The organism is Aestuarium zhoushanense, assembly GCF_056431045.1.
In genome coordinates, this window is the sequence record NZ_JBWKMA010000023.1 from 411,747 (window position 1) to 468,153 (window position 56,407).

The 56,407-nt window shown below is 56.8% G+C and carries 57 protein-coding genes (2 of these 57 only partly in view); 24 read left to right on the forward strand and 33 right to left on the reverse strand.

Going from position 1 to position 56,407, the window contains the following annotated elements; translation table 11 throughout:
• Both AC07ED_RS13725 and cobO read left to right on the forward strand, forming a co-directional pair.
• Positions 1-367: the 3' portion of a TsoY family (seleno)protein gene (locus AC07ED_RS13725; protein ID WP_105236256.1), read on the forward strand. It extends 845 nt beyond the left edge of the window; 367 of the gene's 1,212 nt are visible here — the last part of the coding sequence; its start codon lies beyond the left edge, outside the window; the stop codon is at positions 365-367.
• Between the two features lie 118 nt (positions 368-485).
• Entirely contained in the window at positions 486-1,094 is a 609-nt protein-coding gene (cobO, locus tag AC07ED_RS13730) for a cob(I)yrinic acid a,c-diamide adenosyltransferase (RefSeq protein ID WP_105234034.1), read from the forward strand.
• Between the two features lie 51 nt (positions 1,095-1,145).
• Here the strand turns inward: cobO and AC07ED_RS13735 are convergent, their stop codons facing one another.
• A complete protein-coding gene (locus AC07ED_RS13735) occupies positions 1,146-2,291 on the reverse strand; it encodes an alpha-hydroxy acid oxidase (RefSeq protein WP_105234033.1) in 1,146 nt (381 codons plus the stop codon).
• Between the two features lie 108 nt (positions 2,292-2,399).
• Positions 2,400-3,440: an NAD(P)/FAD-dependent oxidoreductase gene (locus tag AC07ED_RS13740; RefSeq protein WP_105234032.1), complete on the reverse strand. Its 1,041-nt coding sequence runs from the start codon at positions 3,438-3,440 to the stop codon at positions 2,400-2,402.
• Positions 3,441-3,487: 47 nt separating this feature from the next.
• Here AC07ED_RS13740 and mnmC2 point away from each other — a divergent pair, with 47 nt between their 5' ends.
• Both mnmC2 and AC07ED_RS13750 read left to right on the forward strand, forming a co-directional pair.
• On the forward strand, positions 3,488-4,156 hold the full coding sequence (mnmC2, locus tag AC07ED_RS13745) for a tRNA (5-methylaminomethyl-2-thiouridine)(34)-methyltransferase MnmC2 (protein WP_105234031.1): 669 nt from the start codon (positions 3,488-3,490) through the stop codon (positions 4,154-4,156).
• Positions 4,153-5,040: a DMT family transporter gene (locus AC07ED_RS13750; RefSeq protein WP_105234030.1), complete on the forward strand. Its 888-nt coding sequence runs from the start codon at positions 4,153-4,155 to the stop codon at positions 5,038-5,040. Before mnmC2 ends, AC07ED_RS13750 begins: the two co-directional genes overlap by 4 nt.
• Here AC07ED_RS13750 and AC07ED_RS13755 read toward each other — a convergent pair.
• Positions 5,024-7,078, reverse strand: a complete 2,055-nt coding sequence (locus AC07ED_RS13755) for a lytic transglycosylase domain-containing protein (protein WP_245918102.1) — start codon at positions 7,076-7,078, stop codon at positions 5,024-5,026. The genes AC07ED_RS13750 and AC07ED_RS13755 overlap by 17 nt on opposite strands.
• 142 nt (positions 7,079-7,220) lie before the next feature.
• Between AC07ED_RS13755 and dapA the strand changes: the two genes are divergently transcribed.
• On the forward strand, positions 7,221-8,093 hold the full coding sequence (gene dapA / locus AC07ED_RS13760) for a 4-hydroxy-tetrahydrodipicolinate synthase (protein WP_105234029.1): 873 nt from the start codon (positions 7,221-7,223) through the stop codon (positions 8,091-8,093).
• On the forward strand, positions 8,090-8,968 hold the full coding sequence (locus AC07ED_RS13765; protein WP_478242306.1) for a DMT family transporter: 879 nt from the start codon (positions 8,090-8,092) through the stop codon (positions 8,966-8,968). The genes dapA and AC07ED_RS13765 overlap by 4 nt, the downstream gene beginning before the upstream one ends.
• 2 nt (positions 8,969-8,970) lie before the next feature.
• Here the strand turns inward: AC07ED_RS13765 and AC07ED_RS13770 are convergent, their stop codons facing one another.
• Complete coding sequence (locus tag AC07ED_RS13770) at positions 8,971-9,417, reverse strand: ion channel (protein WP_105234028.1); 447 nt, start codon at positions 9,415-9,417, stop codon at positions 8,971-8,973.
• A 108-nt stretch (positions 9,418-9,525) separates the two neighbouring features.
• On the opposite strand from AC07ED_RS13770, the gene smpB reads away from it, so the two are divergent.
• From smpB to AC07ED_RS13785, 3 genes are all read left to right on the forward strand, one after another.
• Entirely contained in the window at positions 9,526-10,002 is a 477-nt protein-coding gene (gene smpB / locus AC07ED_RS13775) for an SsrA-binding protein SmpB (protein ID WP_105234027.1), read from the forward strand.
• Positions 10,003-10,086: 84 nt separating this feature from the next.
• Positions 10,087-10,992 carry a 3-mercaptopyruvate sulfurtransferase gene (sseA, locus tag AC07ED_RS13780; protein WP_245918101.1) on the forward strand — a complete coding sequence of 302 codons (906 nt, stop codon included), beginning with the start codon at positions 10,087-10,089 and terminating at the stop codon, positions 10,990-10,992.
• Entirely contained in the window at positions 10,992-12,176 is a 1,185-nt protein-coding gene (locus AC07ED_RS13785; RefSeq protein ID WP_105234025.1) for an amino acid aminotransferase, read from the forward strand. The genes sseA and AC07ED_RS13785 overlap by 1 nt, the downstream gene beginning before the upstream one ends.
• Before the next feature lie 127 nt (positions 12,177-12,303).
• Here AC07ED_RS13785 and AC07ED_RS13790 read toward each other — a convergent pair whose 3' ends face one another.
• On the reverse strand, positions 12,304-13,638 hold the full coding sequence (locus AC07ED_RS13790; protein ID WP_105234024.1) for an ammonium transporter: 1,335 nt from the start codon (positions 13,636-13,638) through the stop codon (positions 12,304-12,306).
• 25 nt (positions 13,639-13,663) lie between these two features.
• Entirely contained in the window at positions 13,664-14,002 is a 339-nt protein-coding gene (locus AC07ED_RS13795; protein WP_067552058.1) for a P-II family nitrogen regulator, read from the reverse strand.
• A 260-nt stretch (positions 14,003-14,262) separates the two neighbouring features.
• Between AC07ED_RS13795 and AC07ED_RS13800 the strand changes: the two genes are divergently transcribed.
• Complete coding sequence (locus tag AC07ED_RS13800; protein ID WP_105234023.1) at positions 14,263-16,398, forward strand: transglycosylase domain-containing protein; 2,136 nt, start codon at positions 14,263-14,265, stop codon at positions 16,396-16,398.
• A gap of 3 nt (positions 16,399-16,401) precedes the next feature.
• On the opposite strand, the gene AC07ED_RS13805 is transcribed toward AC07ED_RS13800, so the two are convergent.
• The 5 genes from AC07ED_RS13805 to AC07ED_RS13825 all read right to left on the reverse strand — a co-directional run bounded on the left by AC07ED_RS13805 (position 16,402) and on the right by AC07ED_RS13825 (position 20,139).
• Positions 16,402-16,725 (reverse strand): DUF3775 domain-containing protein, encoded by a 324-nt coding sequence (locus tag AC07ED_RS13805; protein WP_105234022.1) that lies wholly within the window; start codon positions 16,723-16,725, stop codon positions 16,402-16,404.
• Positions 16,726-16,798: 73 nt separating this feature from the next.
• Positions 16,799-17,527: an SDR family NAD(P)-dependent oxidoreductase gene (locus tag AC07ED_RS13810; RefSeq protein ID WP_105234021.1), complete on the reverse strand. Its 729-nt coding sequence runs from the start codon at positions 17,525-17,527 to the stop codon at positions 16,799-16,801.
• Positions 17,528-17,529: 2 nt separating this feature from the next.
• Positions 17,530-18,072, reverse strand: coding sequence for a DUF3833 family protein (locus AC07ED_RS13815; RefSeq protein ID WP_105234020.1), 543 nt, complete (start codon positions 18,070-18,072; stop codon positions 17,530-17,532).
• 10 nt (positions 18,073-18,082) lie between these two features.
• Positions 18,083-18,841: a DUF1365 domain-containing protein gene (locus AC07ED_RS13820; RefSeq protein ID WP_105234019.1), complete on the reverse strand. Its 759-nt coding sequence runs from the start codon at positions 18,839-18,841 to the stop codon at positions 18,083-18,085.
• Positions 18,838-20,139 (reverse strand): NAD(P)/FAD-dependent oxidoreductase, encoded by a 1,302-nt coding sequence (locus AC07ED_RS13825; protein ID WP_105234018.1) that lies wholly within the window; start codon positions 20,137-20,139, stop codon positions 18,838-18,840. The genes AC07ED_RS13820 and AC07ED_RS13825 overlap by 4 nt, the downstream gene beginning before the upstream one ends.
• Positions 20,140-20,242: 103 nt before the next feature.
• On the opposite strand from AC07ED_RS13825, the gene AC07ED_RS13830 reads away from it, so the two are divergent.
• Both AC07ED_RS13830 and AC07ED_RS13835 read left to right on the forward strand, forming a co-directional pair.
• Entirely contained in the window at positions 20,243-20,896 is a 654-nt protein-coding gene (locus AC07ED_RS13830) for a sigma-70 family RNA polymerase sigma factor (protein ID WP_105234017.1), read from the forward strand.
• Between the two features lie 3 nt (positions 20,897-20,899).
• Positions 20,900-21,541: a ChrR family anti-sigma-E factor gene (locus AC07ED_RS13835; protein WP_105234016.1), complete on the forward strand. Its 642-nt coding sequence runs from the start codon at positions 20,900-20,902 to the stop codon at positions 21,539-21,541.
• Here the strand turns inward: AC07ED_RS13835 and AC07ED_RS13840 are convergent.
• The 9 genes from AC07ED_RS13840 to AC07ED_RS13880 all read right to left on the reverse strand — a co-directional run bounded on the left by AC07ED_RS13840 (position 21,531) and on the right by AC07ED_RS13880 (position 33,057).
• Entirely contained in the window at positions 21,531-22,685 is a 1,155-nt protein-coding gene (locus tag AC07ED_RS13840; protein WP_105234015.1) for a DNA recombination protein RmuC, read from the reverse strand. The genes AC07ED_RS13835 and AC07ED_RS13840 overlap by 11 nt on opposite strands.
• Positions 22,685-24,529 (reverse strand): DNA mismatch repair endonuclease MutL, encoded by a 1,845-nt coding sequence (gene mutL, locus AC07ED_RS13845; RefSeq protein ID WP_105234014.1) that lies wholly within the window; start codon positions 24,527-24,529, stop codon positions 22,685-22,687. Before mutL ends, AC07ED_RS13840 begins: the two co-directional genes overlap by 1 nt.
• 54 nt (positions 24,530-24,583) lie before the next feature.
• Complete coding sequence (locus tag AC07ED_RS13850; protein ID WP_105234013.1) at positions 24,584-25,894, reverse strand: M16 family metallopeptidase; 1,311 nt, start codon at positions 25,892-25,894, stop codon at positions 24,584-24,586.
• Positions 25,891-27,219 carry a M16 family metallopeptidase gene (locus tag AC07ED_RS13855; protein WP_105234012.1) on the reverse strand — a complete coding sequence of 443 codons (1,329 nt, stop codon included), beginning with the start codon at positions 27,217-27,219 and terminating at the stop codon, positions 25,891-25,893. Before AC07ED_RS13855 ends, AC07ED_RS13850 begins: the two co-directional genes overlap by 4 nt.
• 78 nt (positions 27,220-27,297) lie before the next feature.
• Positions 27,298-27,795, reverse strand: coding sequence for a DUF3035 domain-containing protein (locus AC07ED_RS13860; protein ID WP_105234011.1), 498 nt, complete (start codon positions 27,793-27,795; stop codon positions 27,298-27,300).
• Between the two features lie 59 nt (positions 27,796-27,854).
• Positions 27,855-28,358, reverse strand: a complete 504-nt coding sequence (gene lspA, locus AC07ED_RS13865; protein ID WP_105234010.1) for a signal peptidase II — start codon at positions 28,356-28,358, stop codon at positions 27,855-27,857.
• Complete coding sequence (gene purH, locus AC07ED_RS13870) at positions 28,358-29,947, reverse strand: bifunctional phosphoribosylaminoimidazolecarboxamide formyltransferase/IMP cyclohydrolase (RefSeq protein WP_105236254.1); 1,590 nt, start codon at positions 29,945-29,947, stop codon at positions 28,358-28,360. The genes lspA and purH overlap by 1 nt, the downstream gene beginning before the upstream one ends.
• Before the next feature lie 13 nt (positions 29,948-29,960).
• Positions 29,961-31,670, reverse strand: a complete 1,710-nt coding sequence (locus tag AC07ED_RS13875; RefSeq protein WP_105234009.1) for a heparinase II/III family protein — start codon at positions 31,668-31,670, stop codon at positions 29,961-29,963.
• Positions 31,671-31,785: 115 nt separating this feature from the next.
• Complete coding sequence (locus tag AC07ED_RS13880; RefSeq protein ID WP_105234008.1) at positions 31,786-33,057, reverse strand: RsmB/NOP family class I SAM-dependent RNA methyltransferase; 1,272 nt, start codon at positions 33,055-33,057, stop codon at positions 31,786-31,788.
• Between the two features lie 66 nt (positions 33,058-33,123).
• Here AC07ED_RS13880 and AC07ED_RS13885 point away from each other — a divergent pair, with 66 nt between their 5' ends.
• A complete protein-coding gene (locus tag AC07ED_RS13885; RefSeq protein WP_105234007.1) occupies positions 33,124-33,297 on the forward strand; it encodes a DUF1674 domain-containing protein in 174 nt (57 codons plus the stop codon).
• Positions 33,298-33,307: 10 nt separating this feature from the next.
• On the opposite strand, the gene dapB is transcribed toward AC07ED_RS13885, so the two are convergent.
• Positions 33,308-34,117 (reverse strand): 4-hydroxy-tetrahydrodipicolinate reductase, encoded by an 810-nt coding sequence (dapB, locus tag AC07ED_RS13890; protein WP_105234006.1) that lies wholly within the window; start codon positions 34,115-34,117, stop codon positions 33,308-33,310.
• A gap of 97 nt (positions 34,118-34,214) precedes the next feature.
• Between dapB and rbfA the strand changes: the two genes are divergently transcribed.
• The 3 genes from rbfA (at position 34,215) to truB (ending at position 36,295) form a co-directional block, all read left to right on the forward strand.
• Positions 34,215-34,625, forward strand: a complete 411-nt coding sequence (gene rbfA / locus AC07ED_RS13895) for a 30S ribosome-binding factor RbfA (RefSeq protein ID WP_105236253.1) — start codon at positions 34,215-34,217, stop codon at positions 34,623-34,625.
• Positions 34,626-34,630: 5 nt separating this feature from the next.
• A complete protein-coding gene (locus AC07ED_RS13900) occupies positions 34,631-35,329 on the forward strand; it encodes a phosphodiester glycosidase family protein (RefSeq protein ID WP_105236252.1) in 699 nt (232 codons plus the stop codon).
• A gap of 63 nt (positions 35,330-35,392) precedes the next feature.
• The gene (gene truB / locus AC07ED_RS13905) at positions 35,393-36,295 is read left to right on the forward strand and encodes a tRNA pseudouridine(55) synthase TruB (RefSeq protein WP_105234005.1); all 903 of its coding nucleotides are present in this window, start codon (positions 35,393-35,395) and stop codon (positions 36,293-36,295) included.
• On the opposite strand, the gene AC07ED_RS13910 is transcribed toward truB, so the two are convergent.
• A complete protein-coding gene (locus AC07ED_RS13910; RefSeq protein WP_105234004.1) occupies positions 36,292-36,603 on the reverse strand; it encodes a hypothetical protein in 312 nt (103 codons plus the stop codon). The genes truB and AC07ED_RS13910 overlap by 4 nt on opposite strands.
• Positions 36,604-36,695: 92 nt before the next feature.
• Here AC07ED_RS13910 and AC07ED_RS13915 point away from each other — a divergent pair, with 92 nt between their 5' ends.
• From AC07ED_RS13915 to AC07ED_RS13935, 5 genes are all read left to right on the forward strand, one after another.
• Positions 36,696-37,217, forward strand: a complete 522-nt coding sequence (locus AC07ED_RS13915) for a DUF1643 domain-containing protein (RefSeq protein WP_105234003.1) — start codon at positions 36,696-36,698, stop codon at positions 37,215-37,217.
• 80 nt (positions 37,218-37,297) lie between these two features.
• A complete protein-coding gene (locus AC07ED_RS13920) occupies positions 37,298-38,059 on the forward strand; it encodes a calcium-binding protein (protein WP_105234002.1) in 762 nt (253 codons plus the stop codon).
• Between the two features lie 136 nt (positions 38,060-38,195).
• Positions 38,196-38,465: a 30S ribosomal protein S15 gene (gene rpsO, locus AC07ED_RS13925; protein WP_067551996.1), complete on the forward strand. Its 270-nt coding sequence runs from the start codon at positions 38,196-38,198 to the stop codon at positions 38,463-38,465.
• A gap of 250 nt (positions 38,466-38,715) precedes the next feature.
• A complete protein-coding gene (pnp, locus tag AC07ED_RS13930; protein ID WP_105234001.1) occupies positions 38,716-40,854 on the forward strand; it encodes a polyribonucleotide nucleotidyltransferase in 2,139 nt (712 codons plus the stop codon).
• Positions 40,855-41,016: 162 nt separating this feature from the next.
• The gene (locus tag AC07ED_RS13935) at positions 41,017-41,628 is read left to right on the forward strand and encodes a L,D-transpeptidase (protein ID WP_105234000.1); all 612 of its coding nucleotides are present in this window, start codon (positions 41,017-41,019) and stop codon (positions 41,626-41,628) included.
• Here AC07ED_RS13935 and AC07ED_RS13940 read toward each other — a convergent pair.
• The 4 genes from AC07ED_RS13940 to AC07ED_RS13955 all read right to left on the reverse strand — a co-directional run bounded on the left by AC07ED_RS13940 (position 41,625) and on the right by AC07ED_RS13955 (position 44,785).
• Positions 41,625-42,671 carry a succinylglutamate desuccinylase/aspartoacylase family protein gene (locus AC07ED_RS13940; protein ID WP_105236251.1) on the reverse strand — a complete coding sequence of 349 codons (1,047 nt, stop codon included), beginning with the start codon at positions 42,669-42,671 and terminating at the stop codon, positions 41,625-41,627. The two genes, AC07ED_RS13935 and AC07ED_RS13940, sit on opposite strands and share 4 nt — an antisense overlap.
• The gene (rimK, locus tag AC07ED_RS13945; protein WP_067551991.1) at positions 42,671-43,576 is read right to left on the reverse strand and encodes a 30S ribosomal protein S6--L-glutamate ligase; all 906 of its coding nucleotides are present in this window, start codon (positions 43,574-43,576) and stop codon (positions 42,671-42,673) included. Before rimK ends, AC07ED_RS13940 begins: the two co-directional genes overlap by 1 nt.
• Complete coding sequence (locus AC07ED_RS13950; protein WP_105236250.1) at positions 43,573-44,022, reverse strand: ATP-dependent zinc protease family protein; 450 nt, start codon at positions 44,020-44,022, stop codon at positions 43,573-43,575. Before AC07ED_RS13950 ends, rimK begins: the two co-directional genes overlap by 4 nt.
• A 109-nt stretch (positions 44,023-44,131) precedes the next feature.
• The gene (locus AC07ED_RS13955) at positions 44,132-44,785 is read right to left on the reverse strand and encodes a peroxiredoxin (protein WP_105233999.1); all 654 of its coding nucleotides are present in this window, start codon (positions 44,783-44,785) and stop codon (positions 44,132-44,134) included.
• Between the two features lie 132 nt (positions 44,786-44,917).
• Between AC07ED_RS13955 and AC07ED_RS13960 the strand changes: the two genes are divergently transcribed.
• Positions 44,918-46,354, forward strand: a complete 1,437-nt coding sequence (locus AC07ED_RS13960) for an aldehyde dehydrogenase family protein (RefSeq protein WP_105233998.1) — start codon at positions 44,918-44,920, stop codon at positions 46,352-46,354.
• 53 nt (positions 46,355-46,407) lie between these two features.
• Here AC07ED_RS13960 and AC07ED_RS13965 read toward each other — a convergent pair whose 3' ends face one another.
• The 3 genes from AC07ED_RS13965 to hspQ form a co-directional block, all read right to left on the reverse strand.
• On the reverse strand, positions 46,408-47,055 hold the full coding sequence (locus tag AC07ED_RS13965) for an RluA family pseudouridine synthase (RefSeq protein ID WP_105233997.1): 648 nt from the start codon (positions 47,053-47,055) through the stop codon (positions 46,408-46,410).
• Positions 47,052-47,513 (reverse strand): GAF domain-containing protein, encoded by a 462-nt coding sequence (locus AC07ED_RS13970; protein ID WP_105233996.1) that lies wholly within the window; start codon positions 47,511-47,513, stop codon positions 47,052-47,054. Before AC07ED_RS13970 ends, AC07ED_RS13965 begins: the two co-directional genes overlap by 4 nt.
• A gap of 272 nt (positions 47,514-47,785) precedes the next feature.
• Positions 47,786-48,112, reverse strand: a complete 327-nt coding sequence (gene hspQ, locus AC07ED_RS13975) for a heat shock protein HspQ (RefSeq protein WP_105233995.1) — start codon at positions 48,110-48,112, stop codon at positions 47,786-47,788.
• Positions 48,113-48,301: 189 nt separating this feature from the next.
• On the opposite strand from hspQ, the gene AC07ED_RS13980 reads away from it, so the two are divergent.
• The gene (locus AC07ED_RS13980) at positions 48,302-48,892 is read left to right on the forward strand and encodes a transglycosylase SLT domain-containing protein (RefSeq protein WP_105233994.1); all 591 of its coding nucleotides are present in this window, start codon (positions 48,302-48,304) and stop codon (positions 48,890-48,892) included.
• Positions 48,893-48,919: 27 nt separating this feature from the next.
• Here AC07ED_RS13980 and AC07ED_RS13985 read toward each other — a convergent pair whose 3' ends face one another.
• The 4 genes from AC07ED_RS13985 to AC07ED_RS14000 all read right to left on the reverse strand — a co-directional run bounded on the left by AC07ED_RS13985 (position 48,920) and on the right by AC07ED_RS14000 (position 55,321).
• Positions 48,920-49,528, reverse strand: coding sequence for a LolA family protein (locus AC07ED_RS13985; RefSeq protein ID WP_105233993.1), 609 nt, complete (start codon positions 49,526-49,528; stop codon positions 48,920-48,922).
• Positions 49,529-49,675: 147 nt separating this feature from the next.
• A complete protein-coding gene (locus tag AC07ED_RS13990; protein ID WP_105233992.1) occupies positions 49,676-52,684 on the reverse strand; it encodes a DNA translocase FtsK in 3,009 nt (1,002 codons plus the stop codon).
• A gap of 12 nt (positions 52,685-52,696) precedes the next feature.
• The gene (locus AC07ED_RS13995) at positions 52,697-53,875 is read right to left on the reverse strand and encodes an aminotransferase class I/II-fold pyridoxal phosphate-dependent enzyme (protein WP_105233991.1); all 1,179 of its coding nucleotides are present in this window, start codon (positions 53,873-53,875) and stop codon (positions 52,697-52,699) included.
• A 120-nt stretch (positions 53,876-53,995) separates the two neighbouring features.
• Positions 53,996-55,321, reverse strand: a complete 1,326-nt coding sequence (locus AC07ED_RS14000; protein ID WP_105233990.1) for an amidase — start codon at positions 55,319-55,321, stop codon at positions 53,996-53,998.
• 41 nt (positions 55,322-55,362) lie between these two features.
• Here AC07ED_RS14000 and AC07ED_RS14005 point away from each other — a divergent pair, with 41 nt between their 5' ends.
• On the forward strand, positions 55,363-56,407 hold the 5' portion of the coding sequence (locus tag AC07ED_RS14005; RefSeq protein ID WP_245918100.1) for a UbiH/UbiF/VisC/COQ6 family ubiquinone biosynthesis hydroxylase. The gene runs 215 nt beyond the window's last position; 1,045 of the gene's 1,260 nt are visible here — the first part of the coding sequence; the start codon lies at positions 55,363-55,365; its stop codon lies off the right edge, out of view.

A 56,407-nucleotide genomic window follows, 5' to 3' on the forward strand; every position in this document is an offset into this window, starting at 1 on the left:
CGTGCACACCAATGCGGCCGAAACACTCATGACCTTGACCAAGTTCCTCACTGTTCAAGTGTTGTTCCTGCTGCTCGGCCTGACCGTTCTGGGTCGTCAGGGTTACGCGTCGACCTTCCTGACTGGTGATAAAAACTCTGCAGGGTCCTACGCTCTTGTCTGCCCAGGTGTCGCACTCTCTGTGATGACACAATTCTGGCTCCACAAAGGTCTGGTTGCCGCTGGTCTCGTCGCAAAGTTCAGCGTGACCTACTGGGTAATCATCGCAATCGCACTGGCCTTCCAGTTCGCCATGGTTGCCCTAGTTCTTCACCTCAACCGTCGCCACTTTGGCAAAACCAAAATGGTCGCAGTTCCAGCTGAATAAGTTTCCTTCCCCTCCCTTTCAAAACGGTAAAGGGCGCCCTCAGTGGCGCCCTTTGCAATTTGTTGCCTTGCACTCCCTCGACCACTTGGCCAGACTCGGAAAGCGAACGGAGGATCAGATGACCGAAGATACAGAACGCCACGCTCAAAAGATGGCCAAGAAGAAAGCCGCCCGTGATAAAATCATGGCGACAAAGACCGACAAGAAAGGTCTGATCATTGTCCACACGGGCAAGGGAAAAGGTAAATCAACCGCTGCCTTTGGCATGATCTTTCGGCACATCGCGCACGGTATGAAATCCGCCGTCGTTCAGTTCATCAAAGGCGGGATGAGCACGGGCGAACGCGATATGATCCTCGATCGCTTCACCGACCTTTGTGAATTCCACACGATGGGCGAAGGCTTTACTTGGGAAACCCAAGACAAAACCCGCGACACTGAAATGGCCCAAGCCGCGTGGGAAAAAGCCAAAGAGCTGATCCGCGATCCGTCGAACAGCATGGTTCTCTTGGACGAAATCAACATCGCGATCCGCTACGACTACGTCGACATCAAAGACGTTGTCGAATTTCTGGCCAATGAAAAACCACATATGACGCATGTGGTTTTGACAGGTCGCAACGCCCATGAAGACCTGATCGAAATCGCAGATCTGGTGACAGAAATGGAGCTGATCAAACACCCGTTCCGCGCTGGCATCAAAGCACAGATTGGCGTCGAATATTGATCAATGGCACGTGCACCGTTTCATAGACGGTGCACGTTTTCCTAAGCGTTGTTACTTGAACTTCACCATATCACGGGTGAGTTGGTCGACCGATGTGCAGCCCATCAACCGCATATCGCGCACGAGCTCTTCTTTGAGCTTTCCAATCGCGCGTTCGATGCCTGCTTGTCCCGCAGCCGCCAGCGGGAAGAGGTAGTAACGACCCAAGCCAACGGCCTTCGCCCCAATCGCAAGCGCCTTCAAAACATGGGTTCCGCGCTGAATACCGCCGTCGATCATCACATCGATCCGATCCCCTACCGCCTGTACGATTTCGTCCAGCTGATCAAAGGCCGTGGTCGATCCATCCAACTGACGACCGCCGTGGTTTGATAACACGATCCCCGAACAGCCAATATCGGCGGCCCGCTTTGCGTCCTCAACGCTCATGACGCCCTTGAGGCAGAATTCACCACCCCATTCAGCGACCATTTTCTCAACGTCATCCCAAGTCATAGACGGGTCAAGCATCTCGGTGAAATAACGGCCGATGGTCAGGCTATCGCCCTTCATATCGATATGTGCGTCGAGCTGCGGAAGGCTGAATTTTTCGTGGGTGACATAGTTGAAACCCCACATCGGCTTGATCGCGAATTGCAATGCGCCCGCCATGGTCAAACGGAAGGGGATCGAAAATCCGGTCCGCAGGTCACGTTCACGATTGCCGCCTGTGATGCTGTCGACTGTCAGCATCATGACCTTGATCCCGCTCTCTTTCGCCTTTTGCATCATCGCACGGTTCAGGCCGCGATCTTTGTGGAAATAGAATTGATACACCTGCGGGTTTGAATGCTTCTTCGCGAGTTCTTCCATCGACACAGTGCCAAGCGACGAGACACCGAACATAGTGCCGAATTTCTCAGCGGCAGCGGCTGTCGCCCGCTCCCCTTGATGGTGGAATAGGCGCTGGAGCGCGGTCGGCGACAGGTAGACCGGAAGGTCGATCTTTTGCCCCATAACCGTGGTGGACAGGTCCACATCCTCAACCCCGCGCAATACGTTCGGGATCAAATCACAACGCTCAAAACTGGTAGTATTGGCCCGAAGCGTCACTTCATCATCTGCGCCGCCCGCAATGTAGTTATAAATCGGGCTCGGAAGACGTTTGCGCGCCAAGGTCTGAAAATCGTGAAAGTTGTGGCAGTCGTTCAAACGCATAGCAGGTCCTAAATAGTGATCGCCTCATCGATGCGGATAAGATGGCGCAAAGCCCATTTCAATCAAGGTCAGCAACCTGTGTTGCTGCGGTCGCCACACCGTCAATAGCTAAAGGCTATCCTCGGGCCTGAACCCATCTGGGATATGATCGATACCCTCCAAAATCAGATCAGCCATAACCGCGCCGACTTTCGGTGCCATCCCAAAGCCGATTTTAAACCCACCATTCGCAACAAAGGCACCATCAACAACGGGATGCAGACCCAACATAGGCGCACGGCTCTTTGCCCGAGGTCGAACCCCAGCCCAACGTTCGATCACCTGAGCCCCGTCAAGAACTGGGAAGGCATCAATCGCTCGCGCGATGACGTCTTCGATCTGGTGATCCACTGCGTCAGGGCTTTCGAAATCACGTTCACTCGTCGAGCCAATCGCAACGGTCCCATCAGCATGCGGCACAATGTGCAAACTATCGGCAAAGAGCTGCGGTAGGTCAGCAGCATCATAGCGTAGCAAGGCCGCCTGCCCCTTCACGCCGCCGCCAACTGATTTACCCATCTGTTCCGACAATTCCACCATGCCGCGCCAGCCCGTTGCATAGACGACTTGCCCTTCGGGTTTCGCCTCAGAAACGACCTCACCACCCATCGCAATGATCCCAGCCGCCAAAGCACGGGTCGCTCGCCGTGGATGGATGCGCGCGGTCAATGTATCGAACACCACCAGTCCCAAGTCGGATTTCGGCGCCCAAGCCCCGAACTGGTCAGCAGGTAAGACCGACCATTCTGCCTTTCCTTGCCACAGATGGGCGGCGGAAACGGCTCGGGCTTGCGCCAAAGCAACAGCCCGATCATCCGCCAAGGGTTGAACCCGCCCCGACCGCAAATATCCGCAGCTTTCACCGGAAACCCGTTTAACGTCGGCCCAGAACGTTTCTGCCATTATCAAACTATCGAATTGGAACGCCTTTTTTGTGTTCCAATTCTCCGGCACGTGCGGAGCTAATGCTCCGACAAGGCCACCGGACGAACCCGACGCAACCCCGTTCGGATCGATTACGCGGACCTTTGCGCCCCGCGAGGCACAGGCGTAACCAACAGCAAGCCCAAACGCACCTGCACCATAGATCGTTACATCAACCGTTGCCATTTTTTCGCCTCACGTTCATCTTCGCCGCAACCCTAAGGCAGAGCACCATGAACAACCAGCCGCAAGCAGAGCTTGAATGGCGCGACGGAACGATCCCGATCTCGCGCAAGTTTGACGATCCCTATTTTTCGCTCGACAACGGACTTGCAGAAACGCGTCACGTTTTCATTGACGGCAATGATCTGCCCCAGCGCTTTGATGGCGATTTTCAGATCGGTGAATTGGGTTTCGGCACTGGCCTGAATTTTCTTACCGCTTGGAAAGTATGGGAAGAAGCAGGCTCACTTGGCACGCTAACCTTCACCACATTTGAAGCCTTTCCGATGGCAATCATGGACATGCAAAACGCTCTCACCGCTTTTCCAGAGGTCGCCCCTTGGGCCGCGAAAATGATCGATGGGCTGAACAAAGGGGACACCAGATTCGGCCCCGTCACGCTCAATATTGTCGTTGGAGATGTCCGCCAGACCCTGCCCCAATCCGACCTAATGGCAGACGCATGGTTTCTCGACGGATTTAGCCCTGCGAAAAACCCAGAAATGTGGGGCGCGGACCTGATGGCTGAGGTAGGCCGTCACACTGCGCAGAACGGTACTGCGGCAACCTACACCGCTGCAGGTCACGTCAGACGAGCGCTCGAGGATGCAGGTTTTGTAGTGACCCGAACCGCTGGCTATGGCCGCAAACGGCACATGACACGGGCGATAAAACCTTGATCGAACAAAACAACAAAAAGGGCGTCTGGCTCATGGTCTTGGTGACGCTGATTTTTGCAGCCCAAGACGGTGTCTCGCGTCATTTGGCGCAAAGCTACGACGTCCGAATGATCGTGATGGTTCGGTTTTGGTTTTTTGCCGCCTTTGCATTAACCATCGGGTATCGTCAAACGGGCTCACTTTTGGGCGCACTGCGCACGTCCCAACCCCTTGCCCAAGCCTTTCGCAGCATCCTGATTGTCGCAGAAATCTGCATCATGCTGGTCGCCTTCGTTCGGCTAGGTCTGGTTGAAAGTCACGCCATTTTCGCCAGCTATCCGCTTTTGATCGCCGCACTATCAGGACCGATTTTGGGCGAGAAGGTCGGTTGGCGCCGCTGGTCCGCAATCGGGATCGGGTTTCTCGGCGTTTTAATCATCCTCAACCCGTCTGGCGGGGTGTTTTCGCTCAACTCGTTCTGGGCTGTCACGGCATCGCTCATGTTTGCGATGTATGGCCTGATGACCCGCTACGTGTCGCGCAAGGATGCGTCGATCACGTCTTTCGTCTGGATGGGCGTCACGGGGTGCATCGCGATGACTGCCGTTGGCATTTGGCATTTAGAACCGATGACCGTGGCCGACAGTGGGTGGATGGCAACGCTCTGCGTGGTGGGCCTCTTGGGGCACTACCTGTTGATCCGTGCATACGAAGTGGCCGAAGCCAGCGCGATCCAGCCCTTCGCTTACCTCCAGCTCCCCTTTGCCTCAGCGATTGGCATCTTTGTTTTCGGCGATCTTCTACGCACCAATGTGACCATTGGCGTGTCGATCGTCGTTTGCGCAGGTGTCTTTACCTTGCTTCGGGAACGGATGAAGGCGCGCCGACCTAAGGTCGCGTCATAGGACGCGGAGCCGTCATTGGTGCCAAGTCCGACGCTTGCTCAATGGGGGCCGAAGGTTCATCCCCCGTCCACGGCCGTGCGACGGGGCGCAGCAATGGCTTTTCGCCGACCAGCAGTTCAGTGAAACGGATCGGCCCCGTTTGACCCGACAAACGCGCACGATAAATCGGTAATGATTCCGTGACGCGCTGCACATAGTTGCGCGTTTCGCGGAAGGGGATCATTTCGATCCAGTCGATAACATCAACCTCGCCAAGTCGCGGATCACCTCGCTCTTCCATCCATTCACGAGGGCGACGCGGACCAGCGTTATAGCCCGCCGCAATCATCACTGGGGTCGGGCCGAATTGTTCCTCAAGCCCCGCCAAATACTGCGAACCGAGTGTGGCGTTATACTGCCAGTCAGCCGTCAAACGACCACGGCTGTAGGGCAGGCCCAGCTCATTGGCCACGTCCTCTGCCGTGCCGGGCATAAGCTGCATCAGACCGAGCGCGCCAACTGCGCTGCCCACCACAGGGTTAAACTCGCTCTCACGTCGCGCAATGGACAAGGCCAGTTCAGGCTCGACTGGCAGGTCCATATTTCGCAGGTCATGCATCGGGAACAATAACGCAGGCAGGATGATCCCTCGCGCCGTTGCGGATTTGCCGATCAACAAGGCAAAGAACGGTTCATTGCGGCGAAGCAACTCTTCACCAAGTGTTCCCAATGACGTCCGATCCAGACTGCGTCCAAGTTGGGCAAAGAACAGCACCGCCGACCCACGTTCATCCGCATCCAGTAGGTAAAAGGCAGCGCGTACGGATTCGTCCTGAGACAAAGCCGAGCCAGCGAAGTCGGGGAAATCTTCTTGGCCCAAAATCGAAGGGTCGAGCGATTGGCCGAGCTTCTCGCCAGCTAACAGACCATAGAACGCCGTTTGATGTTCTGCCGCGTCGCTGTAAGCCGCCTCGGCATTCATACTATCACCGAGCGCCTCATAGGTGCGACCCAGCCAATACCCCGCGCGACCATCCGAAATAGGGCTTTCGACGGCGACTTGCAGAGCGAGGAAGTGACGCAACGCAACTTCTGGGCGGTTCAGAAACCGTAGTGCGACGTAGCCAGCGAGCCACTCTAGATCAGCATAGGATTCCCCGTCAGATGGCGTCAGATGATGCTGTGCGGCCAGCCGATACGCACTTTCATATCGCCCTTCGCGCATCTCCCAACGGGCATGGGAACGGCGCCAACTCGACCAACGATAGGGTTGGCTCAATAGGCCAACATCTGAGCTTCGTTCACGCAGGATGGTGATCGCATCAGTGCGGTCGCCACGGTCAGACAGGAAATTGAACCGATCGTAGGCCAGACCAACATCGTTCAAGAGCGCAACAGGTACAGCTTGGAGCTTATCCCCCCAGTCGGGCGATTTTCGGATTAACGCAGCCCGTGCTTCCATCAACGCTCGCTGATCGGAAGGCAGGAACGAGAATAGACGTTCTGCGTCGTCCGTTTTCCAACGCCACAACATCGCATCGGCGCGCTGGACATGAATATCCGCGAGATCAGGACCAAACGCAGCCAAGATCAAATCGTTCTCTTCCTCGGTCAGCCCATACCGCAGCCAAATTCGTCGAATGGTTTCCCGCGCGGCCTCTGTCTGGCCGACAGCCCGTTGTGCAAGCGCGAGCCGATACCCGCCCATCCCCGTTTCGGGGTCATGCCCCTCCATCCAACTCAGAATCAGGTTCGGGTCCGTGTCATCGTCGATGGCTGCTTCGCCACGTGCACGCACACGGTCCATTCCTGGCCAGCCGTCGTGGTCAGCTTGAAAGGCGACGTAGTCAGCAAACGGTTGATCTTCACCACGTAGACGAGTCCAAGTGATCAGGTCATGCGCCAGCAGATCCAAGCCAACCAAACGGTAGGCCGCGTCCCAATTTTCGTCCTCTCCTGCCGCAAAGGCATTAGACAAAAGCGTTTCTTCAGCCAAACCGCTTATTGGCGATAGGACCGACAGACCGATCGCAATCAGACTGGCACGCAATTGGTTCATAGATTCCTGCCCTTTTTAGCACAGGGTAGCTGTCGTATCACAAAGCACAACTCACAAACTTGGCAATCGGCCGAAAGGCGTCTAGGTTCCGCCCGTTTTCACACGGGGCGACTCAAACCCCTCAACGACAAGGAAGCGTGTCATGCTCAAAGGATCGATGCCAGCATTGGTAACGCCGTTCAAAGACGGCCAAGTGGATCTCGACACGCTCAAGAAGCTTGTCGATTGGCATATTGACCAAGGTAGCCACGGCATCGTTCCTGTTGGCACCACAGGCGAAAGCCCGACGCTCAGCCACGAAGAACACGATCTGGTCGTTGCAACTGTTGTACAGCAGGCAGCTGGCCGCGTTCCTGTTGTGGCAGGTGCTGGTTCGAACAACACCATCGAATCCGTCCGTCTTGTCCAAGCTGCGAAAGACGCGGGCGCTGATGCAGCTCTTGTTGTAACTCCGTATTACAACAAACCGACCCAGCGCGGCCTGATTGCTCACTTTGAAGCAACCGCCAAAATCGGCCTACCGATCGTGATCTACAACATCCCAGGTCGTTCGGTCGTCGATATGACCCCCGCAACCATGGGCCAACTGGCGAAATTGCCTGAAATCATCGCTGTGAAAGACGCGACGGGCGATCTGTCCCGCGTACCGAAATGCCGTATCACCTGCGGCCACGACTTCATCCAACTTTCGGGCGAAGACGCGACTGCGCTTGGCTTTAACGCGCACGGCGGTCTGGGCTGTATCTCGGTCACCGCGAACATCGCGCCGAAGCTCTGCGCTGATTTCCAGAACGCGACGCTTGCTGGCGATTACAAAACCGCGCTTGAGATCCAAGACAAACTGATGCCGCTGCACGAAGCCGTCTTTATCGAGCCGGGCGTTGCAGGTGCGAAATACGGTATGTCGCTCTTGGGCCTGTGCTCGCCAGAAGTGCGCTCTCCATTGACTGAACTCGAAGACAGCACCAAAGAGCGCATTCGCGCTGCAATGGTCCACGCTGGACTTCTGAATTGAGCGCAAAGGCAAACGCCGGTCGGGAAGCCCTGATCGGTAGCCTTTTCATGATCACTTCGATGGCGTTCTTCGCCGTCGAAGATACATTTCTAAAACTCGCCACTGCCGAACTCCCCAAAGGTCAGGCCGTCACGATGACGGGCTTCATTGGGATGCTGATTTTCGCGGTACTTGCTTTCCTCAACAAACAGCCGCTTTGGACCCGTGCCTATGTCAGCCCGACAATGCGCGTGCGGGCCGTGTTCGAAATCAGTGGGCGACTGTCTTATACCTTGGCGTTTATGCTTGCGCCGCTTCTGACGGCGACAGCAATTCTCCAAGCCACGCCATTGGTGGTCGTCGCTGGAGCGGCCCTGTTTCTAGGCGAACCCGTTGGCATTCGGCGCTGGATCGCGGTGATCATCGGCTTCGTAGGAGTTATGTTGATCCTCCGCCCGTGGGGAGCAGAGTTTGACATGCTCACACTACTCGCCGTCCTTGGTATGCTGGGTTTTGCTGGGCGCGATTTGGCGACCCGCGCCTCTCCCCCGTCGCTCAGCAACTTTCAGCTGGGCATTTCAGGCTACCTGATGCTGACGATAGCGGGCCTTTTGATTTGGACCGCGGACCCACGACTGGTTGCACTGAACCCGCATCAAGCATTGCTACTCACTATCGCGATTAGCGGTGGCGTTTTTGCCTACTACGCCCTCACGACCGCCATGCGTCGAGGCGACGTGGCCAGCGTAACACCATGGCGCTACAGCCGTCTCATTTTCGGCGCAGCTATGGGCGCGTTTATGTTCGGCGAATCTTTTGACACGATGACCCTCGTCGGCAGCGTCATTGTCGTGGGAAGCGGTCTTTTCACCCTGTTCAGGGCACGTCGAAGATAACGTCAGCCAATTGGCGGACGCATCGCTTCAATCTGACTTTTACGAATGTAGCGCATGGTTTCCACCATGACCGCTGTTGTAAACCCGATGTTGAGCAGACCGTTCGTCGCGGCCAATCCGCCCAACAGTTCCCAATCATGGGGGAGCAACACATCCCCGAAACCAAGCGTCGTAAAACAGGTCAACGAGAAATAGACCGCCATTTCGATCGTTTCGAACAGGTCGAGCACCCACATCACCGCCGCCCAAAGCCAAACGCTCAACGTGACTTGGGCCAGAATCGCGCATGATGCCGCTGACAAGAGGAACAGCAATTTGGGGCTGTGCGGCTCTCGGCGCAGCCAACCCGACAGCCTCTGGATCGACACCTCCAAGACGAGGAACGTGACGCCAGCCATGAAAATGGAGACGAGCATCAATACGGTGCCGATGGAAAGCTGAAGAAACATAAAAGAGCGCCTGATTTTGGTTGGTGTCAGTTTACCCGACCTTTGCAGCGATGCCAGCACCCTATCCGACTTGCAGCACATGGCCCAAAGGCATATCTGAGGACCACTATGGCAAAGAAACCTGAAAATAAGAACTACAAGGTCATCGCCGAGAACCGGCGTGCCCGCCACGACTACGCGATCGAAGAAGATCTCGAAGTCGGGATCATTCTCATGGGCTCCGAAGTAAAATCGCTTCGCGTGGGTCAATCGAACATCGCCGAAAGCTATGCGTCGGTTGAGGATGGCGAACTGTGGCTGATCAACGGGTATATCGCGCCATACGAACAAGCCAAAACATGGGGCCACGAAGAACGTCGTCGGCGCAAGCTGCTGTGTTCGCGCCGCGAACTCGCGCGCCTTTGGAATGCGACCAAACGCGAGGGCATGACCATCGTGCCGCTGGTGATGTATTTCAACGACCGTGGCTTGGTGAAACTGAAGATCGGAATCGCCAAAGGTAAAAAGTTGCACGACAAACGCGCGACCGATGCGAAACGCGATTGGGACCGTCAAAAGCAGCGTTTGCTGCGGCATAACGGATAATCGCCGCCTTTCTGGGCAGTTCACGCCGATTTTTTCGGAAAGCGTCCGCTTTCCCTTGCCTCATAAAATTACCCGCGATAGGGGATGCCGGACCTTTTCCCGCGCAGGCAAGGGGCGCATGGCATGACAGAGACATTCAAAGACGATCCTAAAACACTCGTTTCGACAGAGTGGCTGGCCGCACACCTCAAGGATGCGGACCTGCGGATTTTCGACGCGTCGTGGTTTCTTCCGACTGTAGATCGCGATCCAAAGGCTGAGTTCGACAAAGAACACATCCCTGGTGCGCGTTTCTTTGACATCGACGAAATCGCGGACCTGCGGTCTGACCTACCACATATGGTCCCGCCCGTAGAGAAATTCATGAGCCGCGTCCGCGCGATGGGTGTTGGCGACGGCCACCAGATCGTTGTCTACGACAGCAGCGGATTATTCTCGGCTGCACGCGTTTGGTGGATGTTCCGCTTGTTCGGTCAGTTCAACATCGCGGTTCTGGACGGCGGCCTTCCGAAATGGAAAGCAGAGGGACGCCCTCTGACTGATACCCCAGCCACGATCCGCGATCGTCATATGATGGTCGACGTTCAGCACCACTTGATCAAAGACGTGACCCAAGTGGCCCGCGCATCGAAACTCCGCGATCACGAAATCATCGATGCCCGCGCCGCGCCGCGCTTCCGTGGTGAAGCCGCCGAGCCGCGCGCTGGACTTCGTTCGGGCCATATCCCAGGTGCAAAGAACGTCCCGTTCAACACGCTTTTGCACGCTGACGGCACGATGAAACCCGTCGCTGAACTGCGCCACGTGTTCGAAGCTGCTGGCGTCGACCTATCCAAACCCGCCATTACCTCTTGTGGTTCGGGCGTCACAGCCGCTGTGCTGTGCCTCGCTCTCGAACGCACAGGTAAAACCGATCACTCTCTTTACGATGGCTCATGGTCCGAATGGGGCATGTACGCCGACCTTCCTCTCGCAACCGGAGACGCATGATGCTGGAGCATCTCACCGAACAACCCGCCGACAAAATTCTGATGCTGATGCAGGCATTCCGCGAAGATCCGCGCGACACCAAGATCGACCTTGGCGTTGGCGTGTATAAAAACGCAGAAGGCGTCACTCCGGTTATGAAGGCCGTGAAGGCCGCAGAAAAGAAAATCTGGGAAGAGCAGGAATCGAAGTCCTACACCTCTTTGGCTGGCGAACCGCTCTACATCGAGGGCATGATCAAGCTCGTCCTCGACGGTGCTGTTGATCGTTCGCGCATCGGCGCTGTCACCACACCGGGTGGCACAGGCGCGATCCGTCAGGCGATGGAACTGATCAAAAAGACCTCGCCGCAAGCCACCGTTTGGGTGTCGAACCCAACTTGGCCGAACCACGTGTCGATCCTGAACTACCTCGGCATGCGCCACACGGCTTACACCTACTTCAACACCGAAACACGTGACGTTGATTTCGACGCCATGATGGCCGACTTGGCTGGTGTGAAATCGGGCGACCTCGTGCTGCTGCACGGCTGCTGCCACAACCCGACGGGCGCAAACCTGACACTTGACCAGTGGAAAGAGGTTGTTGCCCTGATCAACGAAAAAGGTGCAGTCCCGTTCATCGACCTCGCTTACCAAGGTTTCGGCGACGGCCTCGAAGCTGACGCTCTTGCAACGCGTCTCGTTGCTGCAAACGTCGGCGAATGCCTGATCGCCGCGTCCTGCTCCAAGAACTTCGGTATCTACCGCGAACGTACAGGCATCCTGATGGCAATCGCTAAGGACGCCGCGACCGCGAAGCTGTCGCAAGGGATGCTGCAATTCCTGAACCGTCAGAACTATTCGTTCCCGCCGGATCACGGTGCACGCGTTGTTGCAACGATCCTCGGTGATGATGCTCTGCGTCAGATGTGGATCGACGAACTCGAAGAAACCCGTTTGTCGATGCTGACCCTGCGCCAGCAACTGGCTGATGAACTGAAACGTCTGACCAACTCGGACCGTTTCGACTTTATCGCAAAGCACCGCGGCATGTTCTCTCAGATCGGCACGACACCCGAGAAGGTCGAAGTCATGCGCGCTGAATCGGGCATCTACATGGTGTCGGACAGCCGCTTGAACATCGCAGGCCTGAACGCGACAACTGTTCCGCTCTTGGCCAAGGCGATTGTCGACGCTGGCGTCTAATCGGCTCGCTTAAACAGAACAAACGCCCGTCGCATCTGCGGCGGGCGTTTTCGTTTGCACCCTTAGGCAAAAGAAAACCCGGGCGCGAACGCCCGGGCCTTTGTCGTCAAACTGATCGGAAGGGAGATCAGCCTTTCGAGAACTCAGGGTAAGCTTCCATACCCAGTTCAGCCATGTCGAGGCCGTTGATCTCGTCTTCTTCGCTGACGCGGATACCGGTGACAGCTTTGAGGATGAACCAAACGATACCGGACACGACGAAGGTGAAGATACCGACAACCAAGATACCATAGAGCTGAGTGCCGAAGGATGCATCAGGGTTGGTGAACGCTACAGCGATGGTGCCGTAGATACCGCAGACGAGGTGAACAGGGATCGCACCAACCACGTCGTCGAGCTTGAACTTGTCGAGCAGCGGAACAACGAACACTACCAAAAGACCACCGAATGCACCGATCAGAGTTGCTGCGCCGAGGGTCGGGGTCAGCGGTTCAGCGGTGATCGAAACCAGACCAGCCAGTGCGCCGTTGAGAACCATGGTCAGGTCGACCTTTTTGTAGAGAAGCTGGGTCAGGATCATTGCCGCTACCGAACCGCCAGCTGCTGCTGCGTTGGTGTTTGCAAAGATACGGGAGATGTCAGCCACGTCGCCCACAGTGCCCATAGCGAGCTGCGAAGCGCCGTTGAAACCGAACCAACCGAGCCACAGGATGAACGTACCCAGAGTTGCCAGCGACAGGTTGGAACCTGGCATCGGAACAGTGCGGCCGTCTTTGTATTTACCAATACGCGGACCGAGGATCAGCAGACCAGCAAGAGCAGCCCAACCACCTACAGAGTGAACAACGGTCGAACCTGCGAAGTCCATGAAGCCCATTGCGTCAAGGAAGCCACCGCCCCATTTCCACGAAGCCTGCAGCGGGTAGATGATCGCAGTCAGGACAACAGTGAAGGCGAGGAACGGCCACAGTTTGATACGCTCGGCGAGGGTACCCGAAACGATAGACGCAGTGGTTGCACAGAACATCAGCTGGAAGAAGAAGTCCGAACCAGTGGATGCATAGCCATAGTCATCAGCACCATCACGAGCAACGCCAACAGCTTCGAGTGCTGCAGTCGACCATACGCCCGACAGAACGCCGTCGATGGACCATGTGCCCAGCGGGTACATCAGGTTGTAGCCGATCAGGTAGTAGAAGATCGCTGCCAGAGAGAAGAGCGCGACGTTCTTGGTCAGCTGCATTGCGACGTTCTTAGTGCGCACAAGGCCAGCTTCGAGCATCGCAAAGCCAGCAGCCATCCAGAACACCAGAAAACCACCAACGAGGAACAGAAGCGAGTTAAGGATGAAGATGGTATCGGAAGCGGCATCAACACCTGCTACCGGACCTTCTTCCTGGGCAAAGCCCATAGCTGGAAGCGCGATCAGCGCGGCAGCCGGGAGGAGTTTAGTCAGTTTCATTTTAATTTCCCCTGATCCGATCGCGTCAAAGAGCGTCGTCGTTGGTTTCGCCGGTGCGCACGCGCAGCGCGCTCTCGACGTCGAGAACAAAGATTTTGCCGTCGCCGATTTTGTCGGTCTTCGCAGTCGATGCGATGGTCGAAACGATCTGGTCAGCCATGTTGTCAGGCACGACGATCTCTAGTTTGACCTTCGGAACAAAGTTCACTGCGTATTCAGCACCACGGTAGATTTCAGTGTGACCGGACTGGGAGCCAAAGCCCTTAATTTCGGTCACCATCATTCCGCGAACGCCAGCGGCGGTCACAGCTTCGCGGACCTCCTCCAGCTTGAACGGCTTGATAGTTGCGATAATGAGTTTCACGTTCTTCCCCTTACGAGTTATCTCGAACGACCCCAATCCGGATCGCGCAGTCACACTCAGCGGGTTAGATGCCCTTTTCTCAAGCAATCTGGGACTAAACGGGATGCCACATTAATGAGTTTGTGCCCAAAAATTATACAAATTGTGCGACTTGATTAAAAAATAGGCTTAAAGAAAACGCAACATTGGCGATTCTTGTCCCTCAACATTTCCCCTCAAGGCAGTTAGAATTGGCCTGAGGCATAACGAAAGAGCAGAAAATGAGCGGATCGGGACGCAAACGCCCAACGCTGGTTGCCGAGAATCGCTATTCGAACGCAACTGCACCCCAAAAGGCTGCGGCGCCTAAACCTGAGCCGAAGAAAAAGCCTGCCAAGCAGCCTCGCAAGAAGAAGGGGCCGCTGGGGTTCATTGGTGCATTCTTTGGGTTCGTGTTTCGCCTGATCTGGAGCATTTTCTGGCGCGGCACTGCGATCGTTAGCCTGATCATCGCAATCGCTGTCCTTTATACCTCGTCCAAATTGCCTAGCGCAGAGTCCTTGATCGATGGCCGCGCGCGGGGCTCCGTCACAATGCTCGACGTGAATGGGCAACAGTTCGCATGGCGCGGTGACCAATTCGCAGGCGCAATCACCGCTGACTCGGTTTCACCGAATTTGCGCAACGCCGTCGTCGCAACTGAGGACAAACGGTTTTACAGCCACTTTGGCATCTCTCCGCGCGGGATAGCAGGCGCGATCCGCTCCAACCTTCAGGACGGCAATGGTGCACTCTCTGGGTCGGGTGGTTCTACGATCACCCAGCAGACCGCCAAACTGTTGTGCCAAGGCCAACCGTTCGATTCCGCGAAATGGGCGAACGAAGCGGCATATGAAGCTGACTGCCGTCGTTCCACCCTGTGGCGCAAAGTCACCGAAGCGATCTACGCGATGGCGATGGAAGTCCGCTATACAAAGGACGAAATCCTCACGATCTACCTCAACCGCGCATATCTGGGCGCGGGTACTCGTGGCTTTGAGGCCGCGAGCCAACGGTATTTCAGCATTTCGTCGGCGCAAGTAAGCCCGGCCCAAGCAGCACTCCTTGCTGGCCTGCTCAAAGCGCCATCGTCCTATGCGCCAACGTCCAACCTTCAACGGAGCTGGGATCGTGCAAGCGTCGTTGTCCGCCTCATGGCCGATCAGGGATACATCACCGAGGCGCAAGCCCAAGACGCACTCGCCAATCCGGCGCAGCTGGCTGAGAACGCCCATGCGCGGCAAGGTGGCTATTATGCGGACTGGGTGATGGACACAGGTCCATCCTATTTCACCGATGACACCACCGAAGACGTCATCATTAAAACGACGTTTGATCCGCGCATCCAGCGGGCCGCCGAAGGCGCGCTAGATTGGGTATTCGAAAACAAAGTCCGCAAAGGCTCTGAGGCCCAAGCCGCAATCGTCGTCATGTCATCTGACGGTGCGGTCCGCGCAATGGTAGGCGGTCGCCAAACTACATCGGGCGGTGCGTTCAACCGAGCGACACAGGCCCTGCGTCAAACGGGGTCGCTATTTAAACCCTTCGTCTATGCGGCCGCCCTCGAACTCGGCCACAGTCCGATGGAGATCATTAACGACGATCCGCTGTGCATGAATATCGTGGGGTCTGGCGAATGGTGTCCGCAGAACTATGACCGTGAGTTCAAAGGTCCGATCACGCTGACCCAAGCGCTTTATGAAAGCCGAAACATCCCTGCGATCCTTCTTTCAGAAAGTGTTGGCCGTGATGCAGTGCAAAGCGTGGCAACTGGGTTCGGCATTAGCTCTGACCTTGCCGACGGTCCGGCCCTCGCGCTCGGCGTGTCCGAATCAACGCTGGTCGAAATGACCGGGGCCTACGCGGGCATCTTGAACGGCGGCTCTTCGGTCGCGCCCTATGGCCTCGTCGAACTAAGCCTACGCCGCAATCCCTCTGTGCCCCTCATGGGCGCTGGCGGCGGCATTGGCGAACGCGTCATTCGCGACGAAAGCGCCGCGCAACTGACGTGGATGATGCATCAGGTTATCGAACAAGGCACTGGTCAGCGGGCGAGAATCGACGGCTGGCAAATCGCCGGTAAATCCGGCACGACCCAAGGCGCACGCGATGCGTGGTTCATTGGCTTTACGGCTGACTACGTGACTGGTGTGTGGATGGGGTATGACAACAATACACCACTGTCTGGCGTAACGGGTGGCGGTCTACCCGCAGAGGTTTGGCACGAAACCATGACCCGCGTGTTGGATGGGATGATCCCGCTCCCGTTGCCAATGACCGCGCCCAGCGGCGAACCCGCTGGCCCTGTGATGTCGGACGAACAAGCCAAGTCGCTCATCGACCTGATTCTGCGCGATTTACAAAACGCTGGAAATTAACTTTCAGCCACCGCGATAGAGATCATCTTCGGCGTCCGAACTATCGATCCCCAATGCCTCTAACCCGCTCTCCAAGTGGTCAGCGAGGTGTGGCGACCCTTTAAGGTAATCTTCGGTTGGTGCGCTGGCCTCGGAAATGGCGGTCTTATAGGCTTCGGCATATTCTTCGGGTTCAAAGCTGCCGCGGCCAATCCAGAAGATCGCCACAAGCGCCGCTTGCTCTTCCTCGTTCAGACGACCGACAAAGCCGTCAAACTCGGCCTCGCCTCGATCAAGTTCACGCGCAAGGATGATCACCTCGGCGACTTTGTCAGATGTAATGTGCATCGCTGCCTCCCGTTCGCATGGATAGCAGTAACTTTGTGCCGATTAGCCGACCGTGGCTTTGATCTGTCGCAAATCAGAATATTCGGAAATAAAGCCAATCAGGCATCAGCTGTGACGCTCGGAAAAACCACGAAAACAATGTCGGAAAGCTGCGTTTGAACTTCCGGCTATTCATATGGTCGAACATCACGAGCGCCGCGTCTTCGGGCGACATAATGAACGGCATGTTGAACGTGTTCTTGTCGGTCAGTCGGGTACGAATAAAGCCTGGGTTCACCACCTGAACTTCTACCCCAGTTCGCTTGAGGTCGGACTTCATAGTTTCGGCCAACGAAATAATTCCAGCCTTTGAGGCCGAATAACCGATCGCGCCTGGCAAGCCACGAAACCCAGATAGAGATCCAGTGAGAACGATATGGCCCTCATTACGCTGCACCATGTCGGGAACGGTCGCGCCCAAAACGCGCATCGCCCCCATAAGGTTCACGTCAACCATGGTTTCCGCATCATCCGCGTTCCATTCGGTCGCGGCCATCGGCCAGTAGACGCCCGCGAGGAACACCACGCCGTCAACTGGACCGATTGAGGCCGCAGCGGCGCGAACGTTTTCGGTGTCATACACATCGACTGGCACTATCCGCGCAGGCCGTGACAGGCCAACAGATACGTCCTGAAGTCGCTCTTCTGAACGCGCCGACAGGATCAAATCCGCACCCGCATCGGACATAATTTCCGCGAGTGCCCGACCCAGTCCTTCGCTTGCGCCGATCAGCCAATAGGTTTTGCCAGCCCAGTCCCGCATCTTTACACCCGACGCATCGTCGCGATGAGTTCTCCGACCTTGATACCGAACTTTCGAAATTGCGACCTGTTCACCAGCTCACCTGACGGCGACGTATACATCCAATCCGTCACAGACAGGACATGCCCCCCCGCATCCTCGGTCAGTTTGATCTTGTAGTTCAGCACGATGGCAGAGCCCGCCTGACGACCCGTCGCTGTGCCAATCACATCAGGGGCAGTCGCGGTGATGGTGCCATCTTCCGCAACCTTCAGATCCCAATGGCGAAGCTGCGTAGCACCGCTATCATACTGGAATTCCTCTGTCATTTCGCCGGAATTTCCGTCCCATGATGCGTTGAACTGACCAAAAAACCGCGATGCAACACGCCCAAACGGACCATAAATCACACCACTGCACAGCATCTTTCCGTTCAAATCTGTACGTATGTCGATCGGACGGCCCGAGGGATAATCCTCAACCTTCTGCGCTGTAAACCCGAACCGCGCACTGATCAGTAGAACAACGGCAAAGGCGACGCAGATGCCTAGAAAAAACTGAACCATAACCTACCTCCTAACGGCTGACGTCTTGAACGGGTGGAACGGGGCGATCACGATATTTGGCACCTTTGCTTCGGAGCTTCATCGCCTGCCAAAGGATGAGCCCCATCACACGCAACGACCCCAATGGACGACGAAGATAAGCCTGCGCGATGTCCCGATTTCGCAGCGAACGGCGAGGGCCGCTTAGGGTCGCAACAACTCCACCGTCAGCACCGTCTCCAAATTCGATGACGATATCGACGGCGCTGAGGGTGATATCGAACCGGAACCTGTAGCCGCCCGAAATCGTCTGAAACGGTGACACATGGAAAATCTTCTGCGCTGTGACCCAACCATTTCGATTTAGCGGCGCAAGGTCATCGTGGTGACACAGATACGAATGCCGATCACCGAAGGTGTTGTTCACCTCGGCGATCACGACACGCAGAACACCATCGCGATCATGGCAGAGCCAAAAGCTGACAGGATTAAAGACGTAGCCCAAAGCGCGTGGTTGGGTCAGAAGCTGGATACGGCCCATCTGTCCGATCCCGTGCACATCCAGAACGCTGCGTACCCATGCAACACCCTGCCCCTGCTTGGGCGCCCCCCCATGGTCTACATCACGTACGGACCAAGGCCGCGCTGAATTTCGAGCAAAGCCCCACGGCGCACTCACCTCGACATCCATGTCCAGCAGCACATAGTCGATGGAGTAGCGAAATGCGTTTCGGATCGCGCCACGCCGCCCATGAAAGGTCTGCCCTTCGATGTAGTCTACAGGGATCATTCCGCCGCCACTCGAACGTTGGTTGCTGTATTGATACCCGCGACGACGTCCAAAGCGCTGGAGAGACCATCCTCGTGGAAACCGTTTTTCATCCAAGCGCCACAGAACCATGTGTTATCGGTGCCGTTAAATGCTGCGACCTCTTTCTGGGCTTCCAGCGCGCCAAGGTCATAAACAGGGTGGCGCAGTGTCACCTCGTCCCAGATCAAATCTTCGCGGATCGTTCGGTTCGAATTGAGCGTCACAAAATAGTCGTCGCCCGTTAACCACGATTGCAGCGAGTTCAGCCAATAGGTCAAATCAATCGGCTCATCTGTGCGGCCAGTAACTTCGGTGTAGTTCCACGACGACCAAACCGATTTATGGCGCGGCATGATAGATGCGTCGGAGTGCAGAACAACGCGGTTCGGCTGATACGCCATTTTCGAAAGCGCTGCCGTTTCGTGGGCACGCGGATCGACCAACATGCGCAGGCTATCGTCGGAGTGGGTCGCAAAGACAACGTCGTCGAAGGCCTCCCAATCTGCGCCGAACAACTTCACCTCGACACCACCCACCGTTCGACGCACTGCATCGACATAGGCTCCAGTACGGATCTCAACGCCACGCGCACGCATTTGCGCCTCGAGCCGAGTAACATACGACCGCGACCCGCCCTCAACCGTGTACCATTGATGCTGACCTGTATGGCTAAGCAACGCGTGATTTTCGAAGAACTGCATCATGGCGTAGGCAGGGAATTCCATGATTTTCTCGACGGGTGTTGACCAAATGGCGCCCGACAGTGGCAGGATATACCGTTCCGCAAACCACGACCCGACGCCGAGTTTGTCGAGCATTCCGCCGACAGTCATTGTCTGGTCAGACTTCGCAATGCTCAGGGCACGGCTGTTGAACCTAAAGATGTCGCTGATCATGCGAAGGTACCGCGGGTTCAGCGCGTTCTTCTTCTGCGCAAAAATCGCCGACAGGTTCTTTAGCCCGTATTCAAAACGTCCGCCGTCAATTGACGCACCAAAACTCATGTCGGACTTCACTACTGGCACGTCCAGTTCATCGAACAATGCCGTCAGATGCGGATAGTTCGCGTAGTTGAACACGATAAAACCGGTATCCACGAGATCGGCACCGTCGCGGCCGGCTGGACGAGTGCGTGCGTGCCCGCCGATTGATGCCTCTGCCTCGAGCAATACGACGCGATGATGTTGAGCGAGGTTATAGGCTGCACCCATGCCGGAAATACCCCCGCCGATGACTGCGATAGTTCTTGGGGCGGGGGTTAGGCTTTCAAATGGCATCGATATCTCCGAACTTGGTTATTGGTGTTACGGTCCAAACAGGTTTTTGGATGAAACTCTTTCGCGAGGTGATCCAGAACGCGCTTTGCGGCGTAACATCTTTATGTTCACGCAGACCCAAACACTCGATTCAGATAGACCTGTCCAGCCGTACAGCTATGGTTGGTCCAAGACAGTTGGATCGAAACCAAAGGAAACGTCGCGCGTGACCGAACAGAAGACCCCCGCTCGGGCCGAATGGCTCGACGAGATTTACGCGGTCCGCGATACGCAGGATCAGGCAGCGTTTGCGCGCCTGTTCGCGCATTTCGCGCCGCGGGTTAAAGGGTTTCTGATGCGGTCAGGCGCGTCAGCGGACGTCGCAGAGGAATGCGCCCAAGAGGTCATGGCGACCATCTGGCGCAAAGCCGCATTGTTCGACCCAGCACGGGCGAGTGTTGCGACATGGATTTTTACCATCGCGCGGAACCGCCAGATCGACATGATCCGGCGCGCCCGACGCCCCGAACCAGAAGATCTCGCTTGGGGACCAGACGCCGAACCCGATCAGGAAGAGGTGCTCGTCCTTCAGGAAGAAACCAACAAACTAGGTGAGGCGATAGCAGCCCTGCCTGAGAAGCAACGAGAGTTGATCCAAAAGGCCTATTTCGGCGATCTCAGCCATTCTGAGATTGCGGAACAGACCGGACTGCCGCTTGGCACGATCAAATCCCGTATCCGATTGGCGCTGGACCGCTTGCGCCACACGATGAGGTAAGACATGGCTGAAATTAAGCATCACCTAACCGACCAGCTTTTGATGGGCTACGCCGCTGGCACCCTTCCCGAAGCCTTCAGCCTCGTGGTCGCAACCCACGTGTCTCTCTGTGATGAGTGCCGTTCTCGCCTCGGTGAATTCGAAGCCGTGGGCGGCGAGGTCATGATGTCCGCAGGGTCAGTTTCCATGTCAAACGACGCCTTCGCCGCGACGATGGCGCTGATCGCGAACATGCCCGAAGCCCCGCGGAAACGCTACGCCAAGGGTATCTTCCCTGCCCCGCTCCAAGACTACGTTGGCGGTGACAAAGATGACGTGCGCTGGCGGCCCGTTGGCGGCGGCGTCCGTCAAATGATCCTAGCGTCTGACGGTGGTGCGACTGTGCGCCTGCTGCATATTCCAGGCGGTGTCGCCGTGCCCGATCATGGGCATCGCGGCCTAGAACTGACGCTGGTCCTGCAGGGCGCGTTTAAAGACGAATCCGATCGTTTTGGCGTAGGTGATGTTGAAGTCGCAAACGAGGACTTGAACCACACGCCGATCGCAGAAGAAGGCGAAGCATGCATTTGCCTTGCCGCGACCGATGCACCGCTAAAGTTCAATTCGTTCCTGCCGCGGATCGCGCAGCGGTTCGTTAAGATTTAGGCACGGACAGCGGCACCACGGCGGGATCAGCGTCGGGTGCCAATTCTTCGAAATCAAAGTTATCGAGACGTTGCGCACGGCGCCCCGCCTTATCCGCACTGATTTTGATCTCTGCGATATCCTTAGCCGCCATCCCGAAATGACGGTCGAGGTTTTCAACTCGCGTGCCCAGACGATCAACGTCCGTATAGAGCAGGGCCAGTTCCTTGCGAATGGCCCCAGCCTGTTCGCGCATCCGCGCATCCTTCAAAATCGCGCGCATCGTGTTGAGGGTCGCCATGCAGGTCGTCGGGGAGACGATCCAAACCCGCGCATTGAACCCCTCGCGCACCAACTCACTAAAGTTGGCGTGGAGTTCGGCATAGACGGCCTCGGACGGCAGGAACATCAACGCGCCGTCCGCTGTTTCACCCTCGATGATGTACTTCTCACTGATCGCCTTAATGTGGGTACGCACCGCTGTCCGCATCAAACGCGCAGCGTCGTTCAGCTCGTAATCTGACTTCGCACGGCGGAGCGCCTCATAGGCCTCCAATGGGAACTTACTGTCGATCACAATCGGCCCCGGAGGGTTCGGCAAGTGAATCAGACAGTCGGCCCGTTTGCCGTTCGATAGAGTATGCTGAAGGCTGTAGCTATCCGAGGGCAAAGCCTTGGACACGATGTCATGCAGCTGGATTTCACCGAACGCGCCGCGTGTCTGTTTGTTCGACAGAATGTCCTGAAGACTCAGCACATCGCCGGACAGTTTGGTGATGTTCTCTTGGGCCTTGTCGATGGTCTTTAACCGCTGCTGTAGTTCGCCAAGTGACGCCGCCGTAGTCTTCGCGCTGGTCGTCAAATTGCGGTTCATCATCTCGGTCACGTTCTGCAACCGCTGCTCCATCAGCTTGAGCATATTAGCCTGCGACTGCGCCTGCGCCTCGGTCACCGATGTAAGGCCGCCAAACAACTGCTGCTGACCGTCCGACAGCATCTGTACGCGCTGCGTCACGCCACCCATTTGGCTTGCAACGATCTGCGCCATCTGCGTCGACTGCCCCGCACGCTTCACAACCATCATCAGCAGGATCACTAGGATCAGCGCAAAACCCGCACCAACAATTGCGATCAAGGTCAGAGGATCATTCAGGTCAATCGTCATCAGGTCCGTCCAAACAAATGTTCAATATCGGTCAGCCGCAATTCCACATATGTCGGGCGACCGTGGTTGCATTGACCGGAATGAGGCGTCGCCTCCATCTCGCGCAGAAGCGCGTTCATCTCTTCCGCCCGCATACGACGCCCAGATCGGATCGACCCGTGGCAGGCAACACGCGATAGGATGGCCTCGATCTTGGCTTGAACCGCTTGGCTATCGCCCAAATCGGCAAGCTCATCCAAGATATCCATCAACATGGCTTTCGCGTTCACCTCGCCCAAGATCGCAGGTGTTTCGCGCACACAAATCGCCCCACCACCAAATGGCTCGAGCGTAAGGCCAAGCCGAGCCAAGTCGTCAGCAATCTCCAGCAATCGCGCTGCATCGCCCGACGACATCTCTACGATCTCTGGGATCAGGAGCGCCTGCGCCGCAACACCGTTTTCCGCCATCTGTCGTTTCAGCTTTTCATAGACAAGCCGTTCGTGGGCTGCGTGCTGGTCCACGATGACCATGCCCGTTTCGGTCTGCGCGATGATGTAGTTCTCATGCACCTGCGCTCGCGCCGCACCCAGAGGCAATGACTCGAGCGGTTTCACCTCGTCCTCAGTCACCTCTTCGAACCGAGCCGAGGGTGCCGCCATTTCCGCAAAGCCCATCGATTGCGGTGCAGGGGCTTGCATCTGATATGTCATCGCACGCGCGCCATAGGACGGTCGATCCATCTGATACATCGGCCTCTGTGGCATCTCTGGGCGCATCGCCCCAAGCGTATCCACAGCTACAGTCGTCGATGCCCTATGCCCTGCATTTGCAAGCGCGTGGCGCAGCCCAGACACGATCAATCCCCGAACAATGCCGGGTTCACGAAAACGCACCTCGGACTTTGCGGGATGGACGTTCACATCGACCAGTGTCGGATCACAATCGACAAACAGTGCCGCCGCAGGATGACGATCACGGCTCAAGAAATCCATGTAGGCACCACGCAGAGCGCCCACCAAAAGCTTGTCCCGAACAGGGCGACCATTAACAAACAGAAACTGCGCGACGGCAGAGCCACGAGAATAGGTCGGCAACGCCGCATAGCCCGTCAGGTGAAACCCATCCCGCTCTGCATCAATCGGCAATGCGTTGTCGGCGAATTCACGGCCCAACACCGCTGCAAGACGACCGTTCAGCGCATCGAACATCTCGCCTTGTTCCGAATCCGCGCGGAATACTTCACGCCGATCCCCATTCGACGCGTCGATTAACGAAAAGCTCACATAGGGTTCAGCCATCGCCAAACGCTTCACGACATCCGTGATCGCCTGCATTTCTGCCCGATCGGTCCGCAGGAATTTCAGTCGCGCAGGGGTCGCATAAAACAAATCCCGCAGCTCGACGACGGTGCCCGCCGACAGCGCGGCGGGTTTGACCGCCTCAATCCGCCCACCCGCGACCGTAATCGTCGCGGCCTCGGCCCCCGCAACGCGAGAGGTGATCGACAAACGACCAACCGCACCCAACGACGGCAGCGCCTCGCCACGAAACCCGAAGGAGTTGATGTTCAGCAGATCGGAGCCATCGATTTTCGAGGTCGCATGACGCGACAGGGCCAAAGGCAATTCATCCGATGGAATACCCCAGCCATCGTCCGTCACACGGATCAGCGTCTTACCACCATCAGCAATCACGACCTCGATCCGACGCGATCCCGCGTCGATAGAGTTCTCGACCAACTCTTTGACGGCAGAGGCTGGGCGTTCGACCACCTCACCCGCCGCGATTCTGTTAATCGCAGCATCGTCCAATTGTCGGATATGCGGACGGGTTTCGGGTATATTGGGGTCAGATAAGGCCATGCCACAAGGTTTAGCACGGCCCCACACGATTCTAACAGGGGTATTTCGTGAACATTACTCTGTCGTTTCCAACCCGACAGGCTGACCGACGACCACGAAATGCAGGGCTTCGGGGTCGAGAATTTCACGCGCCACGCGGTTCACATCCTCCAAGGTCACCGCGTTAATATAGTCATTCCGATGGATCACATAATCGACCGGAAGCCCCTCGACCTGCATCCCAACCATAATTCCCGCGATCGCTTGATTGCTGTCAAAACGAAGCGGATACTCCCCCGTCAGGTAGGTCTTTGCGGCATCGAGCTCTTCTTGAGAGACACCCACGGTCGCAACGCGCGCCCACTGATCCATGACGACATCCAACGTTTCGGCCATCCGATCGTTCGCTGACGCAACAGAACCGAGCCACATTTCGGCGTGATCCTTAGGGACCAAATAGGAATAAATCCCGTAGGTCAGCCCGCGTTTTTCGCGCACCTCTTCCATCAGGATCGACTGGGGGCCGTTCCCTCCTAGAATGGTGTTCAGGATATATGCGGCAAAGAAATCCTCATCATCGCGCTTTAGACCCGCCTGACCAAACAGCGCAACAGATTGCGGCGTATCGAACGGCACCACCGTCACCCCACCCTTGAGACCAAAGTCGACGTGATCTGGCAACGCCGGGCCATCTTCTGGCAACCCTGCCAAAAGCTGATCAACCATCGGACCAACGGCCTCTGCATCAATATCGCCAACGACAGACACATAAGCACGCGACCGTACCAACGCATTCCGGTGGGCTGTGAACATGTCGTCTTGGGTCAGCGCATTGACCGTCTCAACAGTTCCGCTGTCGTCCGAGCCATAAGGATGATCGCCAAACGCAGCGCTGTAGAATGCCTCTCCAGCGATCCGATTTGGGTTCTTAGCACTGGACGCGATATTGGCCAAAACCTGTCCCCGCACACGATCTATGGCGTCTTGATCGAACCGCGGCTGATTGATCGCCTGAGCCAAAAGTGCGACCGCCTGATCACGATTTTCAGTTAGGAACTTAGCCGAAATCGTCACGCCGTCGTCGTAAGAATCAAATTCGTAGGTTGCGGCCAATGCCTCCCGCGCCGCTTGAAACTGCTGGGCAGTCATGTCGCCCGAACCTTCTTCGATCAGGGCCATCATCAGGTTTGTCGCGCCACGCTTTCCTGTCTCATCCAAGGCCGTGCCGCCGACAAAGTTTACCTCAAGCGCCACAAAGGGAATAGAATGCTCTTCTACGAGCCAAACATTGATACCCGATGGCGTTGTGAGTTCCTGAATGGCAACGTCAGCACGGGCAGCAATAGCAGTGAAACCGAATACAAAAGCAGCGATAAAGCGGATCATTTGAGCTCTCCTTCGCTAGCCGCAACCCACATTGTGACGGACCTCTTGGTGTCCAAAACCTCTGCTGCGACCGCTTTGATGTCATCGGCGGTTACGGCCTCTAGTACGGCTGGCCAATCCTGAACGTCTTGAACGGTTAACCCTTGGGACAGTGCGGCGCCGTATCGATTGGCCAGTCCTTCAACGTTATCACGTGCGTAAATCTGCCCCGCGCGAAGTTGAGTGCGAATGCTTTCAAGCCGAGCCGCGTCAATCTCCGAGGCAAGAAACTCTGCGATCGCAGCATCCATTGCAGCCTCTACTTCGGATAGAGCGACGCCCTCAGCTGGGGCCACGCTTAGCGAAAATGTGGTATCATCCAATTTATCGGCATCGTAGCCAGCACCAGTATAAACAGCGAGCTGCGTATCAAATTGGAGCGCCACTCCAAGAGCAGAAGAAAACGGTGATCCACCCAACATTTCCGCCAAATAAACTAGCGCAGCGGCTCTCTGTTGATCACCGCTATCCCGTTCAGGGGCCAGATAACTGCGTGCCAAATAGGGTTGCGACACACGCGGATCGACAAAGGTTAATCGACGGGCAGCGGTCTGCGGTGGTTCTTCGGCACGTAGCCGTTCGGGCAAGTTTTCCTCGGGCGGGATGACGCCATAATACTGATCGGCTAGGATGCGGACTTCGGCAGGATCGACATCACCAGCGACGACTAGAACGGCATTATTGGGGCTATAGTAGAGGTCGTAAAACGAAAGCGCGTCCTCTAGCTCGAGGCTCTCCATCTCGTGCTTCCAACCGATCACAGGAACACCGTATCGATGGTTCAAATACTGCGCGGCCATCATTTGTTCACGCGCCAAGGCGGTCGGGTTGTTCTCGACCCGCATATTTCGTTCTTCGAGGATCACGTCGCGTTCAGTGGCAATGTCCGCTGGCGTCAGCCGGAGATTAACCATCCGATCAGCTTCCATCTCCATCATCAACGGCAATCGATCCGCCGCAACCCGTTGATAATATGCGGTATAATCATAACTCGTGAACGCGTTGTCCGACCCACCATTCGCCGCGACGACCTCGGACAGTTCACCCGACGCCATGTTGTCGGTCGCCTTAAACAGCAGGTGTTCCAAGAAATGCGCGACGCCCGATTGCCCCAACGGTTCATCCGCAGAGCCCCGCCGATACCAAACCATATGCACAACGACAGGAGCTCGATGGTCTTCGATGACCACCACATCCATCCCGTTATCGAGGGTAAAGGTCGTCACCTCTTCGGCGATGGCAGGCATGGCCAAAAGGGACAGGGCAGCAAACAGAGTTCGGAACATACGCATCCTCCAACAGGGTCTCGTTGAACCTACCCCACAGGGCAGCCACCGCAAGACGGGGAAACGCAGTTGTTACTGTCAGTTAGCTGGGGGAGCAGAGGGCACTGCAGCGCCCAAGGAGCGGAACCGCTCTAGCTCTGCATAGGCATCCAGAGATTGGCCACGATACGCTTGGAAATAGCGATCACGATTAAAGATGCGGAACAGAGACAAATTGGTGCGACGTTTGCGGAACGCAGCATCTTCATCCGCCAAAACAGAACGGATCGAAGGATCAACACCGAAACGGGACACTTGCGCCATGAGAGCTGCATCACCGCCAACGCCGCCCGTCACAGATCCGCCCAGAACCGCGATGGCATCCGCTTGAGGATCTGCATCCGCGAGGTTCACACCGCCAGGAGTCGGGGTGGGCAACAGGTTCATCGACTGCGGGATTTCCAAAGTGCGCGTGGGTTGAACGCCGAATTCATCAGGCGATCCATCCGTCAGACTGGTCCGGTGCAGGGTGCGCTCACCGCCGCCACAGGCCGACAACGTCAGCGCCGCACATAGGGCCAGTAGTAATCCACGCATTTGATACCCTCCGGATTTCGCCTTGTGTTTAGCGCAGGATGAGGCGCTCGTCACGGGGTCTATTTCTGCGGCTTGGCGGGCTTCCGCTCTCCAGTAAAGATCACAAGCCCCAAAGCACCTACAAAAATCGCGATATCTGCAACGTTAAACGCATAGGGATTTTCAAAGCCACAGCAGGACATATTCAGGAAATCTGCCACCGCACCGTAGAGAACCCGATCGACGACGTTGCCAATCGCGCCACCGATCAACAGACCTGCTGACAGATACGTCCAGCGATTGCCGCCTTCACGCTTTAACCACCAGAGGACAAAGCCCGAGATACCAATCGCCAGCGCAATCAACGCCCAGCGCATATCCAACCCAGCAAAGAGTCCGAAATTCACGCCGGGGTTCCACGCCATCCGGAATTCGATGAACGGCGGCAAAACCTCGATCCGTTCGAGCACCCGCAGGCCAAGAACGTGAACCACCAAAAATTTGGAGATCTGATCTAAGAGGAAGGTCCAGAATCCGGCCCAAAAAACGAGCCGGAATCCGTTACGTGTTGCGCGCCCAGTCATCAGTGACGGAAGTGGCGCATGCCGGTGAAGACCATCGCGAGGCCCGCCTCGTCTGCGGCTGCGATCACTTCATCATCGCGCATCGAACCACCCGGCTGGATCACGCAGGTCGCGCCAGCAGCAGCGGCTTCCATCAGACCGTCAGGGAACGGGAAGAATGCGTCAGAGGCAACAGCAGAACCGATGGTCAGCGGTGCGGGAAGACCCAGAACATCCGCCATACGTTCAGCTTTCTTTGCCGCGATCAGGGCAGAGTCGACGCGGCTCATCTGGCCCGCACCAACGCCAACCGTTGCGCCATCTTTGACGTAAACAATTGCGTTGGACTTAACGTGCTTGCCGACTTTCCACGCGAACAGAAGGTCCGCCATCTGTTCGTCGGTCGGTGCCTTTTTCGTCACGACCTTCAGGTCGTCCATACCGATAAAGCCCGCGTCTTTGTCTTGCACCAGCATACCGCCAGCGACCTGACGCACGGTGAACGATGCGTCGAGGACATTGGGCAGACCTTCCGTAGTCAGGAGGCGCAGGTTTTTCTTAGCGGCAAAGATCGCCTTCGCTTCGTCCGATGCACCTGGCGCAATGACAACTTCGGTAAAGATTTCAGTGATCGCTTGCGCGGTTTTAGCGTCGAGCGGCTGGTTCAGCGCAACAATGCCACCAAACGCCGAGGTGCGATCGCAATCGAATGCTTTTTGGTAAGCTTCGATCAGGGTCGCGCCTTGGGCAACGCCACAAGGGTTTGCGTGCTTGATGATCGCAACGGCAGCAGTCTTGGCCGGCTCAAACTCAGCAACCAGTTCATAGGCCGCGTCGGTGTCGTTGATGTTGTTATAGGACAGCTCTTTGCCCTGATGCTGAACGGCAGTCGCAACACCGTGGCGCGCTGTGCCATCAACGTAGAACGCCGCGCTCTGGTGCGGGTTTTCGCCATAGCGCAGAGTTTGCTTGATCTCGCCAGCAACAACGCGACGGCGTGGAGCGTCCTCGCCAATTGCATTGGCCATCCAGTTCGATACGGCAGCGTCATAGGCGCCAGTGCGTGCATAAGCGATCTGCGCCAAACGCTGGCGGAACGCATAAGTGGTCTGACCGTCGTTTGCGTCTAGTTCTGCCAACAGGGCAGCGTAATCTTCAACATCCACGACAGTCGCAACAAAACCGTGGTTCTTCGCAGAGGCACGGATCATCGCAGGGCCACCGATATCGATGTTCTCGATCATCTCTTCGTAGTCCGCGCCACGGGCCAGAGCAGCTTCGAACGGGTAGAGGTTCACGACCAACAGATCGATGCCACCAATGTTGTGCTCTTCCATCGCCTTAACGTGATCCGCATTGTCACGCAGGGCGAGAAGGCCACCATGCACATTCGGGTGCAGGGTCTTTACACGACCGTCCATCATCTCGGGGAAACCTGTGATGTCGGCGACGTCTTTGACCGTCAGACCAGCATCACGCAGGGTTTTCGCCGACCCACCAGTCGACAACAACTCGACACCACGAGCAGCAAGCGCCTGCCCCAGTTCGATCAATCCGGTTTTATCGGATACAGAAAGCAGCGCACGGCGCACGGGGTAAAGGTCGGTCATCGTTTTCTCCGGTTCAGTCGTTTTCCAGCCCTGCCGGATCGTCCATGGCATAATCACGCACCGCGTTTGGTGTCTCGTGCGCCTTTGCCAAAGTCCAGCGAACGCGCGTCGCATAGGACATCGCGCGCCCAGATAAAACCACTTGTTGTGTCGCACGGGGCTTTAGTCGGCCATTTTCTAGGAAAACTGACGGTTCAAGCCGCATTTCAGCCGATCCATCGTGACGAAACACCCAAATCTCGCCACTCTTGAGCGTCAGCGACACAGCCGTGCCCCCCATATCCAAGGAGGCCTCGACCTCGGGATGCAGATGGAACCGCAAGCCAAAAGGAATCCCCCCCGCATCACGCTCCATCGCACGGTCAAACCGCAGTTTGTCGGCGTCACTCAGCGTGGTCAGCAGGTCTTCGCCCGATAGATCCCGCCCTTCGACCGACAAATCCAGCGTCCGCGCATGGGTCAAACCATGGGTCATCTGGTAGCCATTATGGGCGACTTCATATCGAGTGCCGAACTGCGTCGTCGAATATTCGGCAGGAACAAGGTCGGGCGTATCCACCAACAGCTCATGGCGGATGCCGTTCAATCGGCTTGGCGCACCCAGACGGGACGACGAATATCCTGCGAGAGAGAGCGTCGAATGGCTCGCCGTTGCACGACCAAACCGCCGCCAATCCGTGCCAAAATTTCGGCCAGACCCACAGGACACCACAACAGGACGACGTCCAGAGGTCAGTTCGAACGCACAGGTCGATGCGTGTGCATCATAACTCGCCTGACCTGTAGGAGGCGGGGCCGCATCAATCACAACCGTCGTGCGCCCAGCCGCCAGTCGGCCATACCCCATATGTCGGCTGTGATCGGGCAGGTCCTTATTCCCCGATGCGCCCAGCGCATAGTCAAGCCGCCCATCAATTCCACGTCCCCCACCATGGAACCGTGCCAACCCACCGTCCGCATGACGCATCGCACGCAGGGTTGGTGCAATCCGATTGATCGCGGCGGTGATGGTTTCAGGAACGGGACGTTCACTTTCCTCAAGAGCCTGAACGACCCAACACAAAAGCGTCAGAACATCCAAAAGCTCCTCGGGATTGCGTGTCGGAACACCGCCTTCAGCGTCGATCTGATCCCGACAGTCCCGCGACAACGCAGCCAAGGCGGGCGCAACATGCGACGACATTCCTTCGAGCGAGAGGCCCGCGTAGATCATACCAGACAGCGCTTCGAACCGCGGCAAACCGGGGAGCGTGGATTTCCAACGCCGCGAAAGGAACAACGTCTGTCGCGCGAGGCTGGTCAAATATTTGTCGATATCGACCTTTTCTCGCGACCGCATAATGAAAAAGCCGTGGTTGATCCACCGGATCAGACGCCGCCCCGTGAGGTCAGGCGTCCAACCTGGCCCGCGACCTCGCCCGTAACGGTCGATCCATTCAAACACCCAATCTTGCGCTTTGGTGCGGGCCTTGTGATCCCCAACCGCAGCAAGATCATCCAACCACGCACAGCCATGCAACAACGGCGCAATCGGCGACTCTTCGGTGGCGATATCCCAAATCGACGTGTCGGGTGCTTCGACCAACTGACCCGCGAATAAGAAGTTACCAGCACAGAGCTGACGGCCTTTGGCGAAGAGACCAATCGACTGCGGTTCTGGCTGCGACACGAAGCCCGTTGGCAACCGCTTACGGCCAGCCAACCGCGCCTGAAAGCGGTTCATGAAATGGGTATATTTCCCACGCCGTGTCGTTGGTTGGGCCAAATCAGGTCTGCCTCGGTCTGCGGTGTCCGCGTCATTGTTTTGTCGCGGATGTTAGCTGCCAAAGCAACGTGTGTCACGCAGGCTTTCGCACAACTGCAAGGTAAAATCCGTCCATACCGCCCTTGTCCGCCCAGTAGTCTGGACGCAGACGCAGGCCGCCTTCTTCGGTGATCCATTCGGGGTCCACACCCTCGATCAACAGCGCATCACGGTCGATGGTCAGGTCAGGATGACGCTCGAGCAGCTCTTCGATCTGAACTTCACCCTCATCTGGCAAAAGGCTGCAGGTGCAGTAAACCAATCGCCCACCCGGTTTCACCAGCGACAACGCGTGATCGATCAGACCAACCTGTTGGTCGATCAGAGCCCCAAACTCGCTCCCGTTTTTCGCATGAGGCAGGTCAGGGTGCCGACGGATTGTGCCCGTTGCAGAACACGGCGCGTCTAGCAGAACCGCATCAAAACCGCCCTCGTCAAACGCAAAGGCGTCCGCAACGACGATCTTGGCCGTCAGACCTGTGCGCGTCAGGTTTTCCTGCACCCGTGCCATCCGCGATTCCGATACGTCCAGCGCCGTGACCTCAGCGCCAGCTGCAGCCAATTGCATCGTCTTACCACCGGGGGCCGCACAAAGGTCGAGGATGGTTTCCCCCGCTTTCGGGGCCAATACCTTAACAGGGATCGCCGCTGCCGCGTCCTGAACCCACCAGTCGCCAGCATCAAAACCAGCCAAGGCAGAGACCTGCCCGCCATCAGACAGACGCACGGATCCTGTTGGCAGCACTTCTCCACCCAATGCGGTCGCGACGGCCTCGGGATCGGTTTTAACAGTGATGTCGAGTGGCGCGCCACGCATCTGCACGTGCTCCATCGCCATCACGGCCTTGTTGCCCCATGCCTCGATCAACGGAACGCGCAGCCATTTCGGCAGTTGCGGAACGGGCAGCTTGCCCCAGTTATCCGACCTTTCGGCAGCGACCTTGCGCAGCACGGCGTTCACCAGCCCCTTAAGGCCAACCGTCTTGCGATCCTTACCAACGATTTCGACATATGCGTTCACAACGCCATGACCAGCAGCACCTGTCAGCAATTCAAAGGACGCCAACCGCAGCGCGTTTTGCACCGACAAAGGCGGCATTTTCCGCAAATGGGGTTTCAAAACCCGATCCACACGCCCCAATCCGCGCAGGGTATCGACAACCAACCGCTGGGCGCGGGCGCGATCTTCGGGTTCGAGCTTGGCCAAGTGGTGCGCTGTCACTTCGGACAATAGACGACCATCTTCGGTCACGGCGTTTAGCAGTCTATGCGCAGCTAGGCGCGGGGCAATGCCGGTCTGTGTCATGGCGTCCTCTTGGCCGAAAAGATAACCCCGACTATATCAGAGGAACCACAGGGACAAGGAAAGCCCATGACTGATCAAAAAGACCTACCGCCCGCAGCACTCCGCGCATTGGCCGAAGCCGAAGAACGCCGCAAAGCTGCAAAGCCGTTGCACCTGCCCACCGAACTCGGCGGACGCGACGGCCCAGAGGCCGTGCGCTTTGGCGATTGGGAAAAAAAAGGAATCGCGATCGACTTCTGATCGGCCTGTATTAAAGGCCCAGAACGTCAATCATCGAATATTCGCCAGCAGGTTTGCCCTGCCCCCAAAGCGCAGCCTTGAGAGCACCACGGGCGAAAACAGCGCGATCCGTTGCGATGTGGCGCAGCACGATCCGTTCTCCGGCAGCGGCGAACATCACGTCGTGTTCGCCAACGATATCGCCGCCACGAACGACCGCAAAACCGATGTCGCCTTTGTTGCGCGCACCCGTAATCCCGTCACGCCCCGAATCGCGCACGTCCTTGAGCGACACCCCGCGCCCTTCGGCAGCAGCTTCACCCAACATCAGCGCAGTCCCTGACGGAGCATCCACTTTCCTGTTGTGATGCGCCTCGATGATCTCGATGTCGAAATCATCATCCAAGGCCGCAGCAACTTTCTTAGCGAGTACGGTCAGAAGGTTCACACCCAACGACATATTCCCTGCACGAATGATCGGCGTCTTAGAGGCCGCAGCCGCAACCTCGGCCAAATGTTCATCCTCGAAACCTGTGGTGCCGATCACATGCACAACGCCTGCTTTCGCTGCTTCTTGGGCAAAGGAAATCGTCGCAACGGGCGCGGTAAAATCAATGACAGCATCAGCATTTGCAAACGCGGCAGCCGTATCATCCGTGACAATCACGCCCAACGCAGCGCCACCCATAGCCGTGCCAACATCCTGACCAACCCATGCATGGCCTGCCCGTTCAATCGCACCCACAAGACGCGCTTTGTCCGATTCGACCACGGTTTTGATCAACATCTGACCCATGCGGCCCGAAGCTCCGGTGATCACAATACCTGGTAAATCTGTCATATCGGCGTCCTTTGCGTGCGTTTATTCCTGCGTGCACCCCTGCTTGCCCCCCAAAGCCCTGCTTGGCAAGGGCCGACAACAGGCTTACATGAGCAATATGGCAAAGAACCGTTCACATGAAGGTGCCGGACCCTCCCAACGCCAATTGCGCGTTGGCGAAGTTGTTCGTCGCTCCCTATCCGAAGTGCTCGCCCGTGGCGACGTGCATGACCCCGAACTCGGGCGCATGTCGATTACCGTTGGCGAAGTGCGTGTTTCCAACGATCTGAAAACAGCGACAGCTTACGTCCTTCCGCTCGGCGGCAAGGATAAAGAGCTGTGTCTGCAGGCGCTCCGCCGTAATACGGCAGAGATCCGCCATCTGGTCACACGCGGCATCACGCTCAAGTTCGCGCCTCAGATCAAGTTCGAACTCGACGAGACTTTCGACCGCATGGATGACACGCGCCGCATGTTCGCTGATGAACACGTGCGTCGCGATCTGGACCGCTCCGACGAAGAAGAATGACCGCGATGCGTGGGCTAATCGCCCTGCTCTGCATCCTGTGCGGACCTGCAAAGGCGGTCATTTGCACCGACGCTGGTGATTTCACCGTCTGCGCGGTCGACCCCGCGACAGAAGACCTTCGGCTGTTTCACAGCGATGACAACGGCGCAGTCTACGGCAGCTTTTCCGCAGTCGAAGCGGACGTAGGCCCACTGTCCTTTGCGATGAACGCGGGCATGTATCACGAAGACCGCAGCCCCGTCGGCCTCTATGTTGAGGACGGCATCCAAACCATGCGGCTGGTAACGAACTCAGGTCCGGGGAACTTCGGAATGCTGCCCAATGGCGTGCTCTGCATCACCGAAAACAGCGCCCGCGTTATCGAAACGCTTCGCTTTGAAACCGAGGCTCCCGACTGCACCTACGCCACCCAATCTGGCCCCATGTTGGTGATTGACGGTGCCCTCCACCCGCGTTTCCTGCGCGATAGCAAATCCCGCAACTTTCGGAATGGCGTTGGCATCGGTGCCGACGGAACCGCTTATTTTGCAATTTCTAACCGACCAGTAACTTTTTGGGAGATGGGTGAATTCTTCCGCGACGTACTGCAGACAAAGAACGCGCTATACCTTGATGGTAGGGTATCTCGCCTCTTCGCGCCGCAGCTTGGCCGGACCGCAAATGGCGTACGCATGGGACCAATAGTTGGCGTAGTCGCCCCATAGCCTATGGTTGACCCCTAGGCCTATGAGCGATAGTGGGCGCAACCCGACACGACGGAGGTGAACATGGGCAAACGCAAAGGTCGCGATATTTCCGGCTGGCTGGTGATTGATAAACCCGCCGGTATCACCTCGACTGCCGTCGTGAATAAGGTCCGTTGGGCCTTTGGTGCGAAAAAGGCGGGACACGCTGGGACGCTCGACCCCGAAGCGACTGGCGTCTTGGCTGTTGCGCTGGGCGAGGCGACAAAAACGATCCCCTACATCACCGACGCGCTCAAAGCGTATGAGTTTACCGTGACCCTCGGCGCTGCGACGAATACCGATGATGCAGAGGGTGAGATCATCAAATCTTCGGATCAACGTCCCACCGATGACGAGATCAAAGGTGCCTTGGGTGGTTTCCTCGGTGAAATCATGCAGGTCCCGCCGAAATTCTCTGCCGTGAAAATCGACGGTCAGCGTGCGTACAAACTGGCCCGCGATGACGAAGAGTTCGAAATCGCAGCCCGCCCCCTCTGGGTCGAAGAGCTGCTGATGGTTGACCGCCCCGATGCTGACCACGTCGTCCTAGAAATGACCTGCGGCAAGGGCGGTTATGTGCGGTCCATCGCGCGTGATCTGGGTGAGGCACTCGGATGCTTCGGCCACGTCCATCACCTGCGCCGCATCTGGTCAGGCCCCTTCACCGCCGAAGAGGGTATGTCTCTGGAAAAACTAGAAGAATTGGCAAAACAGACAGAGCTAGACAGCTATCTTCGCCCGCTCGAACAAGGCCTCGCCGACATCGCCGAAGTCCGCTGCCCGCCCGAAAGCCTCGCAAAACTGCGCAACGGGAACCCTGCCGTCGTGATAGCGCACGACGTCGAATACGGCGAAGAATGTTGGGCAAGTTTTGATGGCGAAGCGGTCGCTGTCGGCGTCTTCAAAGCAGGCGAAATCCATCCCGCCCGCGTCTTTGTTCGTTAAGCCGCAAGTCCTAGCGTAAAGTCGCTATCGTCGAAATCGCCATCCACCTCGGGATCGCCCCAAGGCAAAATCGCCGTCTGCGGATCAATCGTCGGATAGAAATCCGCTACGGCGTAATAACCGTCATCTTCGTCTGCCGCGTCATCAAACAATGGGTCCAGCGAAGCTGTCGCCACATCGTCAAAACCGTCTTCGTCATGAAGATGGTCATCCTCTGCCGACACATCGGCATCTTTACCGCCTGACGTGAAATCAACAGCGGCGCCCACGCCTAGCGTGGCAAAGGTCAATAAGCTTCCCCAGTCCATCGGTCTGCCTCTCGATTCGTTTCCTATCTCGCTTCCAATCCGGCGAGTTCCTCATCATAGTAGCGAAAATTTGGGTCAATTTATGTCGGAACATGATCGAAAAAAGGCATCTCAAAGGCGATGCAGCGTCAGTTGCAACCTATTCGGATTGTGAAAAATACCGTTATCACCTCACGCGCGAGTGGAATCCATCAGGTCGGCGTGCCCTATTTGTCATGCTCAACCCATCGACCGCGACCGAAGTTCAGAACGATCCCACCGTCGAACGCTGCGAACGTCGTGCCCGTGCGCTCGGCTTTGGCGCATTTAGGGTCACAAACATCTTTGCGTGGCGGGACACGGACCCGAAAAAGATGCGCGCGGCGGCCGATCCCGTGGGCCCTCTGAATGACGGGGCCATCGAAAACTCTGCACGTGACTGGATCCGCGACGGCGATCAGATCATCTGCGCTTGGGGTGCCCACGGTGATCATCTGGATAGAGGCAAGCAGGTTGAAACATTACTGCGTGCTGTCGGAAAACCCCTGTATTCATTAGGTGTCACCAAATCAGGCCACCCCAAACACCCACTCTATATTGGCTACGATCGCCAACCCGAACTCTGGGTCGGTTAACCAGTTAACCCGAGAATCCTCTCAGCCTAGGCCGAACTGCTTTATGGTCGCGGCATGTTCTGTTGTGGATGAGGATTCAAATGTTCTGGCTACTCGGTTTGATGAGCATTGCCGCCATGGGCGCGGCCCTTATCCCCGTCACATCTGATGCGGACGACATCCTGCTGGGCGGCGAAGATATCGACGAAATATCGGGGGGAAATGGCGCAGATTTCATCGACGGGCGCGGTGGCGACGATATCCTGTCAGGTGGCAATGACGATGACGAGGTGATCGGCGGCGCAGGTGATGACACTGTGCTGGGCGACGCAGGGGATGACAGCCTCTTTGGCAGCATTGGCACTGACACAGTTCTGGGCGGAACCGGCGACGATCAGATCATTGGCGGCGATGGTGACGACCTGATGGCGGGCGGCGATGGAAACGATTCGCTCCTTGGCTCGCTCGGGAATGATGTGATGGACGGTGGATCGGGGTCTGATGTGCTCCACGGTGGTTCAGGCGACGATATCCTGAACGGCCGAGAGACGGACTTCCAAACCCGCGACTACCTAAATGGCGGGGCAGGCAACGATGTCCTCTTGGGCGGTGACGGCGATAATCTGAACGGCGGTACAGGTGCGGACATCTTTGCCCTCCTGTCGCGTTCCACGACCGAAGTCGACATCGATGATATGACTGAGGAGGACGTCATTGTCATCGGTTACGAGGGAACTTTGCCCGAACTGACGACAATGACCGACGATGGCGGGCTCCATCTTTTGGCGGACGGAACATCAATCGCCTACCTACACGGGGTCGCCAATTTGGACATGTCGCTGGTCCAGCTTGTCGCCCTCTGACGATTTCCCTTTATTTTATGCAAGGAATCGACTATTCGCCCCCAATCTTCGGTCGTTGGACCGCTTGATACTCCACGGGCCTTGCTGGACGACATCCCGGCACGCGCCATAACCCTTAATCCTAAAGGAGACCCCGATGTCGATTACGCCAGAAGAAAAAGCACGTCTGATCAAAGAATTCGGCACCAAAGAAGGTGACACAGGTTCGCCCGAAGTTCAGGTTGCAATCCTGACCTCGCGCATCGCGACGCTGACAGAACACTTCAAAACCCACAAAAAAGATAACCACGGTCGTCGTGGCCTTTTGATGATGGTTGCTCAGCGTCGTAAGCTGCTCGACTACACCAAAGCAAAAGACGAAGCTCGTTATCAGTCCCTGATCCAGCGCCTCGGCATCCGCCGCTAATCGCGCCAGGTTTTGTGATTTTGATCGCCCGTTCGGTTCCCGAGCGGGCGATTTTCGTTTAAGCGGCCCATCGGGACGCCTACAAACACAAGACTTCCCAAAACCCTATTTTTCCTGTATCCGCCCGCTATCTGAGACGCTGCGCTTAGACCCCGGCGCTCGAGTTAGGATAGAGGGGTCGGTGGCAATGGGGCCACCATGCAAACGGGAGACCCGCAGGGGCGGGAGTGCTCCCAATTAGGATACGCTGATGTTCAATGAAGTGAAAAAATCCATCCAGTGGGGCGAAGAAACGCTCACTCTGGAAACCGGCAAGATTGCCCGTCAGGCTGACGGCACCGTGATTGCCACCCTTGGCGAAACCTCGGTCATGGCAAACGTGACCTTTGCTAAGGAACAGAAACCGGGTCAGGACTTCTTCCCCCTGACGGTTCACTACCAAGAGAAATACTATGCCGCCGGTAAAGTTCCGGGCGGTTTCTTTAAGCGCGAAGCGCGCCCGACCGAAAAAGAAACGCTGACCGCGCGTCTGATCGACCGTCCGATCCGCCCGCTGTTCGCACCTGGCTTCAAAAACGAAGTTCTTCTGATGTGCACCGTGCTGAGCCACGACCTCGTTAACGATCCCGATATCGTTGCGATGATCGCTGCTTCGGCTGCACTGACCATCTCTGGCGCACCGTTCATGGGCCCAGTCGCTGGCTGCCGCGTTGGTTTCGTTGATGGCGAATACGTCCTCAACCCTGAAGTTGACGATATGCAGAACCTGCGCACCAACCCCGAGCAGCGCCTCGACCTGGTTGTTGCAGGCACCAAAGACGCTGTGATGATGGTTGAATCCGAAGCTTACGAGCTGACCGAAGCAGAAATGCTCGGCGCTGTGAACTTTGCTCACCAGCAAATCCAGCCGGTTATCGACCTGATCATTGATCTGGCAGAAGAATCCGCAAAAGAGCCGTTCGAGTTCACTCCGCCGAACTACTCTGACCTCTACGAAGTTGTGAAAGCAGCTGGCGAAGAGCAAATGCGCGCTGCCTACGCGATCACCGACAAACAGGAACGCGTTGCCGCTGTTGCTGCTGCAAAAGAAGCAATCAAAGCGACCCTGACCGAAGAACAACTCGAAGACGGCAACCTCGGTTCTGCGCTGAAAAAGCTCGAATCCTCGGTTCTCCGTGGTTCGGTTGTGAAAGAAGGTAAGCGCATCGACGGTCGTGCACTGGATCAGGTTCGCCCGATCGTATGTGAAACTGGCCTGCTGCCGCGTACGCACGGTTCGGCTCTGTTCACCCGTGGCGAAACCCAAGGTCTGGTTGTTACCACCCTCGGCACCGGCGACGACGAGCAGATCATCGACGCTCTGCACGGCAACTTCCGTTCGAACTTCCTGCTGCACTATAACTTCCCTCCGTACTCCGTTGGTGAAGTTGGCCGCGTTGGTTCGCCGGGTCGTCGTGAAATCGGTCACGGTAAACTGGCATGGCGTGCGCTTCAGGCAGTTCTGCCAGCAGCGACCGACTTCCCGTATACCATCCGCGTTGTATCCGAGATCACTGAATCGAACGGTTCGTCCTCCATGGCTTCGGTCTGTGGTGGCTCCCTTTCGATGATGGACGCTGGCGTTCCGCTCAAAGCACCTGTTGCTGGCGTTGCAATGGGCCTCGTTCTCGAAGACGACGGTTCCTACGCTGTCCTGACCGACATCCTCGGCGACGAAGACCACCTCGGCGACATGGACTTCAAAGTAGCAGGCACCGAAGCTGGTATCACCTCGCTACAGATGGACATCAAAGTTCAGGGCATCACTCCGGCCATCATGGAGAAAGCACTTGAGCAAGCCCGTCAGGGTCGTCTGCACATCCTCGGTGAAATGAGCAAAGCTCTAACCTCGGCTAACGAGTTCTCGGTTCACGCTCCGCGCATCGAAACCATGCAGATCCCGACCGACAAGATCCGTGAAGTGATCGGTTCGGGCGGTAAGGTCATCCGTGAAATCGTTGAAGTTTCGGGCGCAAAAGTCGACATCAACGACGAAGGCATCATCAAAATCGCATCCGCCAACGGCGAAGCGATCCAGAAAGCCTACGACATGATCTACTCGATCGTCGCAGAACCAGAAGAAGGCAAAGTCTACAAAGGCAAAGTTGTCAAACTCGTCGACTTCGGTGCTTTCGTGAACTTCTTCGGCAAACGTGACGGTCTGGTGCACGTTTCGCAGATCGAAAACCGTCGCCTGAACCACCCGTCTGACGTTCTCAAAGAAGGTCAAGAAGTTTGGGTGAAACTCCTCGGCTTCGACGATCGCGGCAAGGTTCGCCTGTCGATGAAAGTTGTCGATCAGGAAACTGGCGAAGAAGCAAAAGTAGAAGAAGCTGCTGCCGAAGAATAAGGCGTTCTTCCTTCGAAATCTTGGGAACCCCGGCGCTCGCGTCGGGGTTTTCTTTTTGCCCTACCCTGTGAATCGAGGCTTGCCAGTTCACAGCATCGTGTGTGACCTATGCGAAAACACGCTTAAACTGTATTGTAGGGTATCCGTTCCATGAGGTTTGCCATGATCAATCGCCGCACTTTCCTGACAACATCCGCTGCCAGCCTCTTTGCAACCAGCGCATTTGCCCAGACAGCTCCGCAATCGACATGGCTCAGCGAATTAACCGCAACATTGCCGGGCAAGACCGAAGGGAACTATTCGATCCCCGAAAAATACTGGGCAACCGTGGTATCGGTGAACCCGAATCTGCCCGTCGGGGAAATTCACATCCTCCCGCAGAGCAAACACCTCTATTTCACCGTCGCTGAGGGCTATGCCATCCGCTACGGCTGCGCCATCGGTCAGGAAGGTCTGGCCTATTTCGGCACTGGCGTGATCGGTCGCAAGGTCGAATGGCCGAGCTGGACACCAACGCCAGAGATGATCCAGCGGAACCCCGATGCTTATGCGCAATACGCTGACGGTATGCCCGGTGGCCCGCAAAACCCGCTCGGCGCGCGCGCGATGTATGTCTACGAAAACGGCCGCGACACGGCGATCCGCGTACATGGCACGACGAGCCCCCGCAGCATCGGCAGCGCGTCCTCAAACGGCTGCTTCCGCATGTATAATAGCCACGTGATTGACCTCTATAATCGCGTTCCAATCGGAACGGTCATCCACGCCTATTAAATGATTTCGTCTTCATCAAAGAGAGGTTGAGCTTCAACCAACTGCTCTGCGAGGGTTTCCACCGTCTCGGTCGCTGCCTTCGGTCGTGGTAAGACCGCGATGTGGAACAGCGCGTCGCCTTCGTTGATCACAGGCAGGTTCGACCGACCAATGATGATCCCCGCCTGATCCGCGACGATCTCTGTCTCATTCTCGCCGAACGGGTCAGACACGATACCCAGAACGTCGCCCTCGCGCACTGCATCGCCCGTCTGACGGAACATCCGCAGCAATCCGCCCGCAGGGGACCGCAGCCAGAACGATGTCGTGGCGCGAACGGGGCGGACCTTGGGTTTGGTCACGCCACGAGACGAGATCATGCCGAGCTCTCGCATCACCCGCAGAATGCCCATCACGCCCGTGCGTGCAGCATATTCATCGAACCGAAGCCCCTCGCCAGCCTCATAAAGAAGCATATCGCAGTTCACTTCAGCAGCCGTTTTGCGAAGGCTACCATCACGCTGTTTTGACGGAATGATAACAGGGGCACCAAAAACATCTGCCATTTTGATCAGACGTTCATTCCCAGGGTTAATTCGCACCTGCGGCAAGTTCGTCCGCTGGATCGCGGCAGAGTGAAGGTCGATGCCAAAATCCGACCGCTCAACGATCTCTGTCAAAAACAGATACGCCAACCGTGCAGCGAGCGAGCCCGATGGCGACCCCGGAAAACAACGGTTCAAATCACGGCGGTCGGGCAGATAACGCGACTGGTTCAAAAAACCGAAGGTGTTCACAATCGGAACCGCAATCAACGTCCCTGCCAAACGATCCAAATTCGGCGTCCGAAGAAGACGACGAACGATCTCAACCCCGATGACCTCATCGCCGTGGATTGCCGCCGAAACGAACATCACGGGACCTGGTTTTTTACCATGAATGACATGCGCCGACATGGTGACAGGGGTGTGATCTGACAAAGTGCTAACGGGCAAATCAACGGTGCCACGCTGGCCGGGCGCGATACGACGCCCCGCCATTTCAAAGGGCTTTCGAGGCGTCATCATCCTTTGCCCTTTGTCTTTGTCTTTCCGATTTTTGCGTTTTTCTCAATGAATTCAATGATCTTAGTTGCGATATCGATACCCGTCGCAGCCTCAACACCCTCAAGACCCGGCGACGAGTTCACCTCCATCACCACAGGACCGTGGTTCGCCCGCAGCATATCGACGCCACAGACATTCAAGCCCATCGCCTTTGCCGCACGGATCGCGGTCGAGCGTTCTTCGGGGGACAAACGGACAACCTCAGCCGATCCGCCACGATGCAGGTTAGAACGGAATTCGCCCTCAGCGCCCGTGCGTTTCATCGCGGCAACAACACGGCCACCGATCACAAAGGCGCGGATGTCCGTGCCACCAGCCTCTTTGATGAACTCCTGCACCATGATGTTCACGTCAGCACCGCGGAACGCTTCGATCACGGACTTTGCCGAACGGTCGGTATCGGCGAGCACCACACCGATCCCCTGCGTCCCTTCGAGCAGCTTCACCACCACAGGCGCACCACCAGCGAGCTTGATCACCTCGTCGGTAATTTTCGGGTCATGCGCGAATGTCGTGACAGGCAGACCGATGCCATCACGTGCCATCAACTGCATTGACCGAAGCTTATCGCGGCTGCGCCCAATCGCGACGGATTCGTTCAAAGGATAGACGCCCATCATCTCGAACTGACGCAACACGGCGAGGCCATAGAACGTCACACTGGCCCCGATACGCGGGATAACAGCGTCATAATGCGGCAGCTTTTCACCGTTGTAATAGACCTCGGGCCGACGGCTCGCGATGTTCATGTAGCACCGCAAAGTCTTAATGATATCAAAATCATGACCCCGCGCTTCAGCCGCTTCTTTCATACGCTGATGGGAATACAAATCGGCGTTTTGCGCCAGCATCGCGATCTTCATTTGTGGTCCTTTCGGGTGCCATCCGCCAGATGCGACCGGCCGGGATGAACAAGAATATTTCGACGGCGAATCGCAGTTCGCCCGAGGATGAGGGGCAGGTTCATATTGGCACGGTTCGCCAATGACACCTCCACTTTCCAAGTATGTGGCCCCAGCACCAATTGGGTTTCGATCACCAAGCGCTCTTGGGGAATACCAGAGGTATTCTTGATCTCGCGACGATCAACCAGACGGGCTTGGCAGGTGACTGCGCTCTCAAGCCCAGCATGCGGCACGTGGAACCGCACCCAGTCCTGCCCGTCTTTTTCAAACACTTTGATCCGCGTGGCATGGATCGCAGAGGTCCGCGCGCCTGTATCAATCTTGGCAATGGCTTCTTGGATGCCCAGCTCAGGCAGGGCAACGGATTCACGCCATCCAATAATGATAGGGGGTTTGGTAGCCATACGCAGACTCATAGGTTCGTGACGCTCCGCTATCGTAACCTGATGAGCCTGTCTACGAAAAGAAAAAGCCCCGCAACACAGGCGGGGCTTTGACCTGATCCAAAAAGGATTAGGCGTTGTGTTTTGCAGTGCGCAGATACGGCAGCTTCACGTCGATTTCGCCGAATTTTTCGCGTGCTTGATCGTCGTTTAGCGACAGAGCAACGATAACATCCTGACCAACGGTCCAGTTCGCGGGCGTCGCAATCGGGTTACCAAAAGTTGCCTGCAGACCATCCAGCGCGCGCAGAACTTCGGCAAAGTTACGACCAACGGACATCGGGTAAGTCATTGTCAGCTGGAGCTTTTTGTCTGGGGACACGATGAATACCGAACGCACAGTCGCGGTATCAGCAGGTGTGCGGCCATCGGGCAGGTAGGCCTCAGCAGGCAACATGTCGAATGCTTTTGCAACAGCGAGGTCGGTGTCAGCGATGATCGGGAAACCGGCTTTTGCGCCTGCAAATGCTTCGATATCGCCTTTCCATTTCTTGTGCTCTTCAACACCATCAACAGAGATACCAATCACTTTGGTGCCGCGTTTTGCCCATTCGTCAGCGAGCTGAGCAACAGCGCCGAATTCGGTGGTGCAAACAGGCGTAAAATCTTTGGGGTGCGAGAAAAGAATGGCCCACTGATCGCCAATCCAATCGTGCAGCGCAAAGGTGCCCTGATCGGTTTCGACAGTCAGATTCGGGATAATATCATTAATACGAAGACCCATAATTACCTCCTATGGATGTCATTGGTCCGAGATATATGGAGTCTGTAACGTTATCGCTACCCACTCTTGCGCTTTTGTCGCACGTTGATAGGGTCCGCACAGATATGATCAAATTATCGGAGAGAGGGTGAGATGATCGAGAAACGCGAATTCTATATTAATGGTGAATGGGTTGCTCCGGCGACGCCAAACGATTGTGCGGTAATCAATCCCTCGACAGAGGAGCCGTGCGCCGTGATCTCGCTTGGTGGTCAGGCAGATACGGACAAAGCTGTTGCCGCGGCAAAGGCTGCGTTCCCCGCATGGGCTGCAACTGCGCCCGCAGAGCGCAAGGCGCTCGTCGCTAAGATCCTAGACCAGTATTACCTCCGCAAAGAGGAAATGGCCCAAGCGATCAGCATGGAAATGGGCGCGCCCATCGACATGTCCCGCGACGATCAGGCAGAATGCATTCCGTGGCACCTCGGTAACTTCCTCAAGGCCTTTGACGAAGTCGAATGGATACGTCCGCTGCGTGACAGCGTCACCGACACCCAAATCGCGCTAGAACCGATTGGCGTCGTCGGTCTGATCACACCTTGGAACTGGCCAATGAATCAGGTCACGCTCAAGGTCATCCCCGCGCTGCTCGCTGGCTGCACCATCGTCCTGAAACCGTCAGAAGAGTCGCCACTGTCGTCGATGCTCTTTGCGGAATTCATCCACGATGCAGGCATCCCCGCTGGCGTGTTCAACCTCGTGAATGGCGACGGCATGGGTGTTGGCACCCAATTGTCCGCACACGAAGACGTGGAAATGATCAGCTTCACGGGTTCGACCCGCGCTGGCCGTGCGATTTCTAAGACAGCCGCCGAAACGATGAAGCGCGTGACGCTCGAACTCGGTGGCAAAGGCGCGAACCTGATCTTTGCAGACGCCGACGAAAAGGCCGTCGTGCGTGGCGTTCGTCACTGCTTTAACAACTCTGGTCAGTCCTGTAATGCCCCGACCCGCATGTTGGTCGAACGCAGCATTTACGATCAGGCCGTTGAAATCGCGAAAGAAACCGCCGAAAAGACCAAAGTCGCCCCAGCCGATCAGAGCGGTCATCACATCGGCCCCGTGGTGAACAAACGACAGTGGGACCAGATCCAAGGCTACATCCAAAAGGGCATCGACGAAGGTGCGCGTTTGGTTGCAGGCGGACTTGGCCTACCTGAAGGGATGAACAAGGGCTTCTACGTGCGTCCGACCGTTTTCGCCGATGTGAAGCCGGGTATGACCATCGAAAAAGAGGAAATCTTTGGCCCCGTGCTGTCGATCATCCCTTTCGACACCGAAGAAGAAGCCATCGCGATCGCCAACAACACCCCCTACGGTCTGACGAACTACGTTCAGTCCACCAGCACCGAACGCCGTCGCCGCCTGTCTCGCGTCCTGCGCTCTGGCATGGTGGAAATGAACGGTCGCAGCCGCGCAGCGGGCGCTCCGTTCGGCGGCGTTAAAGCCTCTGGCCGCGCACGTGAAGGCGGCGTCTGGGGGATCGAAGAATTCCTCGAATCCAAAACCATCGCTGGATGGGACGAATAAGTTCCAACCATATCAAACGATTAAAGGAGGGGTTCGCCCCTCCTTTTTGATGTCTAGAACGGTGCTTTAGCCGTGACCCGTATCCCCTGCCCACCATCAGGGTGTAAGAACTGCAGCGTCTCTGAATGCAGCATCAAACGCGGAAAATCGCGTGCTGCACCCGTCGAATAGAACGGGTCGCCCAAAATCGGATGCCCGATCTCTTTCATATGCACACGCAACTGATGGGACCGCCCCGTTTTTGGGTAGAGCCTGACCCGCGACTCCCCTTTGCCAACGCGCATCACCCGATAATCCGTGACCGCAGACCGCCCATTTTTATGATCGACCATTTGCAACGGACGGTTCGGCCAATCCACGATCAACGGCAAATCAATCGTGCCCGTCTTTGCGGCGACTTCGCCCCAAACTCTTGCCACATATGTCTTTTTCGTGCGCCGATCCTCGAACTGTTTTCCCAAATGCCGCTGCGCATGTGGCGTCAGGCCAAAGATCATCACGCCCGACGTGTCCCGATCTAATCGATGCACCAAAAGCGCGGAGGGAAAAGCCGCCTGCACCCGAGCGATCAGACAATCGGCAAGATGTTCACCCTTCCCCGGCACGGACAGTAGCCCAGAGGGTTTGTCGACGACCAAAATCTCATGGTCTTGATGCAGAACCACAAGCGGGTCTTGGGGTGGATTATAGTCGTCGCTCATGTCAGGGAACGCCCGAACACAGCCGCTAGAATGGCGCTCAACTCCACAGCATCTTCTTCGGTAAAGGCGTCTGGCTGATTGCTATCAATATCGAACACACCGATCAGATCACCCGCACCGTTAAATACAGGCAGAACGATTTCAGACCGCGTTGAGGACGAACAGGCGATGTGACCCTCGAACGCTTCGACATCAGGCACCAGCTGGATCTCTTGGGTCCGCGCAGCTGCGCCACACACGCCACGCGCAAACGGGATCACCAGACAGCCATGCCCACCCTGATACGGCCCGATCTTCAGAACCTCGGGCTCAACCACACGGTAAAAGCCGGTCCAATCGAACCGATCATCGGCGTGATGCACTTCACACGCAACGGTTGCCATCAGCGCAACCTCGTCGGTTTCGCCCGCCGTCAGCGCATCGATGGTTTTTGCCAAATCGGAATAGGTCACTCGCATGGTTTGAATGCCTTTCTCTCAAGTCTATCCAAACCTTGGGATAGTCCGACTAAGCCGCAAAAACCAGTGCAGAGCGACCTTTAAGGTCGAAACAGTCTACAAGCATAGTGCAACTGCTCTGCGGTATATCCGATCGCGCCACCAGACTGCCCTTATTCGAACATGCGATTGCCCGCATAAGGAGAGATAATACAATCGTAGCTGCAATATGCTTCCCTCGGCGCTATGCACTAATGCCCCCACCCAGTTGTGTGGCGTCGAGGTTCAGCTACTCAGTTAAATTGGACGTACATTTCGTATTGGCCGTCCTGAAATCCCCCGAAAAATTCTTCTAGGTCAGGATGACGAACGGGTTCGCCTGAGTAGTCAGCAACGAGGTTCTGCTCGGACACATAGGCGACGTAGTAGCTTTCGTCGTTCTCAGCCAAAAGGTGATAGAACGGCTGGTCCTTACGGGGGCGGCTGTCTTCCGGGATTGCCTCATACCAGTCGTTGGTATTCGAAAACTCTGGGTCCACGTCAAAGACGACACCACGGAAGGGATGCTTCCGATGTCGAACAACTTGACCCAATTGATAGCGCGCGCGCGTTTTAAGCATAGCAGTACCCCCGTTAACTACTATCCGCGCCGCACCCCGAATGTCTACGTTAGTGATACGAAACGTTGGAAACAGTCTGTAAACCAAATCAATCCGCGCTCAGTAAACTTTATGACGCAAACAGGGATTCACGTTTCATTGACCGCCGAAATCGGCTAAACTTCTTTAAAAATAGAGAGCGAGAGGCAGATGAGCAGAATCTTTCGCGCATTGTTGGTTGTGCTGGTGCTTGGCAGTTGTGGCGAGCGCGAAGGGACCGCTCCGCGGAACCTCGATAACGCCTGCGCAATTCTGACAGAGCGCCCGCAATACGTGAGTGCTTTCCGCGCTGCAAAGCGCAATTGGGGCGTCGAACCCCATGTTCTGATGGCGATGATTTATCAGGAAAGCAAATTCATCTCGAACAACCGCACGCCGCATCAATATGCTTTGGGCGTCATCCCGATGGGACGTCAGTCTTCCGCGTTCGGCTATAGCCAAGCCTTGGATGGTACATGGCGCGAATACCAGCGGGCCGAAGGCGGAGTGGGCGCGCGTCGTGATGATATCCGAGACTCGGCCGATTTTATGGGTTGGTATATGACCCAAACGACCGAAGACACGGGTATCCCACTCAACGACACCCGCAACCAATACCTCGCCTATCACGAGGGTCGGACGGGTTATCTGCGTGGCACTTACCGAGCGAAATCATGGCTCGTGCGGATCGCGGGCGAAGTGGCAGACCGATCGACGATGTATCAACAGCAGCTATCACGCTGCCGCGCGGCTCGGTTCTAATGGAAAAGGCGGCCTAGGCCGCCTTTCTTATTTCTGCCAATCGCGCTCTTCCGCGATGATATTGAACAACCGCTCTGGCACCCGTCCGCCAATCCGAAGCGTATTCAGCACCATCGTCGTCTGCCCACCTGCGTTATCCGTAACAATCCACTGGTTGAGCATCGGCGGGTCGGTGAACACCAGTTTGATGTTCCCGTATTCAGGGTGATCTGGGTCTTGCAGCGTGATCTGAGTGGTCGCCCCGTCTGAACGATGATCAACCACCATCCTTTCATCGGTCAGATCAACGTCCCGACGCAGAATAATGCTCAGTGGCGTTTCGCTCAGCGGATAGCGATCAGGGCCAGTGTTCGACCGCGGGTCAAAAATCGCGAGCGACCCGCCGCCCGCAATCACCATCGCCTCTTCGGGCGGATCATATTCAAAGCGGATACGACCTGGGCGCTTGATATAGAGCGTTCCCGTCGACATCGTTCCGTCAGACGCGATCTGGGTAAACGTGCCCTCGGCCGTCTGGAGACCATTCCAGAAATCCGAAATCTGCCCGAGCGACAAAGGCTCAGCCCGTAGTGCGTGCCCACCCAGTGCAGCCAGCAAAAGCGGGGCGGCCAATAATGTACGGCGAAGTTTATTCATCAACTAACCTATATCAAACGAGGCGTTCTTGCCCCAAAACATGGGGACAATCGACCTGTTTTCCAACGGATAAGCGATAACAAGCCAGTGTTATTCGGTAAAAAGATAAAAGGCGCGGAGGGTCCTCATCCTCCGCGCCTCTCGCTCTTAGTGCTGTTCAGGCACCAATATTTCGCGCTTTCCGACGTGGTTCGCAGACGAAACCACACCTTCGTCCTCCATTTGCTCAACCAGACGCGCAGCTTTGTTGTAGCCGATGCCCAGTTTCCGCTGGATGTAGGAGGTGGAACATTTACGGTCCTTGATCACGATAGCAACGGCTTGGTCGTATAGGGCGTCTTCCCCATTCGTGTTGCCACCTAGGCCAAGGACTGCATCGATGTTAGCCTCTTTGTCCTCATCTGGACCTTCGACTACACCACCGACGTAGGTCGGCGGGCCGTAGGACTTCAGATAGGTCACGATTTCTTCGACTTCTTCGTCGCTGACAAACGGGCCGTGAATACGCGTGATGCGACCACCGCCAGCCATATAGAGCATATCGCCCATACCCAGCAGCTGTTCGGCACCCTGTTCACCCAGAATGGTGCGACTGTCGATTTTCGAGGTCACTTGGAACGAAATACGCGTCGGGAAGTTCGCCTTAATCGTGCCGGTGATCACGTCCACGGACGGACGCTGCGTTGCCATGATCAGGTGAATACCCGAAGCACGCGCCATCTGTGCCAGACGCTGAATACAGGCTTCGATTTCCTTGCCCGCAACCATCATAAGGTCTGCCATCTCGTCGACGATAACGACGATATAGGGCATTGCTTCTGGTGCAAATTCTTCGGTTTCAAAGATCGGATCGCCCGTCTCTTCGTCAAATCCAGTTTGAACGGTACGCTCGAACATCTCGTTGCGCGCCAACGCATCACGAACGCGACCGTTGTAGCCCTCGATGTTACGAACGCCCATCTTGGACATCTTGCGATAGCGCTCTTCCATCTCACCGACGACCCACTTCAGGGCAACGACCGCCTTTTTCGGGTCCGTCACAACAGGCGACAGAAGGTGCGGAATGCCATCATAGACCGACAGTTCGAGCATCTTCGGGTCGATCATGATCAGACGGCATTCATCTGGCGTCAGCTTGTAAAGCAGCGACAGGATCATAGTGTTGATCGCAACCGATTTACCCGAACCCGTCGTACCCGCGATCAGCAAGTGAGGCATCTTCGCGAGGTTCGCCACGATCGGCTCGCCCCCAATGTCCTTGCCCAGCGCCAGCGGCAGACGATGATTGCCATCGCCATAATCACGGCTCGACAGGATTTCGCGGAAGCTCACCATCTCGCGCTTATCGTTGGGAAGTTCGATACCGATGACCGAACGACCGGGAACCGTCGATACACGTGCGGACAGGGCAGACATCGAACGCGCGATGTCGTCGGACAGACCGATTACACGGCTCGCCTTCAGACCCGGCGCAGGTTCAAGCTCGTACATAGTGACAACTGGACCGGGGCGAACCGATACGATTTCACCTTTGATACCGTAGTCATCCAGAACCGCCTCAAGCATCCGTGCGTTTTCTTCGAGCGCTTCATTTGACAGAACGTGACGTTCAACATCCGCGGGGTCCATCAGTAGGTTCAGCGGTGGCGTCTCATAGTCCATCCCTTTGTCTTCGAAAGATAGCGAAGGCTGGGCTTCGGCGCGCGCCTGTTTCGATGGAACAACAGACCGCTTCAACGAGTTCTGAACCAGACGACGCGGTTCTGCGGTCGGAATCGGCGCAGCACGCATTTGCGGCATCGGCGCAGGTTCATAGTCTGGCTCGTAATCATCACGATCAATGTCAGCAAAGATGTTGGAATCGTCGCCATCGACCAGAATTTCGGTCTCATCGTCCCACTGCGGCATCTCCATGCCCATCTCTGGCATCGGCTGACGCATCACTGGCGGCTCAATAGAATGAGGCGCCGCAATCGTCGGCTGCGCGACGAGCGGACGAGGACCACGCCCCGCAACCAAGGTCGGTTCAATCCGCACGCCGTCTGCCGTGCGAACGATCGGCGGCTGCTTTTGCTCAACAACAGGCTGGACGTTACGGTTACGGATCACATCAGAAATACGGGCGCGAATACGATCATCGTCAGGCGCCTGTGCACCCGCCATCATCGGCGGCTCGGACTCGATCAGTTCTGGCTCCAAATCCACTTCAGGCGAACGACCAAACATTTTCGGCATCAGGCCGCGCAGCCCAGAGGCCTCTGCCTGCGCAGGGCGCGCCGCAGCCGCCACCGAGGCCGCAGCGACGATTTTCGGCATCTTCGGCATCGTATCCGCGGTGACAGGGTTACTACGCACAACATTCGCAACGCGCTGACGCTCTTCTGGATCGGGCACGGCGTAGAACGCGTCAATCTCGTCTTGGGAATATTTGCGATCACTGCGGGCTTGATCGCGACGGCTCTGCACATTGGCATAACCAACCTGTGCCGCACGAACGGACATATCTGCACCGCGCCCAACAAGGCGCAAAATCAGATCGTAGAGGACAACGAGGCCATAGAGGAAGAAACGCCAACCCGTGCGAATTTCTGGCATCGTAAAGCCCAGAACAAACGCACCCAGCGCCAGCATCGCGATACCCGAAATCAGGGCCGCGACCTTCACCCACAGCAGGGAACCCGCCACGAGCGGCGTCAGGATCATGCCCAGAACCGTATCACCAAGCATCCCGCCGTAACCAAACGAATGCGTCCAGCTTGGATCGGCAGAGTATGTCGCAAAATAGATCGCCGCGACGACAATCGGGATCGGGAAAAACACCAAACGACCAAAGGCACGCTCTGCGCCGTAGTGCAGCGTCAACCGCAGCCCCCAAACCATAGGGATCAGCGCCAGCCACCACGACGCCTTGCCAACGACCAGCATCAACGGCGCGGCAATCGACGCACCCATACGGCCCATCCAGTTTTGGACAGGCGCATCGGTGGCGAGCATCCAGCTTGGATCTTCGGGCGAATAGGACCCAACCATCAGCCCCACGATGACCCCCAGTGCAATCAGGCCGAGGCCCAAAAGCTCTTTGCCACGTTTTTCCAGAATAGCCTGCGTGGTGCTATCCAAGAGCGGGTCGCGCTGACGTGTCGAATAAGAGGCCATACCAAAATCCCTTTAATCGTAGAGGCATTCGCGGATCAAAGTCAGACCGCGTCGCATCTCTTCCATCGGAGCCACCATGGCGACCCTAATGAACCCCTTACCGGGGTTTTTGTCGTTAACATCACGGCTCAGATACCCGCCGGGCAGCACACGCACGCCGGTTTCTCGCCATAGCTTCAGTGCAGCCGCCTCGCCATCTTCGACAGGCAACCACAGGAAAAATCCGCCTTCGGGCGAATGATAGCCGGGCAGGTTCCCTAGAACCTCTTCGGCCATCTTGTATTTCGCGTTGTAGAGCGCGCGGTTCTCAATCACGTGCTCTTCGTCGCTCCAAACACGTGTAGATACACGTTGTATAGGCAGCGGAAGGGGCGCACCCGAATAAGCCCGCAACTGACGGATCAGCCGTATAGACTCTATCCCTCCCGCAACGAAACCAGACCGCAAGCCTGGCAAGTTCGACCGTTTGGACAGCGAATGGAAAATCGTGATCCGCTCTGGGTCCGCACCCATTTCCGCAGCCACTTCGAGAGCACCGACAGGCGCTTCATCGCGGTAAATCTCGGAATAGCACTCGTCTGCGAAAATGCGGAAATCGTGTTTCTCGGCCAGCGCAATCAGCTCGTCCCAGTAGTCCCGCGACGCCACTGCACCCTGCGGGTTCGATGGGGAACAGATGTAAGCAATCGCCGTGCGATCCAGCACATCCGCTGGCATCGACGCATAGTCAGGCAGGAACCCATTATCGGCAGTCGCAGGAACGAAAACAGTCTCCGCACCCACCGAAATCGAAGCGATCATATAGACTTGATAGAACGGGTTCGGCGTCAGGATGACAGGCCGTTTGCCGTTCTTCGTTTCAGGGCAGAGCGCCATTGCAGCGTTATACAGTCCCTCACGCGTGCCGTTCAGCGCCATGATCCGATCAGGCCCAACGACGACGCCATAGCGACGGTCAATCCATGCAGAAATTGCGGCCAGCAGATCAGGCTCGCCATCATTGGGCGGGTATTTCGCGAAACCAGCGATGTTGTCGGCCAAGACATCCCCAACCCACGACGGGAACGCGTGTTGTGGCTCTCCAATGGTCAAAGCCAGAGGCTCTCCGCCCGGTTCATGGACGTCGAGTAGAGCCCGCAAACGCGGGAATGCGTAGTCCGCAAGGTTCGAGAACCGCTCCGGATAGATCATTTCTGCCTCAAAGTTGCGAGATCATTTTCGTCCCGCTTTGTACCTTGATAACCCCCGACCGCCTGCGCTGTCCAGAAAAACGGAACGAAACCAGAGCGCCCCGCGTCAGAAATGTGGCATTTAGGCCAAGGCGCGCTCTGCCGCTGCACCGATCCGCAGTAGCCGCGCTTCGCTAAACGGGGCCGCGTTGAACATGATCCCACAGGACGGAACGCCCGTCGGAAGCGTCACGGAACAGCAGTTCATCAGGTTGCCCACGCGGGTATTGCGCAAGGCCATGAGGTTTTCAGAAACGAAGTAATCTCCATCCGTCTCAAGCCGCGCCGCATTGGGCGGAAGGATCGGCGCTGTCGGCAGGATCACCGCATCAAAGCGCGCCATCATCGCATGATATTCGTCACGAATTTCCATCAATTCCGCCCAAGCCGAAACGTAATCAACAGCCGTAAACCCTGCCCCAGCACGAATTCGGGTCAGAATTTGATGATACATTTTCGACGGGTCCGCCTCGATGATGTCTTGCCAATAGGCATAGGCATCCACGGTATAAAGCACCCCCGCCAATTCGAACGCCCGTCGCAGCGGCTCAAATCGAACATGCCGAACCTTTGCGCCAGCCGCCTGTAACCGCTCGACTGCGCTGACGAACGCAGCCCGAGGTGCATCGCGCAAATCCTCCATCCCAATGGTGTCCAAGATCGCGAATTCGACACCCTCGAGCGAAGCGCCGTGAATGTCCGCCACGCGCCCACCCAATGCACCCAGCATCAGGGCCGCATCCTCGACCGACCGACAGAGCGGCCCGACGGTATCAAAAGTCTTACACAGCGGCACCACGCCCGTAAGCGACAGCAAACTATGCGTTGTCTTTAGACCGACCAGATCGTTCCAAACGCTCGGCACGCGCACCGATCCGCCCGTATCCGACCCAACCGCGGCGGCTGCCAAACCAAAGGCGACCGAGGCTGCAGCCCCCGACGACGATCCCCCTGGAACAACATCAGGATCATTCACACAAGGCGGCGTTGCCGTGATCGGGTTTAACCCCAAACCGCTAAAGGCGATCTCGGTCATATGGGTTTTACCCAAGCACACCAAACCCATAGCCGTAGCATTCCGCAGAACCTCTGCATCCCGCGAAGGGACCCGATCCTTCAGATAAAGCGTCCCCGCCTCTGTCGCTGTCCCCGCCGTGTCGAACAAATCCTTCCAGCTGATCGGCACCCCGTCCAACGCCGACCGCCGCAAACCCGCTTTGGCCCGCTTTGATGCTGCCTCTGCTTCTGCCAACGCACGCTCAGGAGTGACCCGCGCATAAATGCGGTCGCGATGTTCGTGTTCATCGATGGCGGTCAGGAACACCTTTGTCAGGTCAACGGGGTCAATCTCCCCCGAACCGATCCCACGGCCCAAGTCTGCCGCTGTCATCCACCGCCAATCCTGCATGGCAATCTCCCTCGTGCAATTGACTCAACGCTAGCGGGACGATGTCGCATGGACAATCCCGCGATTTGGCCCATATTCACGCCATGACCTACGACCACGATCTCCTCATCGTCGGCGGCGCCCTAAATGGCCCCGCGCTTGCTCTTGCTGCCGCTCACTTCGGCCTCTCGGTCGGGGTTATCGATACCGTGCCGCTCGACACCTACAAGGACCCATCCTTTGACGGTCGCGCCTATGCGCTGGCCCTCGCGTCTCAACGCCTGCTCAAAGGGATCGGCATCTGGTCCAAAGTCGCGGCCCATGCCGAACCGATGCTTGAAATCAAAGTCACCGACGGTATCGCAGGCCAAGGCCCTGCCCCATGGATGCTCCATTTCGACCACGCCGAAATCGAAGAAGGCCCGATGGGCTTCATGGTCGAAGACCGCCACCTCCGCCCCGCTTTTATGGAGGCGATGGAGGAAAGCGACCGTATTACCCTTTACGCACCCGAAACCGTGACCGCCCAATCGCTGACGGAAAACGGGATCAGCGTCACGCTCGCGTCCGGCAAAACACTCACCGCGGCCCTGCTGGTTGGCTGTGACGGACGCAAATCAGGCACTGCAGAGCGTGCTGGCATCAAACGCACAGGCTGGACCTACGGACAGACGGGCATCGTTTGCGCCGTTGCGCATGAAGAACCCCATGGCGGTGTCGCCCATCAGTTCTTTATGCCGCACGGCCCGCTGGCCATCCTGCCGCTCAAAGGCAACCGTTCGTCAATCGTGTGGAGCGAAACTGACGCCCGCGCCGCCGAATGTTCCGCGATGGATGACGCGACCTTCCTCGAGGTCCTCAAACCCGCCTTCGGCAGCTTTCTCGGCGAGATTAGCCTCGAAGGAAAGCGGTTCACCTATCCGCTGAACCTCACCCTCGCGAACAGCTTTATCGCGGATCGTATCGCTCTGGTTGGTGATGCGGCCCACGGGATGCACCCCATTGCGGGTCAAGGCCTGAACGCTGGTCTACGGGATATCGCGGCGCTCGCCGACGTGCTCCGCGATGCGCGTCACACAGGTCAGGACATCGGTAGCCCAATCGTTC

Bases quoted from the DNA above. Each gene is read 5' to 3' on its own strand.
- cobO (WP_105234034.1), top strand. From the start codon at position 486: ATGACCGAAGATACAGAACGCCACGCTCAAAAGATGGCCAAGAAGAAA.
- AC07ED_RS13735 (WP_105234033.1), bottom strand. From the start codon at position 2,291: ATGCGTTTGAACGACTGCCACAACTTTCACGATTTTCAGACCTTGGCG.
- AC07ED_RS13740 (WP_105234032.1), bottom strand. From the start codon at position 3,440: ATGGCAACGGTTGATGTAACGATCTATGGTGCAGGTGCGTTTGGGCTT.
- mnmC2 (WP_105234031.1), top strand. From the start codon at position 3,488: ATGAACAACCAGCCGCAAGCAGAGCTTGAATGGCGCGACGGAACGATC.
- AC07ED_RS13755 (WP_245918102.1), bottom strand. From the start codon at position 7,078: ATGAACCAATTGCGTGCCAGTCTGATTGCGATCGGTCTGTCGGTCCTA.
- dapA (WP_105234029.1), top strand. From the start codon at position 7,221: ATGCTCAAAGGATCGATGCCAGCATTGGTAACGCCGTTCAAAGACGGC.
- AC07ED_RS13770 (WP_105234028.1), bottom strand. From the start codon at position 9,417: ATGTTTCTTCAGCTTTCCATCGGCACCGTATTGATGCTCGTCTCCATT.
- smpB (WP_105234027.1), top strand. From the start codon at position 9,526: ATGGCAAAGAAACCTGAAAATAAGAACTACAAGGTCATCGCCGAGAAC.
- sseA (WP_245918101.1), top strand. From the start codon at position 10,087: ATGCCGGACCTTTTCCCGCGCAGGCAAGGGGCGCATGGCATGACAGAG.
- AC07ED_RS13785 (WP_105234025.1), top strand. From the start codon at position 10,992: ATGCTGGAGCATCTCACCGAACAACCCGCCGACAAAATTCTGATGCTG.
- AC07ED_RS13790 (WP_105234024.1), bottom strand. From the start codon at position 13,638: ATGAAACTGACTAAACTCCTCCCGGCTGCCGCGCTGATCGCGCTTCCA.
- AC07ED_RS13800 (WP_105234023.1), top strand. From the start codon at position 14,263: ATGAGCGGATCGGGACGCAAACGCCCAACGCTGGTTGCCGAGAATCGC.
- AC07ED_RS13805 (WP_105234022.1), bottom strand. From the start codon at position 16,725: ATGCACATTACATCTGACAAAGTCGCCGAGGTGATCATCCTTGCGCGT.
- AC07ED_RS13810 (WP_105234021.1), bottom strand. From the start codon at position 17,527: ATGCGGGACTGGGCTGGCAAAACCTATTGGCTGATCGGCGCAAGCGAA.
- AC07ED_RS13815 (WP_105234020.1), bottom strand. From the start codon at position 18,072: ATGGTTCAGTTTTTTCTAGGCATCTGCGTCGCCTTTGCCGTTGTTCTA.
- AC07ED_RS13820 (WP_105234019.1), bottom strand. From the start codon at position 18,841: ATGATCCCTGTAGACTACATCGAAGGGCAGACCTTTCATGGGCGGCGT.
- AC07ED_RS13825 (WP_105234018.1), bottom strand. From the start codon at position 20,139: ATGCCATTTGAAAGCCTAACCCCCGCCCCAAGAACTATCGCAGTCATC.
- AC07ED_RS13830 (WP_105234017.1), top strand. From the start codon at position 20,243: ATGTTCACGCAGACCCAAACACTCGATTCAGATAGACCTGTCCAGCCG.
- AC07ED_RS13835 (WP_105234016.1), top strand. From the start codon at position 20,900: ATGGCTGAAATTAAGCATCACCTAACCGACCAGCTTTTGATGGGCTAC.
- AC07ED_RS13840 (WP_105234015.1), bottom strand. From the start codon at position 22,685: ATGACGATTGACCTGAATGATCCTCTGACCTTGATCGCAATTGTTGGT.
- mutL (WP_105234014.1), bottom strand. From the start codon at position 24,529: ATGGCCTTATCTGACCCCAATATACCCGAAACCCGTCCGCATATCCGA.
- AC07ED_RS13850 (WP_105234013.1), bottom strand. From the start codon at position 25,894: ATGATCCGCTTTATCGCTGCTTTTGTATTCGGTTTCACTGCTATTGCT.
- AC07ED_RS13855 (WP_105234012.1), bottom strand. From the start codon at position 27,219: ATGTTCCGAACTCTGTTTGCTGCCCTGTCCCTTTTGGCCATGCCTGCC.
- AC07ED_RS13860 (WP_105234011.1), bottom strand. From the start codon at position 27,795: ATGCGTGGATTACTACTGGCCCTATGTGCGGCGCTGACGTTGTCGGCC.
- lspA (WP_105234010.1), bottom strand. From the start codon at position 28,358: ATGACTGGGCGCGCAACACGTAACGGATTCCGGCTCGTTTTTTGGGCC.
- purH (WP_105236254.1), bottom strand. From the start codon at position 29,947: ATGACCGACCTTTACCCCGTGCGCCGTGCGCTGCTTTCTGTATCCGAT.
- AC07ED_RS13875 (WP_105234009.1), bottom strand. From the start codon at position 31,670: ATGAACCGCTTTCAGGCGCGGTTGGCTGGCCGTAAGCGGTTGCCAACG.
- AC07ED_RS13880 (WP_105234008.1), bottom strand. From the start codon at position 33,057: ATGACACAGACCGGCATTGCCCCGCGCCTAGCTGCGCATAGACTGCTA.
- AC07ED_RS13885 (WP_105234007.1), top strand. From the start codon at position 33,124: ATGACTGATCAAAAAGACCTACCGCCCGCAGCACTCCGCGCATTGGCC.
- dapB (WP_105234006.1), bottom strand. From the start codon at position 34,117: ATGACAGATTTACCAGGTATTGTGATCACCGGAGCTTCGGGCCGCATG.
- rbfA (WP_105236253.1), top strand. From the start codon at position 34,215: ATGGCAAAGAACCGTTCACATGAAGGTGCCGGACCCTCCCAACGCCAA.
- AC07ED_RS13900 (WP_105236252.1), top strand. From the start codon at position 34,631: ATGCGTGGGCTAATCGCCCTGCTCTGCATCCTGTGCGGACCTGCAAAG.
- truB (WP_105234005.1), top strand. From the start codon at position 35,393: ATGGGCAAACGCAAAGGTCGCGATATTTCCGGCTGGCTGGTGATTGAT.
- AC07ED_RS13910 (WP_105234004.1), bottom strand. From the start codon at position 36,603: ATGGACTGGGGAAGCTTATTGACCTTTGCCACGCTAGGCGTGGGCGCC.
- AC07ED_RS13915 (WP_105234003.1), top strand. From the start codon at position 36,696: ATGATCGAAAAAAGGCATCTCAAAGGCGATGCAGCGTCAGTTGCAACC.
- AC07ED_RS13920 (WP_105234002.1), top strand. From the start codon at position 37,298: ATGTTCTGGCTACTCGGTTTGATGAGCATTGCCGCCATGGGCGCGGCC.
- rpsO (WP_067551996.1), top strand. From the start codon at position 38,196: ATGTCGATTACGCCAGAAGAAAAAGCACGTCTGATCAAAGAATTCGGC.
- pnp (WP_105234001.1), top strand. From the start codon at position 38,716: ATGTTCAATGAAGTGAAAAAATCCATCCAGTGGGGCGAAGAAACGCTC.
- AC07ED_RS13935 (WP_105234000.1), top strand. From the start codon at position 41,017: ATGATCAATCGCCGCACTTTCCTGACAACATCCGCTGCCAGCCTCTTT.
- AC07ED_RS13940 (WP_105236251.1), bottom strand. From the start codon at position 42,671: ATGACGCCTCGAAAGCCCTTTGAAATGGCGGGGCGTCGTATCGCGCCC.
- rimK (WP_067551991.1), bottom strand. From the start codon at position 43,576: ATGAAGATCGCGATGCTGGCGCAAAACGCCGATTTGTATTCCCATCAG.
- AC07ED_RS13950 (WP_105236250.1), bottom strand. From the start codon at position 44,022: ATGGCTACCAAACCCCCTATCATTATTGGATGGCGTGAATCCGTTGCC.
- AC07ED_RS13955 (WP_105233999.1), bottom strand. From the start codon at position 44,785: ATGGGTCTTCGTATTAATGATATTATCCCGAATCTGACTGTCGAAACC.
- AC07ED_RS13960 (WP_105233998.1), top strand. From the start codon at position 44,918: ATGATCGAGAAACGCGAATTCTATATTAATGGTGAATGGGTTGCTCCG.
- AC07ED_RS13965 (WP_105233997.1), bottom strand. From the start codon at position 47,055: ATGAGCGACGACTATAATCCACCCCAAGACCCGCTTGTGGTTCTGCAT.
- AC07ED_RS13970 (WP_105233996.1), bottom strand. From the start codon at position 47,513: ATGCGAGTGACCTATTCCGATTTGGCAAAAACCATCGATGCGCTGACG.
- hspQ (WP_105233995.1), bottom strand. From the start codon at position 48,112: ATGCTTAAAACGCGCGCGCGCTATCAATTGGGTCAAGTTGTTCGACAT.
- AC07ED_RS13980 (WP_105233994.1), top strand. From the start codon at position 48,302: ATGAGCAGAATCTTTCGCGCATTGTTGGTTGTGCTGGTGCTTGGCAGT.
- AC07ED_RS13985 (WP_105233993.1), bottom strand. From the start codon at position 49,528: ATGAATAAACTTCGCCGTACATTATTGGCCGCCCCGCTTTTGCTGGCT.
- AC07ED_RS13990 (WP_105233992.1), bottom strand. From the start codon at position 52,684: ATGGCCTCTTATTCGACACGTCAGCGCGACCCGCTCTTGGATAGCACC.
- AC07ED_RS13995 (WP_105233991.1), bottom strand. From the start codon at position 53,875: ATGATCTATCCGGAGCGGTTCTCGAACCTTGCGGACTACGCATTCCCG.
- AC07ED_RS14000 (WP_105233990.1), bottom strand. From the start codon at position 55,321: ATGCAGGATTGGCGGTGGATGACAGCGGCAGACTTGGGCCGTGGGATC.